This is a genomic window from Roseovarius sp. MBR-78, assembly GCF_040547535.1.
Taxonomy (GTDB): domain Bacteria; phylum Pseudomonadota; class Alphaproteobacteria; order Rhodobacterales; family Rhodobacteraceae; genus Roseovarius.
Genome location: NZ_JBEPPX010000013.1, coordinates 1 through 55051, shown reverse-complemented (window position 1 = coordinate 55051; position 55051 = coordinate 1). Strand labels below are relative to the sequence as shown.

Annotated in this window: 57 protein-coding genes and 4 pseudogenes (1 of these 61 cut by a window edge); 28 read left to right on the top strand and 33 right to left on the bottom strand. The window is 64.5% G+C overall.

The features are described 5' to 3' along the window. The 9 genes from ABIE58_RS12100 to ABIE58_RS12060 form a co-directional block, all read left to right on the top strand. Positions 1-964 carry the 3' portion of a heme biosynthesis protein HemY gene (locus ABIE58_RS12100; protein ID WP_354544979.1) on the top strand. The gene continues 527 nt to the left of window position 1, outside the view, so 964 of the gene's 1491 nt are visible here — the last part of the coding sequence; its start codon lies beyond the left edge, outside the window; the stop codon is at positions 962-964. Between the two features lie 135 nt (positions 965-1099). Next, the gene (locus tag ABIE58_RS12095; protein WP_354544978.1) at positions 1100-2119 is read left to right on the top strand and encodes a C4-dicarboxylate TRAP transporter substrate-binding protein; all 1020 of its coding nucleotides are present in this window, start codon (positions 1100-1102) and stop codon (positions 2117-2119) included. A gap of 79 nt (positions 2120-2198) precedes the next feature. Continuing rightward, positions 2199-2831, top strand: a complete 633-nt coding sequence (locus ABIE58_RS12090; protein ID WP_354544977.1) for a TRAP transporter small permease subunit — start codon at positions 2199-2201, stop codon at positions 2829-2831. Between the two features lie 12 nt (positions 2832-2843). Beyond that, complete coding sequence (locus ABIE58_RS12085) at positions 2844-4244, top strand: TRAP transporter large permease (RefSeq protein ID WP_354544976.1); 1401 nt, start codon at positions 2844-2846, stop codon at positions 4242-4244. Between the two features lie 87 nt (positions 4245-4331). Continuing rightward, a complete protein-coding gene (locus ABIE58_RS12080) occupies positions 4332-5183 on the top strand; it encodes a flagellar motor protein MotB (RefSeq protein ID WP_354544975.1) in 852 nt (283 codons plus the stop codon). A 92-nt stretch (positions 5184-5275) separates the two neighbouring features. Further along, positions 5276-6577 carry a flagellar hook protein FlgE gene (locus ABIE58_RS12075; protein WP_354544974.1) on the top strand — a complete coding sequence of 434 codons (1302 nt, stop codon included), beginning with the start codon at positions 5276-5278 and terminating at the stop codon, positions 6575-6577. Between the two features lie 30 nt (positions 6578-6607). Further along, positions 6608-8029: a FlgK family flagellar hook-associated protein gene (locus ABIE58_RS12070; protein WP_354544973.1), complete on the top strand. Its 1422-nt coding sequence runs from the start codon at positions 6608-6610 to the stop codon at positions 8027-8029. Further along, a complete protein-coding gene (locus tag ABIE58_RS12065; RefSeq protein WP_354544972.1) occupies positions 8026-9042 on the top strand; it encodes a flagellin in 1017 nt (338 codons plus the stop codon). Before ABIE58_RS12070 ends, ABIE58_RS12065 begins: the two co-directional genes overlap by 4 nt. 14 nt (positions 9043-9056) lie before the next feature. Next, the gene (locus ABIE58_RS12060; protein ID WP_354545022.1) at positions 9057-10163 is read left to right on the top strand and encodes a flagellar basal body P-ring protein FlgI; all 1107 of its coding nucleotides are present in this window, start codon (positions 9057-9059) and stop codon (positions 10161-10163) included. 58 nt (positions 10164-10221) lie between these two features. Here ABIE58_RS12060 and pncB read toward each other — a convergent pair whose 3' ends face one another. Further along, positions 10222-11514, bottom strand: a complete 1293-nt coding sequence (pncB, locus tag ABIE58_RS12055) for a nicotinate phosphoribosyltransferase (RefSeq protein WP_354544971.1) — start codon at positions 11512-11514, stop codon at positions 10222-10224. A 36-nt stretch (positions 11515-11550) separates the two neighbouring features. After that, on the bottom strand, positions 11551-12450 hold the full coding sequence (locus tag ABIE58_RS12050) for a LysR family transcriptional regulator (protein WP_354544970.1): 900 nt from the start codon (positions 12448-12450) through the stop codon (positions 11551-11553). Positions 12451-12537: 87 nt separating this feature from the next. Between ABIE58_RS12050 and cuyA the strand changes: the two genes are divergently transcribed. The 3 genes from cuyA (at position 12538) to ABIE58_RS12035 (ending at position 16536) form a co-directional block, all read left to right on the top strand. Continuing rightward, positions 12538-13554 (top strand): D-cysteate sulfo-lyase, encoded by a 1017-nt coding sequence (gene cuyA / locus ABIE58_RS12045; protein WP_354544969.1) that lies wholly within the window; start codon positions 12538-12540, stop codon positions 13552-13554. Positions 13555-13664: 110 nt separating this feature from the next. Next, complete coding sequence (pheT, locus tag ABIE58_RS12040; RefSeq protein ID WP_354544968.1) at positions 13665-16076, top strand: phenylalanine--tRNA ligase subunit beta; 2412 nt, start codon at positions 13665-13667, stop codon at positions 16074-16076. Positions 16077-16089: 13 nt separating this feature from the next. Next, positions 16090-16536 (top strand): YtoQ family protein, encoded by a 447-nt coding sequence (locus tag ABIE58_RS12035; protein ID WP_354544967.1) that lies wholly within the window; start codon positions 16090-16092, stop codon positions 16534-16536. On the opposite strand, the gene ABIE58_RS12030 is transcribed toward ABIE58_RS12035, so the two are convergent. Next, positions 16533-16946 (bottom strand): universal stress protein, encoded by a 414-nt coding sequence (locus ABIE58_RS12030; protein ID WP_354544966.1) that lies wholly within the window; start codon positions 16944-16946, stop codon positions 16533-16535. The genes ABIE58_RS12035 and ABIE58_RS12030 overlap by 4 nt on opposite strands. A 155-nt stretch (positions 16947-17101) precedes the next feature. Between ABIE58_RS12030 and ABIE58_RS12025 the strand changes: the two genes are divergently transcribed. Then, positions 17102-18325 (top strand): MFS transporter, encoded by a 1224-nt coding sequence (locus ABIE58_RS12025; protein WP_354544965.1) that lies wholly within the window; start codon positions 17102-17104, stop codon positions 18323-18325. Here ABIE58_RS12025 and ABIE58_RS12020 read toward each other — a convergent pair. From ABIE58_RS12020 to ABIE58_RS12010, 3 genes are read right to left on the bottom strand one after another with little or no spacing between them, the layout of a single operon-like run. Next, positions 18305-18904: a Smr/MutS family protein gene (locus tag ABIE58_RS12020; RefSeq protein ID WP_502950092.1), complete on the bottom strand. Its 600-nt coding sequence runs from the start codon at positions 18902-18904 to the stop codon at positions 18305-18307. The genes ABIE58_RS12025 and ABIE58_RS12020 overlap by 21 nt on opposite strands. Beyond that, entirely contained in the window at positions 18901-19947 is a 1047-nt protein-coding gene (gene mltA / locus ABIE58_RS12015; RefSeq protein WP_354544964.1) for a murein transglycosylase A, read from the bottom strand. The genes ABIE58_RS12020 and mltA overlap by 4 nt, the downstream gene beginning before the upstream one ends. Continuing rightward, on the bottom strand, positions 19944-20603 hold the full coding sequence (locus ABIE58_RS12010) for a Tim44/TimA family putative adaptor protein (protein WP_354544963.1): 660 nt from the start codon (positions 20601-20603) through the stop codon (positions 19944-19946). Before ABIE58_RS12010 ends, mltA begins: the two co-directional genes overlap by 4 nt. Before the next feature lie 108 nt (positions 20604-20711). On the opposite strand from ABIE58_RS12010, the gene ABIE58_RS12005 reads away from it, so the two are divergent. Both ABIE58_RS12005 and secB read left to right on the top strand, forming a co-directional pair. Beyond that, complete coding sequence (locus ABIE58_RS12005; RefSeq protein WP_354544962.1) at positions 20712-21164, top strand: FxsA family protein; 453 nt, start codon at positions 20712-20714, stop codon at positions 21162-21164. A gap of 57 nt (positions 21165-21221) precedes the next feature. After that, on the top strand, positions 21222-21743 hold the full coding sequence (gene secB, locus ABIE58_RS12000) for a protein-export chaperone SecB (protein WP_354544961.1): 522 nt from the start codon (positions 21222-21224) through the stop codon (positions 21741-21743). Positions 21744-21785: 42 nt separating this feature from the next. On the opposite strand, the gene ABIE58_RS11995 is transcribed toward secB, so the two are convergent. The 4 genes from ABIE58_RS11995 to ABIE58_RS11980 are packed head-to-tail and all read right to left on the bottom strand — an operon-like array spanning position 21786 to position 24060. After that, the gene (locus ABIE58_RS11995; RefSeq protein WP_354544960.1) at positions 21786-22226 is read right to left on the bottom strand and encodes a MarR family winged helix-turn-helix transcriptional regulator; all 441 of its coding nucleotides are present in this window, start codon (positions 22224-22226) and stop codon (positions 21786-21788) included. Next, positions 22227-23057: a carbon-nitrogen hydrolase family protein gene (locus tag ABIE58_RS11990; protein WP_354544959.1), complete on the bottom strand. Its 831-nt coding sequence runs from the start codon at positions 23055-23057 to the stop codon at positions 22227-22229. A 5-nt stretch (positions 23058-23062) separates the two neighbouring features. Continuing rightward, on the bottom strand, positions 23063-23320 hold the full coding sequence (gene grxC, locus ABIE58_RS11985) for a glutaredoxin 3 (RefSeq protein ID WP_354544958.1): 258 nt from the start codon (positions 23318-23320) through the stop codon (positions 23063-23065). A gap of 29 nt (positions 23321-23349) precedes the next feature. Further along, positions 23350-24060 (bottom strand): ComFC family protein, encoded by a 711-nt coding sequence (locus ABIE58_RS11980; protein WP_354544957.1) that lies wholly within the window; start codon positions 24058-24060, stop codon positions 23350-23352. 36 nt (positions 24061-24096) lie between these two features. Between ABIE58_RS11980 and ABIE58_RS11975 the strand changes: the two genes are divergently transcribed. Together ABIE58_RS11975 and hemH are read left to right on the top strand one after the other, a co-directional pair. Next, positions 24097-24915, top strand: coding sequence for a methyltransferase domain-containing protein (locus ABIE58_RS11975; protein WP_354544956.1), 819 nt, complete (start codon positions 24097-24099; stop codon positions 24913-24915). Between the two features lie 56 nt (positions 24916-24971). Beyond that, positions 24972-26036, top strand: coding sequence for a ferrochelatase (gene hemH / locus ABIE58_RS11970; RefSeq protein WP_354544955.1), 1065 nt, complete (start codon positions 24972-24974; stop codon positions 26034-26036). A 72-nt stretch (positions 26037-26108) separates the two neighbouring features. On the opposite strand, the gene ABIE58_RS11965 is transcribed toward hemH, so the two are convergent. Further along, positions 26109-26297 carry a hypothetical protein gene (locus tag ABIE58_RS11965; protein WP_354544954.1) on the bottom strand — a complete coding sequence of 63 codons (189 nt, stop codon included), beginning with the start codon at positions 26295-26297 and terminating at the stop codon, positions 26109-26111. A gap of 142 nt (positions 26298-26439) precedes the next feature. Beyond that, entirely contained in the window at positions 26440-27042 is a 603-nt protein-coding gene (locus ABIE58_RS11960) for a L,D-transpeptidase (protein ID WP_354544953.1), read from the bottom strand. A 167-nt stretch (positions 27043-27209) separates the two neighbouring features. Here ABIE58_RS11960 and dalA point away from each other — a divergent pair, with 167 nt between their 5' ends. After that, positions 27210-27728: a divisome-associated lipoprotein DalA gene (dalA, locus tag ABIE58_RS11955; protein ID WP_354544952.1), complete on the top strand. Its 519-nt coding sequence runs from the start codon at positions 27210-27212 to the stop codon at positions 27726-27728. Here the strand turns inward: dalA and ABIE58_RS11950 are convergent, their stop codons facing one another. From ABIE58_RS11950 to hslO, 5 genes are all read right to left on the bottom strand, one after another. Next, the gene (locus ABIE58_RS11950) at positions 27729-28229 is read right to left on the bottom strand and encodes a L,D-transpeptidase family protein (RefSeq protein WP_354544951.1); all 501 of its coding nucleotides are present in this window, start codon (positions 28227-28229) and stop codon (positions 27729-27731) included. A gap of 78 nt (positions 28230-28307) precedes the next feature. Continuing rightward, positions 28308-29525, bottom strand: a complete 1218-nt coding sequence (locus ABIE58_RS11945; protein ID WP_354544950.1) for a class I SAM-dependent RNA methyltransferase — start codon at positions 29523-29525, stop codon at positions 28308-28310. Next, the gene (locus tag ABIE58_RS11940) at positions 29522-30667 is read right to left on the bottom strand and encodes a CCA tRNA nucleotidyltransferase (RefSeq protein WP_354544949.1); all 1146 of its coding nucleotides are present in this window, start codon (positions 30665-30667) and stop codon (positions 29522-29524) included. The genes ABIE58_RS11945 and ABIE58_RS11940 overlap by 4 nt, the downstream gene beginning before the upstream one ends. Then, on the bottom strand, positions 30664-31278 hold the full coding sequence (locus ABIE58_RS11935; protein ID WP_502950091.1) for a CoA pyrophosphatase: 615 nt from the start codon (positions 31276-31278) through the stop codon (positions 30664-30666). Before ABIE58_RS11935 ends, ABIE58_RS11940 begins: the two co-directional genes overlap by 4 nt. Next, positions 31265-32245: an Hsp33 family molecular chaperone HslO gene (gene hslO / locus ABIE58_RS11930; RefSeq protein ID WP_354544948.1), complete on the bottom strand. Its 981-nt coding sequence runs from the start codon at positions 32243-32245 to the stop codon at positions 31265-31267. Before hslO ends, ABIE58_RS11935 begins: the two co-directional genes overlap by 14 nt. A gap of 75 nt (positions 32246-32320) precedes the next feature. Here hslO and ABIE58_RS11925 point away from each other — a divergent pair, with 75 nt between their 5' ends. Beyond that, positions 32321-32764: an NUDIX domain-containing protein gene (locus tag ABIE58_RS11925; protein WP_354544947.1), complete on the top strand. Its 444-nt coding sequence runs from the start codon at positions 32321-32323 to the stop codon at positions 32762-32764. Here ABIE58_RS11925 and ABIE58_RS11920 read toward each other — a convergent pair. Next, positions 32739-34016: a PP2C family protein-serine/threonine phosphatase gene (locus ABIE58_RS11920; RefSeq protein WP_502950090.1), complete on the bottom strand. Its 1278-nt coding sequence runs from the start codon at positions 34014-34016 to the stop codon at positions 32739-32741. The genes ABIE58_RS11925 and ABIE58_RS11920 overlap by 26 nt on opposite strands. Before the next feature lie 149 nt (positions 34017-34165). On the opposite strand from ABIE58_RS11920, the gene ABIE58_RS11915 reads away from it, so the two are divergent. After that, a complete protein-coding gene (locus ABIE58_RS11915) occupies positions 34166-34498 on the top strand; it encodes an Hpt domain-containing protein (RefSeq protein WP_354544946.1) in 333 nt (110 codons plus the stop codon). A gap of 124 nt (positions 34499-34622) precedes the next feature. On the opposite strand, the gene ABIE58_RS11910 is transcribed toward ABIE58_RS11915, so the two are convergent. After that, positions 34623-35552, bottom strand: coding sequence for a LysR family transcriptional regulator (locus tag ABIE58_RS11910; protein ID WP_354544945.1), 930 nt, complete (start codon positions 35550-35552; stop codon positions 34623-34625). Positions 35553-35667: 115 nt separating this feature from the next. Here ABIE58_RS11910 and ABIE58_RS11905 point away from each other — a divergent pair, with 115 nt between their 5' ends. The 3 genes from ABIE58_RS11905 to ABIE58_RS11895 all read left to right on the top strand — a co-directional run bounded on the left by ABIE58_RS11905 (position 35668) and on the right by ABIE58_RS11895 (position 37350). Beyond that, a complete protein-coding gene (locus tag ABIE58_RS11905; RefSeq protein WP_354544944.1) occupies positions 35668-35964 on the top strand; it encodes a TRAP transporter small permease in 297 nt (98 codons plus the stop codon). Between the two features lie 170 nt (positions 35965-36134). Then, complete coding sequence (locus ABIE58_RS11900) at positions 36135-36578, top strand: TRAP transporter large permease subunit (RefSeq protein ID WP_354544943.1); 444 nt, start codon at positions 36135-36137, stop codon at positions 36576-36578. Positions 36579-36597: 19 nt separating this feature from the next. Then, complete coding sequence (locus ABIE58_RS11895) at positions 36598-37350, top strand: IS6 family transposase (RefSeq protein WP_354544942.1); 753 nt, start codon at positions 36598-36600, stop codon at positions 37348-37350. Between the two features lie 203 nt (positions 37351-37553). On the opposite strand, the gene larC is transcribed toward ABIE58_RS11895, so the two are convergent. From larC to ABIE58_RS11880, 3 genes are read right to left on the bottom strand one after another with little or no spacing between them, the layout of a single operon-like run. Beyond that, complete coding sequence (gene larC, locus ABIE58_RS11890) at positions 37554-38759, bottom strand: nickel pincer cofactor biosynthesis protein LarC (protein WP_354544941.1); 1206 nt, start codon at positions 38757-38759, stop codon at positions 37554-37556. Further along, on the bottom strand, positions 38756-40072 hold the full coding sequence (locus ABIE58_RS11885; protein WP_354544940.1) for a nickel pincer cofactor-dependent isomerase, group 22: 1317 nt from the start codon (positions 40070-40072) through the stop codon (positions 38756-38758). The genes larC and ABIE58_RS11885 overlap by 4 nt, the downstream gene beginning before the upstream one ends. A gap of 17 nt (positions 40073-40089) precedes the next feature. Beyond that, positions 40090-41748, bottom strand: a complete 1659-nt coding sequence (locus tag ABIE58_RS11880; RefSeq protein ID WP_354544939.1) for a UxaA family hydrolase — start codon at positions 41746-41748, stop codon at positions 40090-40092. A 220-nt stretch (positions 41749-41968) separates the two neighbouring features. Between ABIE58_RS11880 and ABIE58_RS11875 the strand changes: the two are divergent. Further along, a pseudogene (locus ABIE58_RS11875) lies at positions 41969-42205 on the top strand (FCD domain-containing protein); the annotation flags it as partial. Between the two features lie 45 nt (positions 42206-42250). Here ABIE58_RS11875 and ABIE58_RS11870 read toward each other — a convergent pair. The 9 genes and pseudogenes from ABIE58_RS11870 to ABIE58_RS11830 all read right to left on the bottom strand — a co-directional run bounded on the left by ABIE58_RS11870 (position 42251) and on the right by ABIE58_RS11830 (position 50695). Continuing rightward, positions 42251-42878, bottom strand: a pseudogene (locus tag ABIE58_RS11870) (IS6 family transposase). Between the two features lie 74 nt (positions 42879-42952). Beyond that, complete coding sequence (locus ABIE58_RS11865) at positions 42953-43801, bottom strand: phosphodiesterase (protein WP_354544938.1); 849 nt, start codon at positions 43799-43801, stop codon at positions 42953-42955. Next, complete coding sequence (locus ABIE58_RS11860) at positions 43801-44832, bottom strand: ABC transporter ATP-binding protein (RefSeq protein ID WP_354544937.1); 1032 nt, start codon at positions 44830-44832, stop codon at positions 43801-43803. The genes ABIE58_RS11865 and ABIE58_RS11860 overlap by 1 nt, the downstream gene beginning before the upstream one ends. Beyond that, positions 44829-45617 carry an ABC transporter permease gene (locus tag ABIE58_RS11855; protein WP_354544936.1) on the bottom strand — a complete coding sequence of 263 codons (789 nt, stop codon included), beginning with the start codon at positions 45615-45617 and terminating at the stop codon, positions 44829-44831. The genes ABIE58_RS11860 and ABIE58_RS11855 overlap by 4 nt, the downstream gene beginning before the upstream one ends. A gap of 4 nt (positions 45618-45621) precedes the next feature. After that, positions 45622-46425, bottom strand: a complete 804-nt coding sequence (locus ABIE58_RS11850; protein ID WP_354544935.1) for an ABC transporter permease — start codon at positions 46423-46425, stop codon at positions 45622-45624. A gap of 69 nt (positions 46426-46494) precedes the next feature. Next, positions 46495-47490 carry an ABC transporter substrate-binding protein gene (locus ABIE58_RS11845; protein WP_354544934.1) on the bottom strand — a complete coding sequence of 332 codons (996 nt, stop codon included), beginning with the start codon at positions 47488-47490 and terminating at the stop codon, positions 46495-46497. 4 nt (positions 47491-47494) lie between these two features. Then, positions 47495-48595: a LacI family DNA-binding transcriptional regulator gene (locus tag ABIE58_RS11840; protein WP_354544933.1), complete on the bottom strand. Its 1101-nt coding sequence runs from the start codon at positions 48593-48595 to the stop codon at positions 47495-47497. 203 nt (positions 48596-48798) lie between these two features. After that, positions 48799-49578, bottom strand: coding sequence for a GntR family transcriptional regulator (locus ABIE58_RS11835; protein ID WP_354544932.1), 780 nt, complete (start codon positions 49576-49578; stop codon positions 48799-48801). Next, complete coding sequence (locus tag ABIE58_RS11830; protein ID WP_354544931.1) at positions 49571-50695, bottom strand: alpha-D-ribose 1-methylphosphonate 5-triphosphate diphosphatase; 1125 nt, start codon at positions 50693-50695, stop codon at positions 49571-49573. Before ABIE58_RS11830 ends, ABIE58_RS11835 begins: the two co-directional genes overlap by 8 nt. A gap of 115 nt (positions 50696-50810) precedes the next feature. Here ABIE58_RS11830 and ABIE58_RS11825 point away from each other — a divergent pair, with 115 nt between their 5' ends. The 3 genes from ABIE58_RS11825 (at position 50811) to phnE (ending at position 53329) form a co-directional block, all read left to right on the top strand. Beyond that, positions 50811-51668, top strand: coding sequence for a PhnD/SsuA/transferrin family substrate-binding protein (locus ABIE58_RS11825; RefSeq protein ID WP_354544930.1), 858 nt, complete (start codon positions 50811-50813; stop codon positions 51666-51668). A gap of 64 nt (positions 51669-51732) precedes the next feature. Beyond that, positions 51733-52536 carry a phosphonate ABC transporter ATP-binding protein gene (locus tag ABIE58_RS11820; RefSeq protein ID WP_354544929.1) on the top strand — a complete coding sequence of 268 codons (804 nt, stop codon included), beginning with the start codon at positions 51733-51735 and terminating at the stop codon, positions 52534-52536. Continuing rightward, positions 52529-53329: a phosphonate ABC transporter, permease protein PhnE gene (gene phnE, locus ABIE58_RS11815; RefSeq protein ID WP_354544928.1), complete on the top strand. Its 801-nt coding sequence runs from the start codon at positions 52529-52531 to the stop codon at positions 53327-53329. Before ABIE58_RS11820 ends, phnE begins: the two co-directional genes overlap by 8 nt. 39 nt (positions 53330-53368) lie before the next feature. Here the strand turns inward: phnE and ABIE58_RS11810 are convergent. Next, positions 53369-53602: pseudogene (locus ABIE58_RS11810) on the bottom strand (transposase); the annotation flags it as partial. Between the two features lie 129 nt (positions 53603-53731). Further along, positions 53732-54498: pseudogene (istB, locus tag ABIE58_RS11805) on the bottom strand (IS21-like element helper ATPase IstB). Between the two features lie 79 nt (positions 54499-54577). On the opposite strand from istB, the gene ABIE58_RS11800 reads away from it, so the two are divergent. Then, positions 54578-54721 carry a hypothetical protein gene (locus ABIE58_RS11800; RefSeq protein WP_354544927.1) on the top strand — a complete coding sequence of 48 codons (144 nt, stop codon included), beginning with the start codon at positions 54578-54580 and terminating at the stop codon, positions 54719-54721. Positions 54722-55051 lie beyond the last annotated feature (330 nt).

Genomic DNA, 55051 nt, shown 5'->3' with positions numbered 1-55051 from the left:
AGGCGAGACCGAGGCCGCGCTGAAGCTGGCCAAGACCGCCTTCGCGCTCAAGCCCCGGCAGGTGGAGATTCAGGATACCCTGTTGCAGCTTCAGGCCGACAAGGGCGACTGGAAGGGCGCGCGCGCCACGCTGGGGGCCAAGCTCAAATACGGGGCGCTGCCCCGCGATGTGCACAAGCGGCGCGACGCGGTGCTGGCGCTCTCGGAGGCGCGCGACGTGCTCGACGAGGGCAAGACCATCGAGGCGCGGGAAGCGGCCATTGAGGCCAATCGCCTGTCGCCCGATCTGGTGCCCGCGGCGGTGCTGGCCGCGCAGGGCTATATCGAGGCGGGCAAGCCGCGCCCGGCCATGCGCATCATCACCAAGGCCTGGCTGATGCGGCCCCATCCCGACCTTGCAGGTGTCTTTGCCGCGATCGCGCCCGACGAGACGCCGAAAGAGCGGCTCAAGCGCTTTGCCAAGCTCTTGAAGGTGCATCCCGACAACCGCGAGACGCGGCTTCTGGAGGCGGAACTCAACCTTGCCGCCGAGGATTTCCCGGCGGCGCGCCGCGCGCTGGGCGATCTGGCCGAGGTGGAGCCGGACGCCCGCGCACTCACCATCATGGCGGCCATCGAGCGGGGCGAAGGCGCGTCTGATGCGGTGGTCAAGGGCTGGCTTGCGCGCGCGCTGGGCGCGCCGCGCGGCCCGCAATGGTGCTGTGACAACTGTCAACACATCCATGCCGAGTGGCGGCCCGTGTGCGAGAATTGCCATTCCTTCGATACGCTGAGCTGGCGCGCGCCCGCCGAGGGCGCGGTGAGCACGCCGACGGGGCTGGAAATGCTGCCGTTGCTGATCGGCCCGCTGGACGAGCCGGATACCACGCCCGAAGAAGAGGCGCACGAGGATATACCCGACGCAGAGGTAATCGACCCCGTGACCGGTGCCGAAACCACCGAAACCACGGGGACCGCGCGCTAAGTCTCGGGGCTGGACAAGCCGATGCGGCTGTTGTCTGGTAGTGGTTATCGTGGTTCGGTGTCGTCTTGCCTGTTGGCAAGCGGGGTCGATCCACAGAAACGATAAAAAACGATCACCAACCGGGAGAACAAGAAAATGCGTAAATTGCTGAGCCATACCGCTATCGCGGCGATCAGTCTGGCCTTTGCCGGCGAGGCGATGGCGACCGAATGGAATGTCTCGCTCTGGGGCAAGCGGCGCGCCTTTACCGAGCATGTCGAAAAGCTGGCCGAATTGGTGAGCGCCAAGACCAATGGCGAGTTCACCCTGAACATCAGCTATGGCGGACTGTCGAACAACCGCGAGAACCTCGACGGGATCTCCATCGGGGCCTTCGAGATGGCGCAGTTCTGCGCCGGGTATCACCGCGACAAGAACCCCACGATCACCGTTCTGGAGCTGCCGTTCCTCGGCGTCGAGACGCTGGAGCAGGAAACCGCGCTGTCGATGGCGCTTTACGATCAACCGTCGGTCAAGGCCGATCTGGCGCGCTGGAACGCGACGCTGCTGATGCCCTCGCCGATGCCGCAATACAACCTCGTGGGCCTTGGCGATGCGCCCCGCAACCTTGACGATTTCGAAGGGCTGAGCGTGCGCGCCACCGGCGGGATCGGGGCCGCGATGGAGGCTGTGGGCGCGGTGCCCACCTCGATGTCGGCCACCGAAGTGCGGCAGGCAATGGATAGCGGCGTGGTCAAGGCCGTGGCCTTTGCGCCCCATGCCCATATGGCCTTTGGCACTATCGAGAACGCCAAATGGTGGACCGCGAATCTCAACCCCGGCACGGTGAATTGCCCGGTCGTGGCCAATACCGACGCTCTCGACAGCCTGCCAGATGCGCATCGCGAGGCACTTCTCGGCTCCATCGACGAGGCGCTCGCCTACTATATCGACAATTACGAGAACAACACGCTGAAGGCCTGGGGCCCGGCGCTCGAAAAGCGTGGCATCGAGGTCATCAGCTTTGACAAGGCCTCGCTCAAGAGGTTCGAAGAGTCTGTTGCCGGCCCCGCCGCCGCCGCGTGGATCGAGGATATGAGCGCGCGCGGCATCCCCGCGCAGGAGCTTTATGACTTCGCCACCGGCAAGCTTGCAGATCTCAAGGGCGGCTCCTGATCCGGGACGCATGTCCTGCCCGCCGCTCCGTCATGGGCGGCGGGCCCATTCGTTCACGACCAAGGCATGGAGATGACACATGGCAGGCGCGGCCTCTGTCCTGTCGGATAACAGCACACTGAGCAGGCTTGATCTCGGCCTCTACCGGATCGAGCGGCAGCTTGCCCTTTTGAGCGGGATCGCCGTTTTCTCGCTGATGGTGCTGGCGGTGGTCTCGGTAGGCGGGCGCAATTTCTTCAACCAGCCGCTGCCCGGCTATGTCGACTGGATCGAGCAGATCATGCCGCTTATCGCCTTCATGGGCGTGGCCTATACGCAGCGTGATGGCGGCCATATCCGCATGGATATTTTCGTGGGCATGTTCAGTGGCCGCGCGCTCTGGCTGATCGAGTGGATCACGACGCTGGCGGTTCTGGTGCTGATGCTGCTGCTGGTCTGGGGAAGCTGGGCGCATTTCGAGCGCAGTTTCGACTGGGCCGCGCCGCTGTGGAGCCGCGACAGCACGATTGATATCGCGCTGCCGATCTGGCCTGCGAAAATCCTCGCGCCGATTGCCTTTGCGGTGCTGTCGCTGCGCCTCGCGTTGCAGCTTTGGGGGTTCGGGCGGGCCTTTGTCACCAATGCCGAGCGCCCCGTCGCGGTGCCGCTGATCGAGGATGTCGCGGCGCAGGCCGCGCGCGAGGCCGCGCATGTCAGCGGCCATGATGAATAAGGAATTCCGCTGATGGAGCCGATAGATATCGGGCTTGTCGTGACCGGTCTGATGCTGGTCGTCGTCTTTCTGGGAATGCGCGTGGCCTTTGCCGCGGCGTTAGCGGGCACGGTCGGGCTGATCTGGATTTTCTGGTCGAAAAAGGGCTATGCGGGCGACGAGTTTTTTTGGGCGCTGACCGTCGCGGTCAAGACCGCCGGGCAGGTGCCCCATTCCAAGGTCAGTTCGCAGGCGCTGAGCCTTATCCCCACTTTCATCCTGATTGGGTATCTTGCCTATTACGCGGGGCTGACGCGCGCGCTCTTCGAGGCGGCGAAACGCTGGATCGCCTGGGTGCCGGGGGGGCTTGCCGTCTCGACCGTTTTTGCCACCGCCGGGTTCGCGGCCGTGTCGGGGGCAAGCGTGGCGACGGCGGCGGTCTTCGCACGCATCGCCATCCCCGAGATGCTTAAGATCGGTTATGACAAGCGCTTTGCCGCGGGCGTGGTGGCGGCGGCGGGCACGCTGGCCTCGCTCATCCCGCCCTCGGCGCTTCTGGTGATCTATGCCATCATCGTCGAGCAGGACGTGGGCAAGCTCCTGCTTGCGGGGTTCATTCCGGGGGTCTTTTCGGCCTTTGTCTATGCGAGCCTCATCGTCGGGTTGGCGCTGACGATCAAGGGATTCGGCCCCCCCGTGGGCGGCTTTACCTGGCGCGAGCGGTTTGCCTCGCTGCCGCCCGCGCTGCCCATCGTGTTCGTCGTCGTGACGATCATCTTCTTCGTCTACAACCCGTTCGGCGGCGATGCCTGGGGCACTCCCACCGAAGGCGGCGCGATCGGTGCCTTTGTTGTCTTTCTCATGGCGCTTTACCGCGGCATGCGCTGGCCCGAGTTGAAGGATGCGCTGCTTGAGACGGCCAAACTCTCGGTGATGATCTTTACCATCATCTGGGGCGTGCTGATCTATGTGCGCTTTCTGGGCTTTGCCGATTTGCCCTCGGCTTTCGCCGACTGGATCACCTCGCTGACGCTCTCGCCGATGCTGATCCTCATTTGCATCCTGCTGGCCTATGCGGTGCTGGGCATGTTCATGGATGCCATCGGAATGCTGCTTTTGACGCTTCCGGTGGTCTATCCGGCGGTGATGGCGCTCAACGGTGGCGTCAACGTGGCCGCTGTGGACAGCACATTCGGCATGTCAGGGCCGATGTGCGCGATCTGGTTCGGGATCCTGGTGGTGAAAATGGCCGAATTCTGCCTGATTACACCGCCTATCGGCCTCAACTGTTTCGTGGTGGCAGGCGTCCGCCCGGATCTGAGCGTGCAGGACGTGTTTCGCGGCGTGATGCCCTTCTTCATCGCCGACGGCGTCACCATCGCCCTCTTGGTGGCGTTCCCGGCCATCGTGCTCTGGCTGCCGGGGCTGGCGTGATCTCAACGGGTAAAAATTGATGTATTAAAAGCCCGTTAACGGGTGCTGTGCTACGCCCTGCCTTGGGTGTGAGACAGGTGGTGAGAAATGGATGCGCGCAGCAATGCGGCGCCGGTCATCATCAAACGGAAGAAGATCATCGCCGGTGGCGGGCATCATGGCGGTGCCTGGAAGGTGGCCTATGCCGACTTCGTCACCGCGCTGATGGCGTTCTTCCTGCTGATGTGGCTTTTAGGTGCGACAACGGAAAAGCAACGCAGGGGCATTGCCGACTATTTCAACCCGACCGTGCCGGTGAACCGGGTGTCGGGCGGCGGTAGCGGGGCATTTGGGGGTGATTCGGTCTTTTCCGAGCAAAGCCTCGCCAAAAGCGGCACCGGCGCGTCCGACAAGCACAGCACCGAAAGCCATCAGGCGCGCGGCGAGCTTGGGATTGCGGCCGAGGGGGGCACGGCCGGGATGTCCACCACCGAAAGTGCCGCCTTTTCCGAAATCGAAGAGCGTCTCAAGGGGCGCAGTGGCGAGAGCCTCGCCTCGGACGATGTGGTTCGCCATATCGTGACGCGCGTCACCGATGAGGGCCTCGTCATCGAGATATTCGACATCGGCGAGGCGGCGCTATTCGTGCCGAATCAGAGCGAACCCACCCTGATCCTACGCGAGATCGCCGATATCATCGCCACGGTGGCCGCCACGGTCATCAACGATATCGCCATCGCCGGGCATACCCGTGCGCGGCCCGTGACGCTCGCCGAAAACCCGGTCTGGGATCTTTCTTCTGCTCGCGCCAACCGTATGCGCCTTCTGCTGGAGGAGGCGGGGCTTGCGCACACGCGGATGCGGCGGCTCACCGGCCATGCCGATCGCGCGCCCGCAACACCCGATCCGATGTCGCCCCGCAACAACCGCCTCGAGGTGATCTTGCTGCGCTCGCAATGACAAACACGAAATTTTAGCGGTTAGCCTGCTGTTAAGGCAACGCGCCTATGACTGTGTCGAGACGATGCTCGATCCAGATGAAAGGCGTGTCCATGACGATTTCCTCTTCCCTCAATGCCAGCGTCGCGGGGCTCAATGCCAACGCGTCGCGCCTCGCCGCGATTTCCGACAATATCGCCAATTCCTCGACCTCCGGGTATCGCCGGGTCGAAACGAGCTTTGATTCGCTCGTCGTCCGGGGCAATAGCGGCAATTACGCCGCCGGCGGCGTGCGCTCCACGACCGAACGGCTCATCAATCAGGGCGGCTCGCTTGCCACTACCGAGAACCCGACCGATCTCGCGGTGCGCGGGCGGGGTTTTATCCCGGTCGCGGAAAGCAGCGAGGTCGCGATTGCCAATGGCAGGCCGCAGATGCTACTGACCACGACCGGCTCGTTTCGCACCGATGCCGATGGGCGGCTTGCGACCGCCTCGGGCCTGACCCTTCTGGGCTGGCCCGCCGGCCCCGATGGCACGGTCCCCCCGTTCCCGCGCGACACCAGCGATGGGCTGGTGCCGGTGCAGGTCAACGTGAACCAGCTCACCGGCGAGCCGACCACGGCGCTCACCCTTGGTGTTAACCTGCCCGCGACCGATACCGAAGCCGGGGCAAGCGGCGATCCCCATGTCCTATCGATCGAATATTTCGACAATCTTGGCCGGTCCGAAACCATCAACGCCAGTTTCACGCCACAGCCCCCCGCGACCGGCACATCGAATATGTGGACCATGACGCTGCGCGATTCCGCAAGCGGCGGCGCGGTGATCGGCGAATACCAGCTCGAATTCGATGATTCGCGCGCCGCTGGCGGCACGCTGCTCAACGTGACCAGCCTCAGCGGCGGGCCCTACGACCCGACCACAGGGCGCCTGATCGCGACCGTCGATGGCGGCCCGGTGGAGGTCAATATCGGCCGCCCCGGCACCGCCGAGGGGCTGACGCAACTCTCCGACAGCTTCGCGCCGCTGTCGATCTCCAAGGATGGCTCGCCGGTCGGCACCATGGTCTCGGTCGAGGTCGATGAAAACGGGTTCGTCCATGCCACGTTCGACACCGGCGTCACGCGGACGATCTTTCAGGTGCCGCTTGTCGATCTGCCCAACCCGAACGGCATGGTGGCCCTCGACCGCCAGACCTATCGCCCCTCGATCGACAGCGGCAGCTTCTTTCTCTGGGATGCAGGTGCCGGCCCGACCGGCGATCTTGTCTCCTTTGCCCGGCAGGAATCGGCCACCGATGTCGCCCGCGAACTGACCGACATGATCCAGACGCAGCGCGCCTATTCCTCGAATGCGCGCGTGATCCAGACCGTCGACGAAATGTTGCAGGAAACCACCAACATCATCCGCTGACCCTGACGCGACCGGGAAAGGACGCAAGCCATGTCCATATCCGCTGCCCTCAACAGCGCCCTGAGCGGCCTGAGCGCAAGCTCGCGCCAGACCGATGTCATCTCCGGCAATCTCGCCAACGCGCTCACGCCGGGCTTTGCCCCGCGCGAACTTGGGCTTGAGGCGCAGGGCGGGCGCGGGGGCGTGACGGTGACGGGCATCACCCGCCATGTCGATCCCGTTCTGCTTGGCGATCGCAGGTTGGCCGACAGCGCGCTTGCCGGTGCCCAGACCCGCGCCGGGTTTGCCGCCTCGGTGGAGCGTGTGCTGGGCCTGCCGGGTGAGGGCGACAGCCTCGCGGATCGCATCACAGCCGTCGAGGCCGCCATCGCCGGGGCCACGGCGCGGCCCGAGGATGATATCCGGCTGGCCACGGTCCTGCGTGACCTGACGGCGCTGGGCGGGGCGCTCAATACGGCGTCGAGCCAGATCGAGACCCTGCGCAGCCGCGCCGACTCGGACATCGCGACCGCCGTCGAGCGGCTCAATACCGGGCTTGGCCGGGTGGCCGCGCTCAATACCCGCATCGTCGCGGCGCGCGCATCGGGACAGGATGTTGCGTCGATTGAGGACCAGCGGCAGCAGGTGATCGACGGTATCGCCGATCTGGTTCCGCTGCGGCAATTGGAGCGGCCACGCGGGGCGGTGGCGCTTGTCTCCACCGGCGGCGCGCTGCTGCTCGACGGGCGCGCGGCCAGGATCGGGTTTGAGGCGAAACCGCTGGTCGCAGCGCATATGACGCTTGATAACGGCCTCATCTCGGGGCTCGAAATCGACGGTCAGGTGGTGCAGACCGGGGCAGGCGGGCCGCTCGACGGGGGGCGGCTTGCCGCGCTTTTCGACAATCGCGACGGGCTCGGGCAGGCGGCGCAGCGCGGCCTCGACGCGCTCGCCCGCGATGTGATCGAGCGCGTCGAGGCGCTTACGCCACCGCCCTCGCCCGCGCTCTTTACCGATGCCGGGGCGCGCCTTGATCCGGCGGATGAGGCCGGGCTTGCAGGCCGGCTCGCGATCAACCCCGCGATTGATCCGGCACAGGGCGGCGCGCTTTTCCGCCTGCGCAGCGGCCCCGATGCCGCCACGCCCGGTGCCCCGGCGGATGCGCCATTTCTCGCCGCGCTTGGCGCGGCCTTCTCGGAGGTCAGCGCGCCCATACCGGGCGAGGCGCGGCGTGATCTTTCCGGCCGCGCGGCGGATCTCTCGAGCCGGATCGCGCAAGGGCGGCTTGCCGCCGAGAGCGCGGTGAGCTTTGCTGCCGGACAGGCCGGGGAATTGCGCGAGATGGAATTGCGTGGAGGCGTGGACAGCGACGCCGAATTGCAGCGCCTGCTGCTGGTGGAGCAGGCCTTCTCGGCCAATGCGCGCATGATCCAGACGCTGGACGACATGATGCAAACCCTTCTGAGGATATGACAATGGCCCTGAATTCCATCGGTGATCTTGCCCAGAGCTTTGTTCAGCGACGGCAGAGCGCGCAGCTTGTGCGCGACCTGGGACGCTTGACCCAGGAGGTCTCGACGGGCCGGGCCGCCGATACGGCGAAACACCTCTCCGGCAACCTGCTGCCGCTCAACGATATCGAACGCGCGCTGACCCTCGCCAGCGCGCATCGGGACGTGGCGCGCATTGCCGCGCTCGATGCCGGGATCATGCAAACGGCGCTTGGCCGCGTGCAGGAAAGCGCCGATTCGCTTGCCGCGGCGGCGCTTGTCACCGAGCAGGCAGGCGGCGCGGCCCAACCCGGCATTCTCGCCGAGGCGGCGCGCGCGGCGCTCTCGACCATGATCGGCGCGCTCAACAGCGGCGCGGCGGGCCGCACGCTTTTCGGAGGCGACGTCACCGACCGACCGCCGCTGGCCGATGCCGAAACGTTGTTGGACGCGCTGCGCACGAGCCTTGCGGCAGCCCCCGACCAGGCGGCGCTGCGGGGCGCGCTCGATAGCTTTTTCGATGCGCCGGGGGGCGGGTTCGCCACCTCGGTCTATCGCGGCGGGCAAGCCGCCGCCACGGCCCACGCGCTGGGAGCCGGGGAGACCGTCGCGTTGCGCATTCGCGCCGATGATGCCGCCCTGCGTGACCAGATCAAGCAGGTGGCGATGCTGTCGCTGCTCGACGATCCGGCGCTCGCGCTGGGGCATGACGACCGGGCTGCCATCGCGCGCGAGATGGGCACCGGGCTGCTGGCCGGTCAGGACGGGATCACGCGCCTGCGCGCACAGCTTGGTTTTGCCGAAGAGCGCATCGCGCAGGCCCAGAGCCGGATCGACGCCGAGAGCACGAGCCTCGGGATCGCGCGCAACGACCTGCTCTCGGTCGATATCTTCGACAGCGCCAGCGCGCTTGAACAGGTGCAGGCGCAACTCGAAACGCTCTACACGCTCACCGCGCGCACGGCGCGCCTCAACCTTGCGAATTTCCTGTCATGAGCCGCCTTGCCCGCATGATCGTGATTGCCCTCGCCTTGTGCCTTGTCGTGATCCACGGCACCGGGCCTGCCTTGGCCGGACCGGTCCGCATCAAGGACCTTGTGGAATTCGACGGGGTGCGGAGCAATGACCTGCTCGGCTACGGGCTTGTTGTCGGCCTCAACGGGACGGGCGATGGCCTGCGCAACGCCCCGTTCACCGAGGAACTCATGTCCAATACGCTGGAGCGGCTCGGGGTGAATGTCACCGGCGAGCAATTCCGCCCCAAGAATGTCGCCGCCGTGCTCGTCACCGCCGAGTTGCCGCCCTTTGCCCGCGCCGGTAGCCGGATCGATATCACCGTCTCGGCCATCGGCGATGCCAAGAGCCTCTTGGGCGGCACGCTGGTGATGACGCCGCTCAACGCCGCCGACGGACAGATCTATGCCGTGGCGCAGGGCACGATCATCGCCGGTGGTGTCGCCGCTGAAGGAGAGGCCGGTGGTGTCATCCAGGGCGTGCCGACATCGGGCACGATCCCGTCGGGCGCCCGGATCGAGCGCGAGGTGGAGTTTGATTTCGCGGGAATGGAGAGCCTGCGGCTGGCGCTGCGCGAGCCGGATTTCACCACCGCCGGGCGGATAGAGCGCGCGATCAACGGCGCGGTGGGGCGGCCCGTGGCCCTGATGATGGATTCCGGCACGGTGCGGCTCGATCTCGGGCAGATGCGCGCGCGATCCCCGGCGCATGCGATCGGGCGGGTGGAAAACCTGATGGTCGATCCGCAGCGCAAGGCGCGGGTTGTCGTCGATCAACGCTCGGGCACCATCGTGATGGGGCAGGACGTGCGCATTTCGCGCGTTGCGGTGTCGCAGGGCAATCTCACGCTACGCATCCAGGAGACCCCGCTCGCGGTGCAGCCCAACCCGTTTGCACGCGGCGAAACGGTCGTGGTGCCGCGCACCCAGGCCGAGATCGAGGAGGAGCCGGGGATCGGCCTTGCCGAAGTGCCCGAGGGCACATCGCTCGCCGAGGTGATCGCCGGGCTGAACGCGCTCGGCGTGGCCCCGCGCGACATGATCGACATCCTTAAAAGCATCAAGGCGGCGGGGGCGCTTCATGCGGAATTCGTCGTGCGGTAAGCGCGCCAATAATCGTCGTGCGGTAAGCGCGCCAATGAGCGGCTTGCAAAGAGCGCGCTCAGACCACCACGTCGATCGCGTCCTGTTCGCCCACCTCGAAAACCCGGCGATAGCGGGCGATCTCATCGTCTGGCCCCATCGCCTTGCGGGGATTGTCCGAGAGTTTCACCGTCGGGTGCCCCTCCGCCGAGACGGCCTTGCAGACCAGCGAAAACGGCGCGAGCGCATCATCGGGTGTCAGCCCGCGGAAATCATTGGTGAGCAGCGTGCCCCAGCCAAAGGAGGTGCGCACCCGCCCGGCGAACCGCCGATGAAGCTCGGCGATCCGCGCCACGTCGAGACCGTCGGAGAAGATCAGCATCTTGTCGCGGGGGTCTTCGCCATGCGCCTGCCACCAGCGGATCGCCATCTCGGCGACCTCTTCGGGCCGACCGGAATCGATTCGGATACCGGTCCAGCCTGCCAGCCAATCGGGCGCGCGCCGCAGAAACCCCTCGGTGCCGAAGGTATCGGGCAAGATGATCCTCAGGTTTCCGTCATGCTCTTCGTGCCAGTCGGCCATCACCTTGTAGGGCGCGCGGGCAAGCTCTTCGTCGTTCTGCGCCAGTGCGGCATGGACCATCGGCAATTCATGCGCATTGGTGCCGATCGCCTCGAGATCGCGATTCTTGGCAATGAGGCAATTGGAGGTGCCGACAAAGCGGTCACCCAGCCCCTCGCGCATGGCCTGCACGCACCAATCCTGCCACAGGAAGGAATGCCGCCGCCGCGTGCCGAAATCTGCGATGCGCAAGCCCTCGAGCGGGCGCAGCCCTTCGACCTTTTCCCAAAGCTTGGTCATCGCGCGGGCATAGAGCACCTGAAGCTCGAACTTCTTCATGTCGCCGAGCACCGCGCGCGCGCGCAACTCCATCAGAACCGCGAGCGCCGGAATCTCCCACAGCATCACCTCGGGCCATTTGCCCTCGAATGTGAGCTCGTATTGCCCGTCGCGCCGCTCCAGGTGATAGGGCGGCAGGCGCAAGCCCTCGAACCAGTCCATGAACGCGGGGGTGAACATCTGCCGCTTGCCGTAAAAGGTGTTGCCGCGCATCCAGGTGCTCTCGCCGCGCGAGAGCGACAGGGTGCGGATATGGTCAAGCTGCTCGCGCAATTCACCCTCGTCCACCAGGTCTGCCAGCCGCACGGATGTGGTGCGGTTGATGAGCGAAAACGTGACCTCGGTTTCGGGTGAATTGCGCCGCACGCTCTGGCACATGAGCAATTTGTAGAAATCGGTGTCGATGAGCGAGCGGACGATGGGATCCATCTTCCAGCGGTGGTTGTAGACGCGGGTGGCGATATCGACCATCGGGCGACCTCCGGGCAGGGCAATGGGGCGGTTAAATCAAAGCGATGGCGGCGGCGCAAGGCTGAGCGTGGCGAGCAGGCCATGCCAATCCGCGTCCCAGCCGCCCCGCTCGGCGCGGGGCAGACGGATCATCCATATCTCCATGTCCAGTTCCGGCACCTCGGGGGCCAGCGCCACCAGCCGCCCGCGTGCCAGATCATCGCGCACCATCGAGACCGGCAGCCAGGCAACCCCGATGCCGCGCCTTGCATATTCATGCGCGGCCAGCGTCAGCGCCGTTTCGGCGCAGCGGCGCAACCGGCGGGTTGATCCGATGCGCGGCAACAGCGCCCGGTCCATCACCTGCCCGAGAAAGACATCGCCGGGATAGCCGATATAGGGCAGGTCCTCGCCACGCGGCAGGCCGGGGGCCGCCACCGGGATCAGGCGCTCGGGGCCAAGCGAGGCACGCTCGAACGCATCGCCAAGCGCAAGCGGCGCGATCTGTGGCACATCGTAGACGACGGCAAGATCGGCCTCGCCCGCGAGCAGGCGCAACAGGCAATCCTCACGGTTCTCCGAGCGCACGCGCACGGGCCGCGCCTGCCCGGCGGTAAGGGCGACGACGATGGCCGGGGAATGGGTGGTGGTGAGCGCGTGCTGGCAGGCGAGCGTCAGGCCGCGCGCGCCGCCGCTTTGCGACAGGCCATCGCGCAACTGCCGCAACTGCGCGGCGAGGCTGCGCATGGCGGGCAGGTGCGGTGCGACCTCGGGCAAGAGCGTCAGCGGCTTGCGGCGGCGCTCGAACAGCGGCTGCCCGAGCGCCGCCTCGATCACCCGCAACCGCCGGGTAAAGGCCGATTGGCTGACATGGCGCATCGTGGCGGCGCGGGCCAGCGATCCGGCATCGGCCACGGCGAGGATATCATCCAGCCATTCCAGGCGCATATTGCGCATCCTGCATAATCTTGGGCAAGATTGGCATTGGACAAGGCATCTGTCACGCCGTTAAATCATGAAAACGCATATTAACCGGAGGCCCCCATGCATCTTGCCCGCTTTCCCCGCCACTTCCTCGCGCATCTGCCCACCCCGCTGGAACGGCTTGACCGCCTCAGCGCCGAGTTGGGCGGGCCGGAAATCTGGATCAAGCGCGACGATTGCACCGGCCTGAGCACCGGCGGCAACAAGACCCGCAAGCTCGAATTCCTGATGGCCGAGGCCGAGCTGCAAGGCGCAGACATGGTGATGACCCAAGGTGCCACGCAATCCAACCACGCGCGGCAAACCGCCGCCTTTGCCGCCAAGATGGGCATGGATTGCCATATCCTGCTCGAGGACAGGACCGGCTCCAACAACGCCAATTACAACAATAACGGCAACGTGCTGCTCGATCACCTGCACGGTGCCACGACCGAGAAACGCCCCGGCGGCGGCGACATGAATGCCGAGATGGAACAGGTGGCCGACCGGTTCCGCGCCGATGGGCGCAAGGTCTATACCATCCCCGGCGGCGGCTCGAACCCCACCGGCGCGCTGGGCTATGTCAATTGCGCCTTCGAGATGCTGGCGCAGTTCAATGATCGCGGCCTCAAGGTCGATCACATCGTGCACGCCACCGGCAGCGCGGGCACGCAGGCGGGCCTCATCACCGGGCTCAAGGCGATGAATGCGCAGATCCCGCTTCTGGGCATCGGGGTGCGTGCGCCGAAACCCAAGCAGGAAGAGAACGTCTATAACCTCGCCTGCGCCACCGCCGAGAAGCTGGGCTGCGCGGGCGTGGTCGCGCGCGAGGATGTGGTGGCCAATACCGATTACGTGGGCGAGGGCTATGGCATCCCCACCGAGAGCGGTATCGAGGCGATCCGTATGTTCGCCGAGTTGGAGGCGATCCTGCTCGATCCGGTCTATTCGGCCAAGGGCGCTGCGGGCTTTATCGATCTCATTCGCAAGGGTCATTTCAAGAAGGGCGAGCGGGTGGTGTTCCTGCATACCGGCGGCGCGGTGGCGCTCTTTGGCTATGATGCCGCGTTCGATTTCTCGGGCCGCTGGACAAGCTGACACGACCCGACATCGCAGACCGAGGAAAGCCCCGCCACGAAGCGGGGTTTTCCATGCCCGCCATATCCGCTAAAGCGCGACGTAACCCGGCATTGCAGGCGGAAAGACCCATGAAATTCACACTGTCCTGGCTCAAGGATCATCTCGATACCAGCGCCACCGTCACCGAGATCGCCGAGACGCTGACCGATCTCGGCCTTGAGGTGGAAAGCATCCATGACCCGGCGGCGCGGCTGCGGGCGTTTACCATCGGCAAGGTGCTGAGCGCCGAACAGCATCCCGATGCCGACCGGCTGCGCGTGTGCCGGGTGGCGACCGCCGATGGCGAGGCGCAGATCGTCTGTGGCGCGCCCAATGCGCGTGCGGGCATCACCGTGGTGATCGCCTCGCCCGGCACCTATGTGCCGGGGATCGACACCACCATCGGCGTGGGCAAGATCCGCGGTGTCGAGAGCGCGGGCATGATGTGCTCGGAGCGCGAGATGGAGCTCAGCGACGAGCATGACGGCATCATCGAATTGCCCGCTGAGTCTGACGGGGCCGAGGTGGGCGAGGCGTTTGTCGATTGGCTGGCGGCGAATGACCCTGCCAAGGTCGATCCGGTGATCGAGATCGCGATCACCCCGAACAGGCCCGATGCGCTTGGCGTGCGGGGGATCGCGCGCGATCTGGCGGCGCGGGGGCTGGGCACGCTGCGGGCCGCGCCGGTGGCGGATATCGAGGGGCAGTTCACCTGCCCCATCGGCGTGACCATCGACGAGGATACCGCCCAAGGGGGCTGTCACGTCTTTGCCGGGCGGCTCATTCGCGGGGTGCAGAACGGGCCGTCACCGGCATGGCTTCGGGACCGGCTGCGCGCGATCGGGTTGCGGCCCATTTCGGCGCTGGTCGATATCACCAATTTCTTCACCTATGACCGCAACCGCCCGCTGCATGTGTTCGACGCCGACAAGGTGGCGGGCGATCTGCGCGTGCATCGCACCAAGGGCGGCGAGACGATTGTGGGCCTTGACGACAAGACCTACGAATTCGGCCCCGGACAGGTGGTGATCTCTGACGATACCGGCATCGAGAGCATCGGCGGGATCATGGGCGGGCTAGCCACCGGCTGCACCGAGGAAACGGTGAATGTGTTTCTGGAGGCGGCGGTGTGGGACCGGGTGCAGATCGCGATGACGGGCCGCGCGCTCAAGATCAATTCCGACGCGCGCTATCGCAACGAGCGCGGCATAGACCCGGCGTTCAACGACGAGGCGCTCGATCTGGCGACGCAGATGATCCTTGATCTTTGCGGTGGGGTGCCCTCCAATCGCGTGGTGGCGGGCAAGGTGCCCGATGACAACCGCGCCTACCGGCTCGATGCCGCGCGGGTGCGCTCGCTTGTCGGCATGGATATCCCCGAAAGCGATCAGCGCCAGACCCTGACCGCGCTCGGCTTCCGGCTCGAGGGCAACATGGCCTATGTGCCAAGCTGGCGGCCCGATATCCTTGGCGAGGCGGACCTTGTCGAGGAGGTGGCGCGCATCGCCTCTCTCACCAAGCTGGAAGGCCGCCCGATGGCACGCGCCCTGCCGGGCGTGCCCAAGCCGATCCTCAGCCCCGCGCAGAAACGCGCGCAGATCGCGCGGCGCGGCGCGGCGGCGCTGGGCTATAACGAATGCGTCACCTACAGCTTTATCGACCGCGAGGCGGCGGCGCTTTTCGGCGGCGGGGGCGACGCCACGCGGCTTGCCAACCCGATCAGTTCGGAAATGAGCCATATGCGCCCCTCGCTGCTGCCGGGGCTGTTGCAGGCGGCGGCGCGCAACCAGGCGCGCGGGATCATGGACATGGCGCTCTTTGAGGTGGGCCATGCCTTTCACGGTGGCGAGCCCGGGGAACAGGGCCTGATGGTGGCCGGTATCCTCGTGGGCCGCACCGGGCCAAAGGACGTGCATGGCAGCGCGCGCGCGCATGATCTTTATGACGCCAAGGCCGATGCCGAGGCGATCCTGTCGGGCATGGGCGCGCCCGCCAAGGTGCAGATCCTGCGCGGCGGGCCCGCGTGGTGGCATCCGGGACGGCACGGGATGATCTGCCTCGGGCCCAAGAAGGTGCTGGGCATTTTCGGCGAGTTGCACCCGCGCGTGCTGCGGGCGCTGGACGTGAAAGGACCAGCCGTGGCCTTTACCCTCTTTCCCGAGGACATCCCGCTGCCGCGCAAGAGCACCGCCTCGCGCGGGGCGCTCGGTGTGAGCGATCTTCAGGCGGTGGAGCGCGATTTCGCCTTTGTCGTCGATGCCGGCGTCGAGGCGATCACTCTGGTGAATGCCGCTGCCGGGGCGGACAAGGCGCTGATCGAGGATGTGCGGGTGTTCGACGAATTCATCGGCGGCAACCTTGGCGAGGACAAGAAATCGCTGGCCGTGACGGTGCGGATGCAACCGCGCGACCGCACCCTGACCGAGGCCGAGATCGAGGCCGTCTCGGCCAAGATCGTGGAGAAGGTCGGCAAGGCCACGGGCGGGGTGCTGCGCGGCTGAGAGGGGGAACACGATGCTGAATGTCTATCTTTCGGGCGAGATCCATACCGACTGGCGCGACCGCATCATCGCCGGAGCGAAGGGGCTTGATATCGCCTTTTCCGGTCCGGTGACGGATCATGCCGCGAGCGACGATTGCGGGGGCGTCATTCTCGGGACCGAGGACAGCAAATACTGGCACGACCACAAGGGCGCGATGGTCAACGCCATCCGCACACGCAAGGGGCTGTCCGAATCCGATATCGTGGTCGTGCGCTTTGGCGACAAATACAAGCAGTGGAACGCCGCCTTCGATGCGGGTTATGCCGCCGCGCTTGGCAAATCGCTGATCGTGCTGCAACCACCCGAGCATGACCACGCGCTTAAGGAGGTCAACGCCGCTGCCCTTGCCGTGGCGCGAGAGCCCGAGCAGGTTGTCGATATCCTGAGATATGTTCTCGACGGCACCTTGCCCGGCTAACTGCGGACCACGTAGACCGAGCATTCCGCGTGGGTCACGACATGGCTCGCCGTGGTGCCGAGGAGGTAATCCTGCACCTTGGGATTGGCCGCCTCCATCACGATGAGATCGACCTTGCGTTCATGGGCGAGCTTGACGATCTGGCGATGCACCGCGCCCTTGCGCACGACGAGGTCGATCTCGATCCCTTCGGCGGGGTGGGCGGCGACGAATTTACGGAGTTCGTCCCCCCAATAGGCATCGGAATTGTAGATATTGAGGTTGCGCTCGATCTCGGGCGCGACCGTCGCGATGATGAGCCGCGCGCCACGGCGCTGCGCCATCTCGACCGCCTCGGTATAGGCGTTATACTCCACCTTCAGGTGGCGAAGGTTGACGGGGCACAGGATAAGGCGGGTCTGGCGGGGCATGGGGCCTCCGGAGATTGCGTTGCGCGACGACCCTAGCCGATTCGCCCGCGCGCCGCGCCCCGGTTGCGACGCGTCAAAGGCACCCGCGACCTCGGCTCCCCGCGCGGGCGGCATTTTGCGCTTTCCTTCCCGCGGGTTTCGCGTAACGAAGCGATATGCCGATTCTCGCATTTCTCCGCGATAACGCGCCCTGGCTCGCGGCGGGGGTGCTGCTCACATTCCTGTCGAGCTTTGGCCAGACCTATTTCATCTCGGTCTTTGCCGGGGAGATTCGCGCGGCTTTTGATCTCAGCCACGGGCAATGGGGCGGCATCTACAGCCTTGGCACCACGGCCTCGGCGCTGGCGATGGTCTGGGCCGGGGGGCTGACGGACCTGTTTCGCGTGCGCGTGCTTGCGCCGGTGGTGCTTGTCGCGATGATGCTGGCCTGTCTCGCGATGGCGCTCAACCCGGTATGGTGGATGCTGCCGGTGATCGTCTTTGCGCTGCGCTTTACCGGGCAGGGCATGATGAGCCACCTGGCGGTGATCGCGATGGCGCGCTGGTTTGTCGCCAGCCGGGGCAAGGCGCTGTCGGTTGCAACGCTCGGGAATGCGCTGGGCGAATCGCTCTTGCCGCTCGCCTTCGTGTCGCTCTTGATCGTGCATGACTGGCGCAGCCTGTGGATCGTCGCGGCGGCGATGGCGATCCTCGGCATTCCGTTTCTGCTCTTGCTGTTGCGGCGCGAGCGCACGCCGCAAAGCTGGGCCCAAACCAGCCAGTCGCTCGGGATGGAAGGGCGGCACTGGACACGGGGAGAGGCGTTGCGGCATTTCCTTTTCTGGTTCATGATCCCGGCGCTTCTGGGGCCGTCGGCCTTCAACACGGCGTTCTTCTTTCACCAGGTGCATATCGCCGAGGTCAAGAACATCGCGCATGTCGAGCTTGTGGCCATGTTCCCGATCTATACCGCCGTGGTCATCGGCGCGATGGTGCTGTCGGGCTTTGCGCTTGATCGGCTGGGCACGGCGCGGGTGCTGCCGTTCATCCAGATCCCGATGATCGGGGCGTTTCTGGTGCTTTCGGTCTCGGAAGGGCCGTTGATGCTTTTGGGCGGATTTACCCTTCTGGCGTTGACCACCGGGGCCAACAGCATCGTGCCCAATGCCTTTTGGGCGGAATTCTACGGCAGCGCCAATATGGGGCGGATCAAGGCGATGGCGGCGGCGATCATGGTGTTCGGCACTGCGATCGGGCCGGGGATTACCGGGCTGGCGATTGATCTTGGCCTCGGGATCGAGACGCAATTCGTGTTCATCGCGGGGTATTTCGGCTTTGCCACCGTGATGATGATGATCGGCGTCGGGCGCGCGCGCGCGTCACTTCCGCTGGCGGCGTAGATAGACGTAATAGGCCCCGCCGCCGCCGTGGCTGATATGCGCCTCGGTCACTTGCAGCACGAGCGGCGCAAGCGGCGGCAGGCAAAGCCATTGCGGCACGTTGTGGCGCAGAACGCCGTGGCGCACCGGGATCGGCCCGCCGCTGTCGCGATCCTTGCCTTTGCCGGTGACGACGAGCACCAGCCGTTTGCCCGCACCATGCGCGCGCATCACGAACCCGTTGAGCGCGCCATGCGCCTGATCCAGCGTCATGCCGTGCAGATCAAGCTTGGCCTCGGGGGTGAGCTTGCCACGCCGGAGCCGCTGAAACGATTTGCGATCCATCGCCACGGGGGCAGAGGCGACCCGCTCGGTGATACCGGGCAGAACGTCATGCCGCGCCTCGCGCGGTGTCGAGGCCTCACCAAGCCGAAACGCGGCAAGGGGGGCGGCCTTGTCGGCCACGGGTTCCGGAATAGGCTGCGATTTGGTTGAGGCCATCACCGACGGCCTGCGATGCGGGCCAAGCGGCACGGTGCGGCGCGCAACCTCTTGCCAGAGCGCCATCTCGTCGGGGCGCAAGGATCGCTTGCGGGTCACTGGAACGGGTCCGTGAGCATGGCATAGGCGCGCTGAATCGGCATCAGGACCAGCATCCGCCCCGGATCGCGCAAGCGCCCGGCGCGTCGGCCCGCAGTCTCGCCAGTGCCAAGGAAGATATCGGCACGCTGCGGCCCCTTTATGGCCGAACCGGTATCCTGCGCGACCATGAGGCGATGGATGGGCGCGCTGCCCTCCTTCTCGATCCAGACCGGCGCGCCAAGGGGCACATGGGCAGGATCCACGGCCACGGTGCGCCCCGCCGTCACCGAACGGTTCATCGCGCCAAGGGGGCCGCGCTCGGGCGGCACCGCGTCGATGCGGCGAAAGAACACGTAAGACGGGTTGTGATAAAGCAATTCCTCGCCCTCGGCGGGGTTGCGGCGCACCCAGTTCTTGATGACCTGCGCCGAGGCCTGATGCGCCTCGTAGATACCGCGCCGCACAAGCTCTACCCCGATGGAGCGGTAATCATGGCCGTTGGAGCCGGCATAGCCGACGCGAATAACCTGCCCATCGGGCAGGCGAATGCGTCCCGATCCCTGTATCTGGAGGAAAAACAGCTCTACCGGATCATCGACCCAGGCGATTTCAAGCCCGCGCCCCGTCATCACGCCGCTGGTGAGAATCTCGCGGCGCGACAGCCAGACCGTCGCCTGCCGGGCCTCGGAGGGCATCCGGTAGACCGGGTAGCGATACCGCGCATCGGGGCGCAGGGCGCCGTTCAACTCCGGCTCGAAATAGCCGGTAAAGAGCGCAGACCCCCCATCGGTGATGAGGACCGGGCGAAAGAACAGCTCGAAAAAGGTGCGCGGCTCGGGGCCGGTTTGCGCCAGCGCGCATAACGATTGCCAATCCGGGCCGGTCATGTCGGGGCAGGTCTCGACAAAAACCGCAAGCGCGGCGGCGTGGTCATCGGCGGGCCAGTGCGCAAGCTCGGAGAAATCGACGACCTCGTGGCGAATATCCGTGGCCTCTGCTGGCGCAGGGGCAACCGCCACCAGCGCCAGCATCGTCAATATCGCGCGAAGCGCCCCGGTCATTCGCCCGTTGCGACAAGCCGCCAGTTCGGATCACCCGAGCCCATCACGCGCTCGAATGTCCAACTGTCTTTCTGGCGCTTGCTGCGCCCCGGCTCGCCCTCGACGATCTCGCCATTGGCATCGCGCATCACGGTGATGAGTTCGCCGACAAAATGCACGTCGATCTCGGCACGACGCGCATCGGCGTCAAAGCGCGCATCGGCAATCGAGATATGCCGCACGCCGACGAATTCAGCCTCGACGCTAAGACCCTGCTGTTGGCGCGCGTCGACCACCTCGGCAAAGGCCTCGTAGACATCGGGCGACAGGAACGGGGTCACATCGTCGAGCGTACCACGCTCGAACGCCATCAGGATCATCTCGTAGGCCCCGCGCGCGCCGCCAATGAAATCGGCCACGCCGAAATCGGGCTCGATGCGCTTCATCTCGGCAAGGGCGGCTGCGGCGTCGGAGTCCTCGGGGACATTGTCGATGATATCGTGATCGGGGCCGCCCTCGATCACCTCGAATCCGCGCCGGTCGGGCGCTTTTTCAACGGACGCGCTGCGCGGCGCACCCTCGAACCCGTCGCGCGTGCCAAGAACGCTCTTGAGCCGCAGGATGAGGAAAATGGCGATGCCGGCGAGCACCAGCAATTGCAGGATCGGCGAATTCATGAGCACCTCTTGTCGTGCGGGGCATGGCAGGTTGCCCGTTGGCTTCCTATGTAGGGGACGCAAGGGGCCAAGTCCACCACGCGGCTCTCGAAAGAAAGGGGTTTGGCAATGTGGCTGTTGATTGCGTTCATCGCGGTGCCGCTGATCGAGATTGCGCTGTTCATCGAGGTGGGCGGCGCGATTGGCCTGTGGCCGACGCTCGCGGTCGTGGTGCTGACCGCCGCAATCGGAACCGCGCTATTGCGCAGGCAGGGGCTGGCAGAGCTTGACCGGCTGCGCGCGGCGCTTGACGGGCATGGCGATCCGTCCTCGCCGCTTGTCCACGGTGCGATGATCCTCTTTGCCGGGGCGTTGCTTCTGACACCGGGGTTTTTCACCGATGCCATAGGGTTTGCCCTGCTGTTGCCGCCGGTGCGCAGCTTTGTCTTTGCGCGCATCCGCGAGCGGATCGTGATCCGCGGCGCGCAGGCCAGCCGCCCGGCGCAACCCGATATCGTCGAGGGCGAGTATCGCGCCATTGATCCCGAGGATCGCGGCGCATCCGGCTGGACAAGGCATTGAGGCGCGCGGGACGGCCTGCTAAGCACTGATGCAGCAATTTATCATCAGGAGACACAGATGGCCGACCAGGATAACGGTGCCGCCCCGCAGACCAGTGAGCAGACCGCAGAAGGTGCAGCAGCGCCGCAAATCAGGCTGCACATCCTCACGCAATTCGTGCGCGACATGTCGTTCGAGAACGTGCTGGCACAGCGCGGCACCGGCGGCGAGGTGCAGCCCGATGTGCAGGTTGCGGTCAATCTCGATGGCAAGAAACGCTCTGCCGAGAACCAGTTCGAGGTGGCGTGCAAGCTCAACATCACGTCGCGCAACAAGGAGAGCAAGGATGTGCTCTTTGTCCTCGAGATGGATTATGTCGGCGTGTTCCATATCGAGGGCGTGCCCGATGACCAGTTGCACCCCTACCTGTTGATCGAATGTCCGCGCCAGATCTTCCCGTTCATGCGCCGCATCGTGAGCGACGTGACCCGCGATGGCGGCTTCCCGCCGCTCAACCTTGAAAGCATTGATTTCGTGCAGCTTTACCGGCAGGAAATCGCCCGCCGTCAGGCCGCCCAGGCCCAGCCTGCCGACGCTTGAGTCCGCATCGCGCCGGGGCCTGCATCGTGCGGGGCCCGGCGCTCAGCCTTCGAGCTTGGCGCGCAACTCGCGCAGCACCGGCAGGGTGGCGCGCACGCGATCCTCGCCGAGATCGCCGATCAGGTCCGACACCAACGGCGTGATCGCCGAAATCGCGGCATCGCGCGCCATGCGCCCCGACGGGCTTATCGAGACCATCTTGCGCCGCGCATCCTCCCAATCGGGGCGGATATGGATATAGCCCGCCCATTCCAGCTTCGAGAGCGTGTTGGTGATCGCGCCACGCGTGACGTGAAAGCTCTTGGCAAGCTGCGCGGGGCTGCGTTCCTCGCCGGTGCGGGCAAGATGGTTGAGCACCGCGAAATGCGAGATTTCCATTCCCTTGGGCATGACACGGCTGAGACGCGACCGAATCAGTTGATCGTTCGTCAGGATCTCGCTGAACAGCGCGACCGCGAGGGCATTGCTCTGTATCTCATCCATTCAGGGGCCATCGAAATCCCGGTCATGGCGCAGCGACGGCACGCGCCTGCGCGCTTGTGCCACTTGTGACAGGTCGAGATCAACCGTGATGATCCCGGTCTCGGTGCCGCCATCGGCCAGCACCTCGCCCCACGGCCCGATGACAAGGCTGTGGCCGTGGGTGCGCCGCGCCTGCCCCTGGCCTGCGCTGTGGGTGCCGGTCTGCGCGGGGGCGAGCACGAAACATCCCGTTTCGATCGCGCGCGCGCGCAGCAGGCTTTGCCAATGCGCGGCCCCGGTAACATGGGAAAACGCCGCCGGAACCGTCAGGATATCGGCCCCCGCCTGCGCCAGCCGACGATAGAGATGCGGGAACCGGACATCGTAGCAGATGCTCAGCCCCAGCTTGCCCCAGGGTGTCTCGGCAAGGGTGGCGCGGGTGCCCGGGCGAAAGCCGTCTGATTCGCGGTAAGTTTCCTCGGCGCTGACATCGACATCGAACATGTGGATCTTGTCATAGCGCGCGCGGATCGTTCCATCGGCCCCGATCAGGAACGAGCGGTTGGCAAAGCGCCCGTCGGTATCCCCGGTCTTGAGCGCGAGCGAGCCGATCAGCAGCCAGATGCCAAGCCGCGCCGCCTCGGCCTGCAGGCCGGCAAGCGCGGGGTCATCGCCCTCGCGGCAAAGAACGGCGCGTTGATGGCTGCGGCTGGTCGAGACGCAATTCGTGACCTCGGGGGTCAGGATGAATTCGGCCCCCCCGGCCGCCGCCTCCTGCATCCGCGCGCGCACGGTGGCGAGGTTCTCGCCCGGATCATCGCCCGAGCTAAGCTGCAAGAGCGCGGCGTGCATGGGCCTCAGCCCCGCAAGAGCGCGTCGAGCTTGCCCGCGCGGTCAAGCGCGTAAAGCTCGTCACAGCCGCCCACATGCGTCTCGCCGATAAAGATTTGCGGCACCGTGTGGCTGCCCGCCGCGCGCTTCATCATCTCGGCCTTGCGCTTGGGTTGCGCCAGCACGTTGATTTCGGAAAAGGCCGCGCCTTTCTGTTTCAAAAGCCGCTTGGCCGCGTGGCAAAAACCGCAAAGCGGCGAGGTGTAAATCTCGATCTGTGGCATGGTGTGGTCCTATCCTGTTTGACACGAACCTAGGCATCCTTGACCGCGCGCGCCAGTGCGAGAATGCACACATCCTCTGCACCGGCGGCATAACATGCCTGCGCCGCCGCCGAAAACGTGGCCCCCGAGGTCATCACGTCATCGACCAGCAGCACGCGCGCGCCCTTTATCAGCGCAAGATGGCGGGGATTGACCCGAATCGCCCCGTCGAGCGTTGCGTGGCGCGCGGCCCGGTCAAGGCCCTTGAGGCTCTGCGTGCGCCGGTGCCGGAGCAGCAGATCGGCCACATGCGGCAACCCGGTCTCGCCCGCGAGGGCCTTTGACAGAAGCGCCGATTGGTTGAACCGCCGCGACCAAAGCCGCATCCAGTGCAGCGGAACGGGGGAGATCACCATGCCCGGCGACAGCATCGGCTGCGCGGCCCGCGCCAGCCACTTGCCCCCCGGATAGGCCACGTCGTGCCGGTCGCCATGCTTGAGCGCGAGCGCCAGCTTGCGCCCATTGCCGTCATAGCGCATCGCCGCGCGCCCCCGCGACCACGGTCTTGCAAGGGTCAGGCAATCGTCGCACTGCACCGGCTGGCCGGTATCCTCGCCGGGGAGCGGCACGCCGCACAGGTCACAGACCAGCCCGGTGATGAACGGCGTCTCGCGCCAGCACGCACCGCACAGGCCGAACGCGTCCTCCACCACCACGCAGCAAGAGGTGCAGCGCGGCGGGTAGACGAGGCGAACCGCCATTTGTAAAGCGCGCAGCGCCACTCTATGTCCTCCGGCATGAGCCAGACCCCGCTGACAGACCGCCCCGCCCTCCTGCGACAGCGCGCCCGCGCGCGGCGCGCGCCCGCGCTGTTCCTGCACGAGATCGCCGCCGATGAGATCGAGGATCGGCTGGCCGTGGTTAACAAATCCTTTACGACACCGGCCATTGTCACCGGTTTTCCCGATTTCTGGCAGGCGCGCCACCCCGCCGCCACCGTGACCGGCGATGCTGACACGCTCGCGCTGCGCCCCGGCGCGCATGATCTTGTGATCCATGCGCTGTGCCTGCACTGGGCCAATGATCCCGTCGGGCAACTTGTGCAGGCGCGGCGCGCGCTTTGCCCCGATGGCCTTTTGCTCGCGGTGCTTTATGGCGGGGACAGCCTTCACGAATTGCGCGCCGCGCTGGCACAGGCCGAGGCGGATGTGACCGGCGGGCTGTCGCCGCGCGTGCTTCCGATGGGGGAAATCCGCGATCTTGGCGCGCTGCTGCAACGCGCCGGGTTTGCCCTGCCGGTCGCGGACCGCTTGCCGCTTGATCTGTGCTACCCCGATGCGCTGGCGCTCATGCGCGATCTGCGCCGCATGGGCGAGGGTAACGCGATGACCGCGCGGCCCCGCAACGCGCTGCGGCGGGCGGTTCTGGCGCGGGCCTGCGATATCTACGCGCGGGAATTCGCACACCCTCAGGGGGGTATCCGCGCCAGCGCCGAGATGATCTTTCTCACCGGCTGGGCCCCCGATGACAGCCAGCCCAAGCCCCTGCGCCCCGGCTCTGCCGCCGCGCGGCTCTCGGATGCGCTTGGAACGCGGGAAAATCCGCTCGAAGATTGACCTCGCGGGCGTAACCGTTATGTCAGCGGTGATCCCGGACAAGGAACCCCTGCGCCATGCTAGACGCCAGCCGCGACGCCACACGCCCAAGCCACGCCCAGCCCGATCACCCCAAGGTGCCACGCGCGAAAACGGGCGTTCTGCTGGCCAATCTCGGCACGCCGGATAACTATGATTACTGGTCCATGCGCCGCTATCTCAACGAATTCCTGTCGGATCGCCGGGTGATCGATTACGCGCCGTGGAAATGGCAACCGCTGTTGCAGCTCATCATCCTGAGCAAGCGGCCCTTCACCTCGGGCGCGGCCTACAAATCCATCTGGAACGAAGACAAGGGCGAAAGCCCGCTGATGACCATCACCCGCGACCAGACCGAAAAGCTCTCGGAGGCGTTGGCTGCGCGCTATGGCGATGATGTCATGGTGGATTTCTGCATGCGCTACGGCAATCCCTCCACCAAATCCAAGGTGCGCGCGCTCGCACAGGCGGGCTGCACGCGCATCCTCTTCTTTCCGCTCTATCCGCATTACGCGGGTGCCACCTCGGCCACCGCCAACGATCAATTCTTTCGCGCGCTTATGGCCGAGACATGGCAGCCGGTCGCGCGGGTGGTCGAGCCGTATTTCGAGCATCCGCTCTATATCGAGGCGCTCGCGCAATCGGTGGAACGCGCCTATGGTGATGCCGCAAAGCGGCCCGAAATCCTTGTCGTGTCCTATCACGGGATGCCGAAGCGCTACCTGATGCAGGGCGATCCGTATCATTGCCAGTGCCAGAAAACGACGCGGCTCTTGCGCGAACGGCTCGGCTGGGACAAGACCGAGATCACGACCACGTTCCAATCGGTCTTTGGCCCCGAGGAATGGCTCAAGCCCTACACGGTGGACGAGGTGGCCCGGCTTGCACGCGAAGAGGGAAAGACGCGAATCGCCGTCATGGCCCCCGCCTTTTCCGCCGATTGCATCGAAACGCTGGAAGAGATCAACGAGGAAATCCGCGAGAGTTTTGAGGAGGCGGGCGGCGAAGACTTTACCTATATCCCGTGCCTGAACGATGACCCGGCGCATATCAAGGCGCTGTCCGCCATCGTCGAGGCCAATCTTGGCGGCTGGCTCGACTGAGCGCCCAGCCAAGCGTGCATGAAAAAAGGCAGCGCCGAAACGCTGCCTTTTTCCTTTGAAACGAAAGCCGGATCAGTCGGCGGCAACAACCGCAGCGACGATCGCCAGCAGAAGCAGCGGAACCCAGACGGCAGCGGCCGACGAGCTTGCATTGGTTTCTTCGACGATAACCGGAGCCTCGATCACGGGCTCGGCCAAAGAGCCGGCAAAGCCGGTGGACGCAGCGGCGGAAAGAGCGGCAGCGAGAGCGAGTTTTTTCATCATTATCCTCCAGATAAGGGCATGATCGCAAGCAGCCGCGACCGTCCGCCCAAGACATACCTCGTAGATATGTCTAATCAGCAAAATGTGATGAATGCAAACCCATCTTTGATCGCAAGACGCATTTGTCGCCGCGTTTTCGTCAAATTAGCAACACCTGCGTGCCCACGTTGGAGAGCGCGAACAGCTCCTGGATGTGCTCGTTATAAAGCCCGATACAGCCATTGGACGACCGCCGCCCGATCTTGCGCGTATCATGCGTGCCGTGAACGCGGTAATAGGTCCAGCTCAGGTAAAGCGCGTGGGTGCCAAGCGGATTATCCGGCCCCGGCGGCACATAGGCGGGCCATTCCGGGTTGCGCTTGAGCATCGAGGGCGTCGGGCGCCAGCTTGGCCCCACAACCTTGCGCACCACCGAGGTGCGCCCGCGGCGCGTCAATTCATCGGTGAGCGGCACCGAGGACGGGTAGAGCTTGTAGGTCTGACCATCCTCGCTCCAGAAATGGACCGCCCGCGAATCGATATCGCACAGGATCGCGCCGTTTCTCAGGTTTGAGAAATAAGGCTGCCAATCCAGCATCCGAAACGCCGAGATGTTGCGCCGCACCGTCTCTGTCACGTCGCGCTCGATCTCGACCGTGCCAGCGCCATCCACGCCCTGAGCGAGTGCCGGGGCACCGATCATGGCCGCGCTGCCTGCAAGAAACGCGCGGCGCTTCATCTTGTCCGAAAAATCTGACGTCATCGTTCCGTCTCCAACTGCCGTATCACCTCGGGGCGCAGTATATGGTTTTCGGGCCGCAGTCGCAAATCAAAGAGACGCGAGTGTGCCCTTTTGGGCATGTGCCTGTTTGAACCCGCGCGCCAGCCGCGCTAAAGCGAAAGGATCAACAGCCACGGGTGGCCAGTCTCATGTCGCGTATCATCGTCCTTTTATTGGCCGCTTTGCTTGGCCTTTCGGCCTGCGCCGCGCCGCAACCAACGGTGCCCCAGATGGGGGCTGACGGCAAACCGCTGCCGCGCGTTTACCGTATCCGGCCGGGCGACACCCGTGAAATACAGTTTCGGATGCTCGATGCGGTGAATTCCCTGCGCCAGGCCGCCGGGGCCAGCCCCGTCACGCTCGACGACAAGCTGACCGCCGCCGCCGCCACCCATTCGCGCGACATGTCGGTGCAGAATCGCCCGTGGCATTTCGGCTCTGACGGCTCGTCACCGATCGACCGGGTCAAGCGTGTTGGCTACGAAGGGCATCTTGTCGGCGAAACGATCTCGGAAACCTACGAGACAGAGCTTGAAACCCTCGCCGCCTGGATGGAAGACGATATCACCCGCCGCGTGATCCTGTCGCCCGAGGCGCGCAAGATGGGCTTTGCCTGGCATCAGGATTCGGGTGGCAAGATATGGTGGACGATGACGCTCGGCGGGTGATCAGGCGTTGATCGTGACCGGCGTGCCGTTGCGCACCATCGCGTAGACGTGCTCCATTTCGCGGTTTTTCACGGAAATGCAGCCCGCCGTCCAATCTGGTTTGAGAAAGCCGAGGGCGGTGGCCTCGCCGTGGATAAAGATATCGCCCCCCGGTGATTTGCCAAGCGCGCGGGCATAGGCGATATCGGCCTCGTTGGGATAAGATATCCCGAGCGAGAGGTGATAGGCGCTGTTGGGGTTGCGCCGGTCGATGATGTAGTCACCCTCCGGCGTCTTGCCATCACCCTCGAACCGCTTGTGACCGGCGGGGGCAAAGCCGAGATCCACATCATAGCGTTCCAGCATACGGCGGTGATGCAGCAGGAACATTTCGCGCGCGCCCTTGTTGATGACGATACGCGTCACCTCCGGCCCGTAATAGCTGCGGAATTTGGATTTCTGCGCGCAGCCTGAAAGCACGGCGGCACCCGCGAGAAGGGTGAATCGTCTGGTGATCTTCATGGGGTTTTCCACGCTGCCGACCTCGGGATTTTTCCCTCAAGATACCGGATTACGGGAAAAATGCCTAGCGATAACGTGTCAATCGAGGTGAAAGCCCGCCACCAGCTCGACATGGGACGACCAGCGAAACTGATCGACCACACACACCCGCCCCATGCGATAGCCCGCCGCCAGAAGTTGCGCCGCGTCACGGGCGAACGTGGCCGGGTTGCAGGACACATGCGCGATGCGCGGCACGCGTGATCGCGCGATTTCGGCAATCTGCGCCTCGGCCCCGGCGCGCGGCGGGTCGATCACCACGGCATCGAACCCCGCAAGCTCTGTCGCATCGAGCGGGCGGCGAAAGAGATCGCGCGCCGCGTGGCTGATCGGTCTCAGGCCCTGCGCGTGGCGGGCGGCATGATCGAGCGCGGCGATCATCTCGGGCGATCCCTCAACCGCGTGAACCGCCGCGCGCTGCGCCAGCGGAAAGCTGAACGTGCCGCAGCCCGCGAACAGATCGGCCACCTGCCGCGCGCCGTCGAGCAGGGCCAGCACCTCGGCCACGAGCGCCGATTCGCCCTCGGCGGTGGCCTGAAGAAAGGCACCGGGCGGCGGCACCACCGGCACCCCGGCAAAGACCTGCACCGGCGCGCGGCGAGTGAGCACGGTCTCATCCTCCCACGCGAGGCGCGCGAGATCGTGCCGCTCGGCCAGCGCCGCCAGCGAGAGCCGCAGCGGCCCGTCGAGCGGCTTGCCGCCCCGCACCGCCAGATCAAGACCGGCGCGCGATAGCGTGGCGGTGACCGCGATCCCCGCCTTGCGGCTTGTCCCGGCGCGGGCAAGATCGCGCGCGGCGTCAAACGCAGGCATGAGATCGGGGTGCAAAAGCTGGCAATCGGGCACCTCGACCACCTGATCGCTGGCGCGGGCGTGAAACCCTGCCAGCGCGCCGGATTTCGTGCGCCGCGCCGCCAGCACCGCGCGCCGCCGAGAGGCGGGCGGCGATGTCAGCACCGGCCCGATCTCGGCCTCGATACCGCGTATGCGAAGGGCCACCCTTACCTGATCGGCCTTCCATGCCGCGACGTAGCTATCAGACGCGTGCTGAAGCTGGCAGCCGCCGCAGGTGGCAAAGTGACGGCAAGGCGCGCGCACGCGATCGGGCGAGGGCGAGACGACGCGGATATCGGTGAGGCGGTCGCCATCGGGCGTGCCGGTGATCTCTTCGCCGGGCAGGGTGCGGGGCGCGAAAAGCGGGCCCTCGGCCACGCCGTCGCCGCGCGCCCCAAGCCGCAGGATGCGATACGTGGTCACAAGAGATCCTCGCGCGTCAGGGCAAAGCCCGAGGCGATCCAGCGGGCCTCGATCTCGGCAAGGCGGCGGCCAAGGGCGGGGCCGCCAAGCCCCGGCATGAGATCGGCGGCGCGGACCGGGAAAACCGCCGCCGCCCCACGCCTCACCTCGTCGAGCGCATCCGGTGCCAGCAGCCCACCGAGACAGGCCGCGCGCAAGAGCACGATATCGCCGCCATCCACCGCCCCGAGGCGATAACCCAATTCGGCAGGGGGCATCGCATCCGCGATCCCGTCGCGCAGGCGGTCAAGCCGTCGCGCATCAGTGCGCGACAGCCGAAGCCGCGCCGCCACATCCACGCCGCCCAGCGCGGCAAGGCGGCGGAGCGCATCCGGTGCGATGCCGGTCTGCGCCTCAAGATGGACAAGCGGGGCGAGCGCGCGCGCATCGGCCCCCGGCAGGATCGCCGCGAGCACCCAAGCCGCCTGCATCGCCGCAACCGAGGGGGCCGGATCGCGGGCGGCAAGAAGCTTGCGCATCTCCGCGCCGATCCTCTCGCGCGAGAGCGTCGCAAGACCGTCTCGCGCGGCGGCACAGGCGGCAAGGCCCTCGGCGTCAAGACCGCCCTCGGCATCGCCATAACAGGCGTGAAAGCGAAAGAATCGCAGGACGCGCAGATAATCCTCGCGGATACGCTCAGCGGCCTCGCCGATGAAACGAACACGCTGTGCGGTCAGGTCCGGCAGCCCGCCAAGCGGGTCGATCACGGCCCCGTCGGGCGCGGCATAGAGCGCGTTCATGGTAAAATCGCGGCGGGCTGCATCCGCCTCGATGCTCTGGCCAAAGACAACCTTTGCGCGCCGTCCATCCGTCTCTGTATCGGCGCGAAACGTGGTCACCTCGTGCGGCACCCCGCCCGACACCACGGTGATCGTGCCATGCTCCATGCCGGTGGGGACGGGCTTCAGCCCGGCCTTTTCGGCCAGCGCCATGACCGTTTCGGGGGCGGCGTCGGTGGCGATGTCGATATCGCCCACCGGCACCCCCAGAAGCGCATTGCGCACGCAGCCGCCAACGAAAAACGCCCGCTGACCGCCGGTGTTGAGCGCATCAAGGACCGCGCGGGTTTCGGGGCGGTTGATCCAGTCTGCGGTGATCCTCATGGCCGCGCCGCCATGCCGGCCATCACCCGCAGGATGCGCGCGGTTGCCCCCCAGATGTAATAAGGCCCGTAGGGCACGGCGTAGTAACGCCGCCACATCCCTTGCCAGCGCCGCTGCTCCACCCGGAATCGTGCGGGATCGAGGAGATGGGCGAGCGGCACGGTAAACACCTCGGCCACCTCGCCCGGCTCGGGGCGCGGGGTGAAGGGCGCAGCGACGCGGGCCAGAACCGGGGTCACGTCAAAGCCGGTCACCGTCTCGTGGCGGGGCAGGTCGGCAAGGATCTCGACCGCCGAAGGCGCAAGGCCGATTTCCTCATGCGCCTCGCGCAGGGCGGTGGCGTGCAAATCCTTGTCGGCCGCGTCCTGCTTGCCGCCGGGAAAGGCGATCTGGCCAGGATGGTGACGCAGCGCCGAGGATCGCGTGGTCAGGATCACGCGCGGCGCGTCGCCCCCGGTCTGGATCGCCACGAGAACGGCGGCGGGCCGCAGGCGGCGGCCCTCGGGCAGGGTGATCTCGGGGTTGAGATCGTAATCAGACGATCCTGCGCAGGGGGTGGAGTGCCGCGCGGCAGCATCGAGGATGCGCGAGAGGGGATCACTTGGTCTCACCCTTGGCCTCCGGGCTATCAAGGCCGAGCGTCGCCGGATCGAGCCGGTAATGCGCGCCGCAGAATTGGCAATCGGCGGTCACGACGCCGTCTTCGGTGGTCATATGGGCGATATCGCGGGCCGAGTAGATCGACAGGCTGTTGCGCACCCGCTCCTCGGAACAGGTGCAGCCAAAGCGCACCGCCTGCATGTCGAATACGCGGGGGCCCTCTTCGTGAAAGAGCCGCACCAGCAGGTCGGCGGGCGAGACGGACGGCCCGATCAACTCCGGCGTCTCGACCGTGTCGAGCAGGAGATTGGCGCGGTCCCAGTTCTCGGCATCCTCGCCATGCACGATATCGCGCGCGGCGAGCAGGCCATCGTCGCCGGTTGCGTCATCCCTGGCAAAGGGCGAGGCCTTGGGCATATGTTGCAGCATCACGCCGCCCGCGCGCCAATGCCCGGCGGATTTGTCAAAGCCGAGGGCGAAACGGGTCGGCAATTGCTCGGACTGGGCAAAATAGGCCTCGGCGCAGGCACCGAGCGCGTGACCGGTCAGCGGGGTAATGCCCTGATAGGGGGTGCTGCCCTGACCCTGATCGACAAGCAGGGCGAAATACCCCTCGCCCAACTGCGCGAAGGCGTCGCCATCATGCACGCCGTCGCGGTCAAAGCTGGCATAGGCGCGCATCCGCGCCGGATCGCCCTCTTGCGCCGGGGCGAAATAATCGCTGGCAATCCGGCGCACCGCGCCCTTGGTCTGAAGCTGGAGCGAGAGCTTCCAGCGCAGTTTGATCGTCTGGCCGATGAGCGCGGTCAAAAGCGCCATCTCGGCGATCAGCGCCTCGACCGCCGGGGGGTAATCATGCTGGTGCAGGATCGCATCCAGCACCCCGTCAAGCCGTGCCACCCGGCCCCGGATATCGGCGTGATCGAGCTGAAACGGCAGGACCGTATCGTCCCACGCTAATCTTTGTCCAAGCGTCATGGGCTTTCCTTCGCTGCGCGGTTTGGGCATATCGCGCGCGCAGGGGCAGGACAAGGCGGGCGTGAGGGTGCGGGCATGACACGACGATTCGGAGAGCCACCGCAGGCCGGTATCCGCTATCGGTTGCGGCCCGGGGTCTACGCGATCCTGCCGCGGGGCGGGCGGCTTTTGGTGACGCATCAGGCCACGCCGCTGCCCGAGCTTCAGTTGCCGGGGGGCGGGGTCGATCCGGGCGAATCACCCTTGCGCGCGCTCTACCGCGAGGTGCGCGAGGAAACCGGGTGGCTGATCGCAAGGCCCCGGCGGATCGGGGCGTTTCGCCGTTTCACCTATATGCCGGACTATGATCTCTGGGCGGAAAAGCTCTGCGTGATTTACCGGGCCGCGCCGGTACGCCCGCTTGGCCCGCCATCCGAGCCGGGGCACCGCGCGCTGTGGATATCGCCCGCGCGCGCGGCCCGCGATCTTGGCAATGCCGGGGATCGCCACTTTGTCAGCCGGATCGCGGCATGGGCCTGAATTCCAGCAATATCGCGGAAATGTCATCGGCGAAATGCGAATCACCCGCGTGATCGGACAGCTTCCACATCAGCGATTCGAGAAAGGCCGGGCCCTGCGTCTGCCGCAGGTGGCCCATGATCGCGGCGAGGCCGCAGTCATCGAGCATGGTGCCATCGGGGGCCGCGCATTCGGTCACCCCGTCGGAATGGATGAGCAGCCGGTCGCCGGGGGCGAGCGTGAACTCGACCTGATCGAAACACGCCTCCGCAATCAACCCGACGGGCAAGCCACCCTGCCCGACGAATTCGACCGAGCCATCGGCGCGCTGCACCGCCGGATGGGGGTGCCCGGCCTGCGCGAGGATGACGCGCCCGCTGACAAGATCGACATCGGCGAGCGCGATGGTGAAGTAATGCTCGGTCTCCAAATCCGAAAGAAAGACATGGTTGAGCCGCGATACCGTCTCGGCGGGCGGGCGGGCGGCAAAGCGGCCCGGTGCGATCTCGTTCAGGGCAAGATTATGCTCGGGCACGGTGGCCGAAAGATATCCCGCGAGGCGTGCCGTCATCAGCGCCGAACTGATCCCGTGGCCCGACACATCAAGCCCGTAAAGACCAACCCGCCCCTCGCCAATCGGGAACATGCCCACGAGATCACCGCCCACATGCCCCGAGGAATGCAGCGCCAGAGACACCTGCGCCGGGCCAAGATCGCGGTAGCGTTCGCTCAAAAGCGACTGTTGCAGCTTCTTGGCCTCGAGCAGGTCATTGTCGAGCGAATCATAGAGCGCCTGCAACTCGTCAAGCGTGGCCCTGACAAGGCGATTTTTGGCGATCAACTCCTGCTCCATGTCGAGAATGCGCATCCCGGCGGCCATGCGCGCGCGCAATTCGGCGGCATTGACCGGCTTGGTCAGGAAATCATCGGCCCCGGCATCAAGGCCGAGGGCGATCTCTCCCTTGCCGCTCTTGGAGGTCAGAAGGATGAAATAGACATAGCTTTCGCTCCCCATCGCGCGAACCGCGCGGCAAAAGTCAGGGCCGCTCATCCCCGGCATTATCCAGTCACTGACCACCAGATCGGGCAGGTGGCGATGGCAGATATCGAGCGCGGCACCGCCGGTCTCGGCCTCTTCGACAACATAGCCCCATTGCCGCAGATAGCTGCCAAGAAGGTGCCGTTGCGCCCTGCTGTCATCCACGACAAGGACCCGCCTGCCGATACCTGCTGCGGGTTTGTCATCCTCGACGGTCATATTCGCGACGCGCACCGCTCTCACCATTCCTCGTTTCAGGCGCATCATGGATGATGGCGCGTTACCAACCCGTGAACGGATAAAGTTTTTGCCATTTTTCAGTCCGCGTTAACAGGTTCTGAAGACCTCGCGCGGAAACTGGCGGAAATGCGGGAGAGGCTGACATGATAGACTGGAATCGCGTGCGTGAATTGAGAGAGGAAATCGGCACTGACGCCTTCGAGGAGGTGCTCGACCTATTCCTGGAGGAGGTGGAGACGGCGCTTGCACTGCTGCGCACCGCCACCGCCGAGGATGATCTCGAGGCACAGTTGCATTTCCTCAAGGGCAGCGCGCTCAACCTTGGTTTTGCCGCCCTTGCCGATCTGTGCTCCGAGGGCGAGGCGCTCTCGCGTGCGGGCAGGCGCGAGGATGTGGATATTGGCGAAATCGTCGCAAGCTTTGACGCGTCAAGAGACATATTCCTTGCGCGGATCGCCGAGGGGATCGCCGCCTAGATGTTTGGCCCGAGTGTGTGGTGGCCTGCTGATCCGCGACCATCGGAAGGCCTCACGTTGAGACGCAGCCTTCACAGCGGCGGAACAGCACTCTTGAAGGACATGAAACCCCGTTCGTGCGGTGTCATTTCAGGGCATCGCTAACCTCAGCCTGCATTTGGTCTACGGCGCTTTGGAGATCGGCAATGAATGCCCGGCCCGCCATCGACTGTGTGGCATATCCCGGTGTGAGGATCGAGACGCTGTTCGATATGCGCGGCACAAAACGCCGGATCGACAACCGGGGCGGTGCCGGGGAGAGCAGCAGGTGGCTATAGGCCGTGATCATGTCGCAGACCATCACGCAGACGCCTGCCGCGACGAATTGCAACCCCGGCAAAAAGGTGCGCAACTCCAACCTCTTGTTGAACCGGCACCCGGCGGCGCGAAAGGCCGCCTCTGTCTGCACCGCTGTCCGGTGCTCGTCAAAGAGCACGGCCATCGGTCGGCCATCGAGATCGGCGGGGGTGACCGCCTCTGCCCCGGCCAGAGGATCATCCGCCTGCAACACACAGACGCATTCAAGCTCGTAATCGGTTTGCCGGATCGCCGCGCGCGGGGCGGGCGTTTCCGAGAAGCCGATATCGAATTGCTGGGAGGCAATCAGATCCTCGATCACATCAGAAGACCGCATGATGAGCGACACCTGGAAATCGTTCTTGTCGCGCAGGAAACGCGTGAGCAGGCGCGGCAGGAACACGCTCGACGCCGCCGGGTGGCAGGCGATCTTGAGCTTGCCCGCCTGTAGCGTGCTGATCCGTTCCAGCGTGCGTTCGGTGCGTTCTACCCGGCCAAGAATATCCTCGCATTCCTCGAGAAAGTAATGCGCCTCGGGGGTGGGGGTAAGCTTGCCCTCGCGGCGCACGAAAAGGGCAAAGCCCAACTGATCCTCCAGCGTGCGGATCATGGTGGAGACCGCCGGTTGCGTGCGCCCGACGCTGCGCGCCGCCTGGCTTATTGATCCAGAGCGCATGACCTGACGGAAGGTGGCGAGCTGACGCAGGGAAAGGTGCATATCAGGCTATAATTCAAATTAATGGACTCAGAGGTATAATCAAATTGAATTTATATATGATGTCCAGTGTAATCCGCTGACGGCCCGGTAAGGGCGACATGGCCAAGGGGGGCGCATGGATCATTTCGCGAAATATCTTCTGACGGCGCTGATCTGCGTGGCGGCGCTCGGCCAGTTCGTGCAGGTGATCATGCGCTATGTCCTGCAGGTGCCGGTGATGGGGCTCGAGGAAACGATGCTCTACCCCACGCTCTGGCTTTATATCCTCGGATCGGTCAACGCCTCGCGCGAGAATACCCACATCCGCGCCAATGTGCTGGAAATCTTCGTCAAGACGGAGCGGGGGCATACCATCCTCGCCATCCTGGGCGAGATCATCAGCCTGATCGTCGGGCTGTGGCTGCTCAGCTGAGCGTGGGATTACACGCAATATGCCTGGCGCGTCTGGCGCGAGAGCCCGACGCTTTATATCCCGACCTTCTATTCCGATATCGCGCTCCTGGTCGGGCTGGGGCTGATGATGGCCTATACCGCCGGACATCTCGTGGCGCATGTCCACACCCTGCGCATGGGGGCCCCGTCATGATCGAGATCGCCTTGCTGGCCATTGCCCTTCTGGTCATCACGCTCACGCTGGGGGTGCCGCTGCCCTACTGTTTCGGCGCGGCGCTGATGGTGATGTATTTCCTCGGCGACGTGACGATGAAGGGCATGATGCTCTGGGGGTTTCAGCAATTGGGCAACCCGGTGCTGCTGGCCATTCCGCTGTTCGTGCTGGCGGGCACGATCATGTCCGAAAGCGGCATCGCCACCTCGCTGCTGCGGTTCGTCAACGCCTTTATCGGCCATGTGCGCGGCGGTCTGGGCGTCGTCGCCGCCATCTCCTGCGCGGTGATCGGGGCAATCTCGGGCTCTGGCCTGACCGGCATTGCCGCCATCGGCCCGCTGCTCATCCCCGAGATGGAAAAGCGCGGCTATCCGCGCGAATACGCCACAGGGCATTGCCAAGTTGTTTGCGGCTTGTGAGGCTGGTACCGGTTGTGCCATGCAGATACCGTCATCAATGCCGCGCCTGAAAGGCTTTCGTTTTCCCCGCGAGATCGTCGCCTATGCGGTCTGGGCCTACCATCGCTTTGCGCTCAGAACGGCGGATGTTGAGGATCTCCTGGCGGCGCGTGGTGTCATCGTCCGCCGGGAAGCCATCCGCCTTTGGGTGCACCGATCTGGCGCGCATTTTGCGGCTTGCATCCGCCGGGACCGGCTGCGTCTGAGCCACAAGTGGCACCTGGACGAGGTTGTGATCCAGATGGGCGGCGTGAAGCACTGGCTGTGGCGAGCCGTCGATGGTGAGGAGGATCTGGATTTGATCCGGGGGATCAAATCCCCGACGAACGGTGACACGCTCGACATCCTGGTTCAGACACGCCGTAATGCCAAAGCTGCCAAGCGCTTCCTGACACGGCTGATCGCTCAATTTGGTCAGCCGAGGGTGGTCATCACCGACAAGCTGCGCAGCTACACGAAGCCAATCTCGCGCCTGGCACCCCGTGCGGCTCATCGGGCGCACAAGGGTCTCGACAACCGGATCGAGGGCCGTCACAGGCTGACCCGGCGGAGTGAGAAAATCATGGGCCGCTTCAAGTCCCCCAGACAGGCACAGCGCTTCCTTGCCGCGCATGACCAGATCAACACGATCTTCAAACCCCGCCGCTATCGCCTCACCGCCACATCCTGTCGCCATGCCCGGGCAGATGCGTTCGATCTGTGGACGAACTATGCTCTCCAGGTGAAGCCATGACTTGGCAAACGCGGGGCAGCGCAGCATCAACCAAGCAACTTGGCAATGCCCCGCCTTCGGCTGATAGAGTTTTCCACGGCAGGATGGTCAGCAGGCTGTGCGGGACTGGATTGCGCGGCTCGCCGAGAGGGGCAAAGCTGCCGCGCGCTCGGTGTCGCCGCGCCGCCAGATTTGTCACGTGCATCCGTTATAAAACACCCGTATCACAGGTCTGGGCGGAACATATCGTCGCTTTCGGCCTGCGCCGCGCGGTGCCGGCGGGCGGCCAGTGTCGGCGCGCCGTCCAGATCGTCGCTTTCAACCTTGAGTGTTTCGTGCCCGGCGGGGCGATGCGCGCGTTTGCGGCGCATGCCCTGCGGACCGGTTTCTTCGGTGCGCTGCAGGACGATCCGGTCAATGACCGACCGGCGAACCCCAAGGGTGCTGGTCAGATCAAATATCCGCGCGGCCAGCGCGTCTGCATGGTCGGGGTGCACCAGAAGCTCAAGTCGTGTGACGGGCCGCGACTTCTTGCCCTGGGCTTGAAGCACTATCAGATCGACCACCCCCTCATCGGCGCGCAGCAGATCGATTGCCGCGCCGGTTTCTTCCCCCGTCATATCGTCAATGTCGCAGGCTAGCTGGATCAGGCTGTCTTGTGTCATGCGGGTATCGTTGCGCATGAAGAGGCTGACACGCAGGATGTTAGGCACGCCCGTCATCTCGCGCGTGCCTGCCCCCGAGCCGGTGCAGGTCAACCGGCCCGGTGGACGCTGACCATGCGAACCCTGGGTCACATGTGCCAGGATCGCGGCCCCCGTCGGGGTCACCCGTTCGCCCGGGATGCCATCGTCGTGCCAGTCATACCCTTCGAGGATCAACGCAGTCGCGGGGGCTGGTATCGGTAGCTTGCCGTGTGCTGTATCGACCAGCCCACCCCCTAGAGGAAGTGCCCCCAGACTGTAGGTCGCCCCATCGAGTGCGGCACAGATGCTGCCCGCCGCCGTCACATCCATCAGCGAGTCCCAATCCGCGATTTCGTGAAAGTGAACCCGGTCGATCGGGATGTTGTGGACCTGCGCTTCGGCCTGCGCGAGGCGATAAAGGATGGCACAGGCGGCCTCGGCTGTTCCAGGTGACAGATCCGCGGCCTGCAGCGTCTTGCGCATGGCAGCATGGGTCGTATCCAGGCCTTGGCGGGTGGCGCTGCCCCCTGCGGCAAGGTCCAGCTGGAACCGCCGTGCGCTGATACCCGACGCCATATGTTCCGAAAGCCGCGCACGTCCCACGTCGGCTGGCAGCACAGCGGCCACGTCGCCCAATACGCGTGCCACAAGCTCCGGACGCGCGTGCAGCATTGCGGCGATGAACATATCGCCGGCCGCCCCGCCCACCGGGTCAATGTGGATGTGCATGCCCTGCGCGGTCATACTTGCGCGTCCGGCCAGGGGTTCGTCAGCCGCCCCTGCGAGAACGTCATCTCCTGTAGGTCGCCGACGACGGTCAATCCCTCTCTCTCGCGCAATTCGGGCAGCATTGCCTCGGACGCATAGAGATATTCCAGTTGCAGCGTGTTGGGGATCCGCAGTAGGCGCACCTGTGCGATATCGGCAGCGCCGCATGTCTTGATCACGGTCTTGATCGCGGTTTGGTCGCAGGGCATCACCATCGGTATCTTGGCTTGCATCACAACCTGCGAGGTCAGCGCGTTGGCATAGACCGCCTCGCGGTCAAAGTCAGCTTCGAGCCGAGCGGTCACCACATCAGCCCGGGCGGCGCCGTTGCCGTTGCCGTTGCTGCGTGCCGACAGACCAAGCGCCGCAAGACGCGCAATGTGCAGATGCACCTGCATCTTTGGGCTAGTGAAGCGATGGGTGATGTTGGGGTCCATCCCGGTGCCGGAAAATTCCTTGCCGATCTCGTCGACAACCAGCACGTCAAGCTGCCCTGACGCGGTGGGCGCTTCGATCGGACCTACCGGCAGACGCGGCATGTTGCGCATCGCCTCCTGCAACAGCGGTTCTTCGGCCTCCAGCATCCCGTCGCTGTCAAGCACGACGACACGGGCGAGTTCATCATAGGCGTTCTCAAGCGTGGCGATACCGAACAGAACCTTGCATCGTGCCAGCTTCATCCGCGCCATCTGACCCACGAAAATGCCGACGTTGTCGATCCCGCGCGAATGGCACATCTCTGCGCCCGACTGCTTTCCCAGCCCGATCGACAGCATCTTCGCCAGCCCGGATTCGTTGGGCGCGCGGAAGGATGTGTGCGGTTTGACGCGGTTGAACAGGATAATCCCATCGGCGGCATTGGCGTGGCGGTCCATGCGCACCGACATACCGTTTTCGAGCGTGCCGATCTCGTCGGTTTCCATGCTGGAGCGTATCTCGCAACCCACTGTTTGTTCCGTGATGCCAAGCTTGGCCAGAAGGGCAGTTTGCCCTTCCGCCGTTGCGCCGCCGTGGCTGCCCATGGCGGGCACCACGAAGGGATGCGCGCCGCGGTCGCGCACCTGTGCCACGATGGCGGCCAGCAATTCGGGAAGATCTGCAAGACCCCGGCTGCCTGCCGTGATTGCGATGGACATACCGGGCTTGATCTTTTCCACACAGGACACGTTCATCGCGGTGGCTACGGCGGCAGCAGGGTCGCCCGCGCGGGCGGCGGCGAAGGTCTGGCGGCACAGCGCTATGCGGGGCAGCGGTGTGTTTTCCACAAGCTTGACGTAATTCGGGATCATCTCGGGGCTCCTTGGTGTCAGCCGGTCACGCCGATGGGCCATGGCGCGAATTCTTCCTCGCCCACCCCCAGCGCTTCGGATTTGCTTTGCGTGCCGGACGCGACAGACAGGATCTGCTCGAAGATGGTCTGGCCCAGTTCCTCGATGCTTTGGTCACCATCAATCACGGTGCCACAGTTGATGTCCATGTCGTCGGTCATTCTGTCGAACATCGGCGTATTCGATGCCAGTTTGATCGTCGGCGCGGGGTAGGAGCCAAAGCAAGACCCACGTCCGGTGGTAAAACAGATCAGGTTCGCACCTCCGGCGATCTGGCCCGTCGCCGACACCGGATCAAAGCCGGGCGTGTCCATGAACACCAGCCCCTTCTGGGTGACCGGTTCGGCGTAGCGATAGACCTCCATCAATCCCGTGCTGCCGCTTTTCTTGGCGCCGCCCAGCGATTTTTCCAGCACGTTGGCAAGGCCACCCGCCTGATTGCCGGGACTGACGACACCGTTGATCTGCGTGTCGCGACCCTTGGTATGATCCAGCCACCAGTCCATCCGTTCCACCAGCTTTTCACCGACCTCGCGCGTGCGCGCCCGTCGGGTGAGCAGATGTTCAACCCCAAAGATCTCGGGCGTCTCGGAGAGGATTGCCGTGCCGCCATTGCGTACCAATATGTCAGCGGCAGCGCCAAGGCCGGGATTGGCCGACAGACCAGAAAGCCCGTCCGAGCCGCCGCACTGCATACCAACCGTAATGTGTTCTGCCGAACAGGGCACTCTGCTGACCTGGTTTGCCTCCTCAAGCATCTCCAGGATGGCAGCCTTGCCATCGGCGATGGCTCGCGCGGTGCCGCCCACGTGCTGCATGGTGATGGTTCGTAGGAGTTTACCTTCGGCCAGCCCCTGTTCTTCAAAGAATTCCGCGAGATTGTTGCGTTCGCATCCCAGCGACAGGACAACAGCGCCCGCCATGTTGGGGTGCCGAATATATCCTGCCAGCGTGCGACGCAGCAGGTCCATCGGTTCTCCGGTCATCTCCATGCCACAGCCCTGTTCGTGGATGAACGGGATTACGCCATCGACATTGGACCAGACTTGCATCCGCCCTTCGTCGAAGTAATTGCCGATCTTGCGCGCCACGGTGGCCGAGCAGTTTACGGTGACAAACAGCCCGATGTAGTTGCGGGTTCCGACACGGCCGTTCGCGCGACGGATGCCCATGAATTGCGCACGCTGGTCCGGCGGCAGGATTTCCGTTTCCACGTAATCGCGGGCAAAGGCGTAGTCCTTGTCCACCGCGTCAAAGAGAATATTGTGGCTGTGAAGCCAGTCACCCGGCGCGATGTCATGTGCGGCGTAACCGATGACCGTATCGAATTTCAGGATCGGCGCGCCGGACTGGATGGGGCGGATAGCGATCTTGTGGCCCTGTGGCGTGTCATGGTTCGCCGTGATGCCGTCGGACCCGACCGGCGCGCCCTTCGCGACCGCCCCGGTTGTCACGACGATATTGTCGCCGGGTGCCAGTAACATTATACGTGCGTGCGCATTGGTCTGCATGGTCAGACTGTCCATTTGGGCTCGCTTTCTTTCCAGTGGAAAAGGCTCGTGTATGGGTGCAATAACTGATATATTAGATCTAACAGGAATGAAGACCGCTCGCAATGAATGATTCCGATAGGCCAAGCCCAGAACTGCGCAAGGCGATCTCGGCCGGTTTTCTTGGGCTGGAGACCGGTACCGCCCTGTTCGAAGGCGGGCCGACGGGGCGGGCGTCTATGCCAGCCTGACACCCTTGCGCGACGCCTTGCAGTAACTGGCCAAGGAAGGACTTGTGCGGATCTATCCGCAGCCACGCACGCTGGTCACGCCCATAGACACCGACGCTATCCGCGAGGCGCAATTCATGCGCATTGCACTGGAAACCGAAGTTGTGCGCAAGCTTGCCGAACACGCGGCCCGCGAAGATCTGGCGCGATTGCACAGCATCCTGTCTTTTCAGGTCGGCATCGCAACTCAGCCCGAGGACATCCAGACGTTCCAAGAGCTTGACGAGATGTTTCACCAGACGCTTTTCGCCGTGGCGCGTCACGACCGGACGCAGCGCATCATGCGCAGCCACGCGGATCACCTCGAACGGCATTGCCAAGTTGCTTGGTTGATGCTGCGATGCCCCGCGTTTGCCAAGTCATGGCTTCATCTGGAGAGCATAGTTCGTCCACAGATCGAATGCGTCTGCCCGGGCATGGCGGATGTAGCGGTGAGGCAATAGCGGCGGGGTTTGAATGTCGTGTTGATCTGGTCATGCGCGGCAAGGAAGCGCTGTGCCTGTCTGGGGGACTTGAACCGCCCCATGATTTTTCTCGTCGCCCGCGTCGGTCTGTGACTGCCCTTGGCAGGCCAAATAGAGCGATTAACCTCATCAGAAACCGCTTGGCGGCTTTGGCATTGCGCCGTGTCTGAACCAGGATGTCGAGCGTGTCACCGTTCGTCGGGGATTTGATCTCCCGGATTGAATCCGGACCCTCCTCACCATCGACGGCCCGCCATAGCCAGTGCTTCACGCCGCCCATCGGGATCACGACCTCGTCCAGGCGTCCCTTGTCGTTCGGACGCGGCCGATCCCGGCGGATAGGGCCCGCAAAATGCGCGCCAGATCGGTTGACCCAGAGGCGGATGGCTTCGCGGCTGACGATGACACCACGCTCCGCCAGGAGATCCTCAACATCCGCCGTGCTGAGTGCAAAGCGATGACAGGCCCAGACCGCATAGGCGACGATCCCGCGGGGAAAACGAAAGCCCTTCAGGCGCGGCATTGATGACGGTATCTGCGTAGCTCAACCGGTACCAGCCGCAGAAGCCGCAAACAACTTGGCAATGCCGTTGACCTTTAGCCCGCGCAACCGTCGCCCGACAACTCGGTAATGTCTGCAAAAGGCCAAGGCCCCGGAAAGACGCCGATGGGGATCACGTCGGACACCAGACCGGGGCCGGGTGGCGTGATCCAGTGATGGATCGTGATGGCACCGGGTTCCAGCACCAGTTGCGGCTCAAGTCCAGGTCTGTGATCGGTGAGGACCGCGTGGCCGGGCGCGGGCGCGATCTGGCAGGTGATGCGGTCGATCTGGGCGGTGATCGCCCGATGGACATGGCCCGAGATCATACGCACCGGGCCGGGATGCACCTCCAGCCGCGCCATCAGCGCCGCGCCATTGCGCAGATTGTCGGCATCCATCGCGGGAATGCCCGTCTGCATCCACGGATGATGGGTAGCGACGATCACCGGCTGATCGCCAATTGCGCCGAGCGCGTGGTCGAGAAAGGTGAACCCCGCTTCGGACAGCGCGCCGTGATGCGCGCCGTCCAGCAAGGTATCGAGGGCTACCACGGAAAACGGCCCGAAATCGCGCGCCCAGTGAATTGGCCCGTCTTGCGGCATCCAGCTCTCCTCGACGAAGGCCGCGCGCATCGTCTCGCGCCGGTCATGATTGCCGGGGATGGCCTGCCAGGGCAATTCCAGATCGGCCATGATGGCGGCGAAATGGACGTATTCCTCGGGCGTGCCATGATCGGTGAGGTCGCCGGTGACGATGACGCGGTCAATCCCCGCCAGCAGGGGTAGCCTGGCGTTGATCGTCGCGATGGCGCGGCGCAGGGCCTCGGCCGTGTCGGAGCGCCCGCAGACCAGCGCGCCGGGAGCGACGATATGGGGGTCGGTGAGCTGGATGAAACCGGTCATCAGGCAGTCCTTTCGCGGGGCAGGATCAAAAGCGCCTCAGACGCGATGGAGAGGCGCAGATCGTCGCCCGGTCGGGGCGCGCTGAGGCCCGTGTGCAGAGCGAAGATCACCCCTTGGGTGGCGCCCGCCAGCGCGAGACGGTAATGCGTGCCAAGAAACGTCACGGCCTCGACCCGTGCGGCGACGGGCCCGTCCGGATCAAGCCGGATATCCTCGGGCCGAACCAGAACCTCGTGCCCCTCGGCGGATTTCGGCAGGTCCAGAACCCCACCCGGCATATAGAGACGGTCCGCCTCGATCCGCCCCTCGAGCGGCATCGCGTCGCCGATGAAACGGGCGATGAAACCGGTCGCGGGATTGCGATAGAGCGCCTCGGGCGTGCCGATCTGGGCCACCTCGCCCTGGCGCATCACGGCGACACGGTCAGCGATGGCCATCGCCTCGGTCTGGTCGTGTGTCACGAAGATCGCGGTGATCCCGAATTCACGCAGGAGCAGCGCCAACTCGTCGCGTAACTCGGCGCGCAAGGCGGCATCGAGCGCGGAAAGCGGCTCGTCCAGCAGCAACACGCGCGGGCGGGGAGCCACCGCGCGGGCCAGCGCCACGCGCTGCCGTTGACCGCCCGACAAGGCGGTGATCGCGCGATCCGCCTGCGCGTCCAGACGACACAGCGCGATCACCTCGTTCACCCGCGCGTCGATTTCCGCCCGACCCAGTTTCTGCATCTTGAGCCCGTAGCCGATATTGCCGCGCACCGACATGTTGGGAAAGAGCGCATAGGACTGGAACACCATGCCGATCCTGCGGGTCTCGACCGATTGACGGGTCACATCCTCGCCCTCGAACATCACGCTTGCCCCTGCATCGGGTGTCTCAAGCCCGGCGATGATACGCAGAAGCGTGGACTTGCCGCAGCCCGAGGGCCCCAGGAGCGAGACGATCTCGCCCTGGCCGATCTCGAGATCGGTTGGCAGCAGCGCCCTCGTGCCGTCGGGAAATGTCTTGGCGATATTGCTGAGTGTCAGTGTCATCGGGTGATCCTCTGCGCCCGCGCGCTGGCCCATTGCATGGCCATCAGAAGCGGCACGATCATGACGAAGAAAACCAGCGTATAGGCCGACGCGACCTCGAGCCGCATCGAGGCATAGCTGTCGGCAAGGCCCACGGGCAGCGTTTTCAGATAGGGCGTGTGCAGCATCCAGGTCAGGTTGAATTCGCCGATCGACAGCGTGACGACGGTCAGCGCCCCGGCAAGAATGCCCGGCAAGGCATTGGGCACGACGATGTCGATGAATCGCCGCGCCGATCCCGCCCCCAGCGAGGCGGCACCTTCCTCCAGCGTCTTGAGGTCGATGGCGGCCAGAACCGACAGCACCGACCGCACCATGAAGGGCATCGTGTAAAGGACGTGACCGACGAGGATGAAGCTCCAGCTTGTGCGAAAGCCCTTGTAGGAGCCGTAAAGCTGCAAGAGCGCCAGTGCCAGCGCAAGCCCCGGAACGGCCAGCGGCAACGAGATGAATTCCTCGAGGATGCGCGAGGCCCGCCCCGGATTGCGCGCCAAAGCATAGGCCGCAGGCACGCCGAGGATCAGCGTGACGATCAGACAGGCCAGCGCCAGCCGGATCGACAGGAAAATACTGCCGGAATAAAGCGTCCAGACCTCGCCGATCCATTTCAGCGTCAGGCCGGACGAGAGACCGCGAAAATAATTCACCGTCAGCCCGGCCAGAATCGACTGAATAATTGGTATCAGCAGGAACGCACAGGCCAGCAGAGTGACAATCAACGGAAGCGTTCTGGTCACGGATTTCATCGCCTCATCCCCCCGCCGCAACGGTTGTCCCCGAGAGGCTGCGCGCGATCAAGAGCATCGCCCAGGTCACCAGCCCCAGCATCACCGACAGCGCTGCGGCCATGGCGATATTCGCCGACAGGGTGAATTCGGTGTAGATTACCATCGGCAGCACATCGATATTGGTGGCGAGCGTGAAGGCGGTGCCGAAGGCCCCCATCGCAGTGGCAAAGGCAATGGCCCCCGCCGCGATCAACGCGGGCGCAAGCGCAGGCAGCAGCACGTCGATGACGATGCGATAGGGCGGCGCGCCCAGGGTCTGCGCGGCCTCTTCCAACGCCGGGTCGATCTTTTCCGCGGCGGCCATGACCGTCAGCAACACGCGCGGGATCGAGAAATAGAGATAGCCCAGAAACAACCCGGTCACCGAATAGGCAAACACCCAATGTCCGGGCAGAATCTGGTTTACAAGGCCCTGTCGCCCGCCCAGGAGGATGATCATGAAGCCCACGACAACACCGGGAAAGGCCAGCGGCAGCGTGAGGATCGACAAAAGCACGTTGCGCCCCCGGAACCGGTTGCGCACCAGAAAGAGACCGGCCGTCGTGGAAACCGCCAGCGCCGCCGCGGTGACGGCCAGCGACACGACAACTGTCTGCCCCAGCGTCGACAGATAGCGCGGCGTCTGCAGGATTTGCAGATAGATCGCCCAGCCCGCCTCGCCCTCGCCCGAGGCGAGGATCAGCCGCCCAAGCGGGATCGCCAGAAAGGCAAGCGTGAAAATCACCAGCGGAATCAGGCAGAGCAGGGTGAAGTAACGTTGAGGCATATGGCGGCTCCGATACGGGCGGATACCGGGCAGAGCACAGAGCCCCGCCCGGATTGACACGCGCGATCGTTACTTGACCTCGTTCAGGTAACGCTCGCCAAACCCGGCCTGGGCACGCTCCATCTCGGCATAATCCACCGCCGCCGCGCGCGCGTAGTCGGCGGCGGGCAGGAACTTCGCAGCCACCTCGGCGGGTAGCTCCACGGGGCGGGCGGGCTGAAGATAGGCATTGGTCCAGATTGCCTGTCCCTCATCCGACAGGATGAAATCCAGCACCTGCTTGCCTGCGTCGGGGTTCGGGGCCCCGGCGACAAGGCTCATGACGTAAGGAACGCGCACCGAGCCTTCGCAGGGCAGGACGAATTCGAAATTGCCGTCCTCTTCGTATTTGCCGCGATAGGCGTTGAAATCGTAATCGAAGAGGATCGGAATCTCGCCCGACACGACCCGCGCATAGGACGTCTGCTTGGGCACGATCGGATCATTCTCGGCCAGCGCATTGAAATACGCGATCGCCGGATCGAAATTGCCCAGATCGCCGCCATTGGCCATGTTCACCGCCACGGCACCGGCATAGCCGACAAAGGCCGACGAGGGATCAAGATAGCCCACCATGCCGCGATACTCGGGCTTGGTCAGGTCGGCCCAGCATTGCGGCACCGGTGCGCCAGCCAGGGCATCGACGTTCACGAACAGGCCCAGCGTTCCGTAATGGATGGCAAACCATTTGCCCTCCGGGTCTTTCAACCCCTCGGGGATATCGTCAAAGCCTGCGGGTTTGTAAGGTTCAACCACACCCTCATTGCCCGCCTTGATGCCGGTGGTGACGCCGTAATAGGCCACGTCCGCCACGGGGCTTGCGCGCTCGGCCAGAAGCTGGCTCAGCGTCTGGCCCGAATTCTTGTTGTCATGCGGCATCTGGATGTCGAGCTTTTCGTCGATGGCCTTGAGCATCGAGGCCCAGTCGGCCCATTGCGGCGGGCAATTGTAGCAGATGGCATCCTCCGCCAGCGCGGGTGCCGCGATCACGGTTGCAAAAAGCAACGGCAGAACAGTATGTTTCATGGGTTCATCCTTGTTTGAGATCGGTCTTGAGCGAGTGAACGGACGGCGGCCAGGGGGCAACCTGGTCGTCGTCACGGCTTTCCATCCGGGCGCAGCCGAGCGTGCCGCCCGCACGAAAAGTGAAGCGCAGCGGCGGGGCCTGAATGGCGGCCTTCCCCTGCATGAGGTCGAGAAGCGTCGTCGCGGCCTGACGGCCCATCGTCTCGGGCGCGGTCTCGATGGTGGCGAGCGGCACATCCAGCAGGCGGCCGATCCCGATCCCGTCGAACCCCACGACCGACAGGTCGCGCGGCACGCGCTTGCCCATGAGGTGCGCGGCCTTCTGAACCGAGATGGCGAGAAAATCGTTGGACGCAAAGATCGCGGTCAGCCCGTCGAAGCCGGCAAGGATTTCGGCTAGGATCTCCGGCTTGTTGGCCTCGGCCTCGCCCAGTTCGATCAGCGCGGGGTCGGGAAGGCCACGCGCTCGGCATTCGGCATGAAACCCGGCATAGCGGTTGCGCGACCGGTCCGAAGTGGCAAACCGGAGTGCAAGAAAGGCCGTATGCCTGTGACCCAGATCGGCGAAGCGCCGTGCGACTTCGCGCGCCGCCTCGAAATTGTCGACATAAGCGGTCGGAAACCCGTCAATGGGGTCGTGAAACATCAACGACACGGGGACGCGCCGCCGGCGCGCCTCTTTCAGTGCCGCGCTGCGCTCGGGGGCGATCATGGTCACGATCAGGCCATCCACCTCTTTTGCAAGAAGCGTCTCGATCGCCTCGTTATCGGCCGCGCCGTCATAGTTCGAGCTTGCGATCAAAAGCTGGTAGCCGGTACCCGACAGTGCCTCTTGCGCGCCTTGCACCGCTTCGGCGAAAACCGGGTTGGCGAGTGACGGCACGAGACAGCCGATGGTCATGCTGCGCCCGCCTTGCAGCGCCCGCCCGATGGCGCTGAAGGAAAACCGCAGATCGCGGGCAGCCCTCTCGACCCGTTCGCGCACCTCGGCACTGGCGGGTCCGGAGTTGTTCAGAACCCGACTGGCAGTAGATACCCCGCAGCCGGCCACACGCGCCACGTCCTTGATGGTGATCTTTTGTCTGTGATCCATCTGTTCAGCCATTGAAAGAGCTTGCATGGAAACGTTTCCATAATCATTACAGACGAAGTGCTACAGGAATATGACAACCATCGGAAAAACTGACCATCACCGCAAAGATGACCCGATCGACGTTTTGCAGGGCCTCCAACACCAACTGTTGGAACACGACCTACGCTGGCTGCCATGCAGATGGGCGTCGCGGTGTGGCGCGATCAGTCCTCATTTTACGATTGAAAGACGAATTCCACACTCGTCATCGGCCAGCAGCCGCGGTTGAACTCGATCGCATCACCGTCCGGGTCGCGGTTTATGGCGGTCACATATTGCACCGGCGTATTGTCGTTGAGGCACAGGATCTCGGCCTCGTCGGGCTGTGCAAATCCGCCGCTCACGCGGGTTTCGGCGCGGCGAAACCACGCGATGCCCGCCGCCTTGTAGACCGCGTTGACCGATTGGCCGATCCGGTAGACCCTCTCGAAATCGGGAAAGCGATGCGCGGGCAGTTCCTTGCGCGTGAAATAGATCGGCGCGCCGTCCAGGAGGCGCATCCGGTGCAGCACGATCACCTGATCCCCCAACTCCAGACCAAAGAGCCGCGCCGCCTCGGGGCTGGGCGTGGCGCGCTCCAGCCGCAGGGTGCGCGATGTCACCTGCGCCTCGCAGCCGATGAGCGAGTCGGCAAATCGCATATCGTTGCGGATCACAAAGGCGCGCGGCGTCTGGCGGACGAAGATGCCCACGCCCTTGCGCGCCTGCAACTTTCCCTCGCTCTGCAAGAGCGCCAGCGCCCGGCGCATGGTCAGACGGCTGACCCGGAACATATCGGCCAACCGCACTTCACCGGGCAGGCGGCTGCCGGGGGTCACCATGGCCCCCTCGATCGCCCGCGCCAGCCGGTCATAGATCTGCAACCAGATCGGGCGCTTGGAGCGGGGATCATAGGCCAGCCCCGCCAGACGGGCAAGATCCGCCTCAACGCGCGACAGGTTGGTGAGGTCACCCACGCGTCAAGACCTTCCTGCCCTGCACAAATACCGCCTCGATCCTGCGCGTTTCGGGGTCGACCACAAGAACATCCGCCCGCTTGCCGGGTGACAACGCGCCCCTGTCATCCAGCCCGACCGCCGCTGCCGGATTGGCCGACACCAGGGCCCAGGCCCGCGCCAAAGGCAGGATACCGGCGTCCTGCAACCGCCAGACCGCGTGAAACGGCGAAGGATAGTAGTAATCCGAGGCCAGCACGGTGCAGAGCCCCGCCCGGATCGCATTCGTCGCACAAAGCGCGCCATTGTGGCTTTCGCCGCGCAGCGCGTTCGGCCCGCCGAGGATCACCGGCTCACCCGCCGCCCGCGCCTCGGCTGCGGCCTCTGCGGACATCGGAAACTCGGCCACCGTGACGCCGCGCGCACGCCCGGCACGCCGGTCCTCTGGGGTCATGTCATCATGCGACAGCAGCGGGCACCCCAAGGCGGCGGCCCCCGCGCAGATCCGGTCCATCGCCGCTGGCACCTCATCGCCGCGCGCCAGCACCGCCGCAATCGCCTGCTTGGCTTCAGTGGGCGCAAGGCCCATCCGCACCGCCATTCGCCCCAGCTTGGCGCTATCCGCGCCCAGCTTGTGATTGGCGCTGGTGTGATCGTTGAGCGACAGGATATCGCCCGGCCGCCGCGCCAGCCAGCCCAGAACCTCGTCCACATGCGCGATGGCAAATGTCTCCCAGCGGATGTTCAGCCGCGTATCGCAGGCCAGCATCGGCGCCACCCGCTCCAGCGCCGCAAGCAGCGCGCGCGTGATCGCAATATCGCGCAGGCCCGGCTCCCACGAGACCGTCAAACCGTGATAGGCCGTTGTAATGCCGCTGGAAATGAGCTGCGCATCCGCCTCGCGATAGGCAAGATCATAGGGGAAATGCACCCCCGGACGCGGTTGCACCAACGCCTCGAACCCGTCGCCATGCAGATCGACGATCCCTGGCAGGATCAACCGCCCGCTGGCGTCATACTGCCCGGCCCCTGACCCCGGCGCGTCGGTGATCCATCCCCCGGCCATATGCAGCGGCGCGGCCTCGAACCTGTCGCCCAAAAGGGTCTGACCGCCGGTGAGTGTCCAGCTTCTCGTCATGTCGTCATCCGTCTCCGCGTCACGAAAGTGTCAACCGAATCCCTTATCTATGCGTTGTGTGACGTTCCTGTATACACAACAACGCGCATTTGGCCCGAACCCACCGGAGACACCCATGATCCGTTCCCTGCTCGCCGCCGCCGCGGTATCGCTCGCAAGCAGCCTGCCCAGCCTTGCGGAGCCGCTGAAATTCGCCGTCACCGACATGGAAGGGCTTGAAGTCCTGCAACAGGAATTCGGCGCGTTCCAGACGAAACTCGAGGAACTGACCGGCCAGGAGATCGAACTTTTCCCCGTCAGTTCCCGCACCGCCGCCGTCGAGGCGCTCAATCAGGACAAGGTTGATCTCGTCCTGACCGGTCCGGCGGAATATGTTGTGATCAAGGAGTTGACCGACGCCCGGATCGTGACCGCATGGCAGCGCCCGAACTATTATGCGCAGATCGTCACCCTGTCGAACGGGCCGATCAAATCGGTGCACGATCTCAAGGGTCAGATCGTGACCTTCGGTGCCGTCGGCTCGACCTCGCAGCATCTTGGCCCGGCGCAGGTTCTGGCCGATTACGGCCTAGCCTATAACAAGGATTACCGCGCGCAGATCATTTCGCGCAATACCGCCGTCGAGGCGCTCATTCGCGGCGATGTCGCGGCTGTCGGTATGAACGAGACCCATCTTGGCCGTATCCGCGAGGCGTTTCCGGACGTGTCCTTTACCGTGGTGGCCCGTGGCCGCGACCTTCCCAATGATATTCTGGTCGCCCGCTCTGGTGCCGACGCCGATGCCGTTGCCGCCGTCAAGGCCGCCTTTGTCGATCACGCGCCCGAGCTGATGCAGGCGATCCTCACTGGCGAGGACAACCAGAAGTTCAAGGGCGGCTTCTTTCTGACGAGCGTTGAGGACAGCGAGTATGACTATGTCCGCTCAATGTATGCCACCATCGGCGTGGATACCAAATCCTTCGTCGGCAACTGATCGGTTTCGCCGACCATCCCTGCCGGGGGCCGCGCCCCCGGCCTTTTGAATCTGGAGAGCGGCCTTGCTCGATCTCGAACACGACCCCTTGATCAACGCAATGGCACCCGAGGCCAATCCTGCCCCCCTGATCGAGGCACGCGGCCTGATCAAGACCTATGATCGCCGCACCACCGTGCTCAACGGCATTGATCTCGACATCCGCGAGGGCGAGCGCGTGGCCCTGATCGGCGCGAATGGCTCGGGTAAATCCACCCTGCTCAAGAGCCTGATCGGCCTGCATCCCATCTCTGGCGGCACGCTCACCTGCTTTGGCCATCCGGTCGGCCCCGAGGCGGGGCGCGCGCAGCGGCTGCATATGCGTCGGCAGACCGGTTTCGTGTTTCAGAAACACTGCCTTGTGCGCCGCCGAACGGCCCTGTCGAACGTCATTCACGGGCTCTTTGGCGAACCGGGCAGTTGGCGCGCCTTCGCTCACAGCCTTGCCCCGCTTGAGTGGCGCAACCGTGCCATGCAGGCGCTCGCCGATGTTGATCTCGATCACAAGGCAATGGAACGCGCCGATGCCCTCTCGGGCGGACAGCAACAGCGTGTCGCCATTGCCCGCGCGCTGGTGCGGCGTCCTCGCCTGCTGATTGCGGATGAACCGGCCGCCAGCCTCGATCCGGTATCGGGCCATAACGTGATGGCGCTGTTCAGCGATCTGTGCCGCACACAGGGCATCACGCTGCTTTATACCTCTCACGATATGGACCATGCGATGGACCACGCCGATCGGATTGTCGCGCTCAGGGGAGGCAAGGTGTTCTTTGATCGCCCGGTGGTGAAGGTCACGCAAGCCGATCTCAAGGACACGTTCGATGGTTGATCGCCGGGTGCAGGCACCCGACAGGTTCCGGCGCTTCTCGGCGCTGAATTTTGCCCTCATTGTCGCGCTCGGGGCCATCATCCTCGCCTCCATGGGTCAGGTCGCGCCCTCGCCAAAACAATTGGCCGAAGGGCTGCCCGATATGGTCCGATTGATTGGCCGGATGCTGCCACCCGACACAGAGCCGGATTTCCTGGCCCGCATCGCGGCGCGCATGATCGAGACCTTTCAGATTGCCCTTGTCGGCGCAGCCCTCGGCATCGCCCTCAGCCTGCCGATTGCATGGTGCGCCGCACGGGGTGTGTCGCCGCTGGGGCGCGGCAATATCGTGGTCAAGGCGTTCATTTCCTTTCTGCGCACCGTGCCTGATCTGGTCTGGGCGCTGCTTTTCGTTGCCTCCATCGGCCTTGGGGCGGTGGCGGGGACGATGACCATCATGGTCGACACGATCGGCTTTTGCGGTCGCTTCTTTGCCGAGGCGATGGAGGACGCCGAAAAGGAACCACAAGAAGCGCTGGCCGCCATCGGGGCGAACCGGCCTTCGATCCTGATCGGAGCCATCTTGCCGGATATCATGCCGTCGCTGATCAATTCCTCGCTGTTCGCACTGGAAAAGGCGGTGCGCTCCTCGGTGGTTCTGGGGCTTGTCGGCGCGGGCGGCATCGGGCAGGAACTCAAGGTCGCGTTCGATCTCTTCCAGTATCGCAGCGCCTCGACGATCATCCTCACGATCTTTGCGATCGTGCTGGTGATGGAGGTCGGCACCGACAAGCTGCGCGCCCGCATACAGTGAAAATGGTGCTTCCCGAAACCTGAGCAGCCCTTGACCTGAGAGGTGGGCGCGGATATCGTGAGCTTTCAGATCCGCAGCGTAAAGACCGACGGTCTTGTCGTCGAACCCGTCAATCCGGGTCTGACCTTTCTTCACCAGCTCGGGCTCGAAACTGCCGTCCCGGTCGCGCGGCACGGCGATCGGCACCTCGCCGTCCTGCCCCTTCAGCCGCTTGGAGAACGTCCCGTTGCGACGGTTGGCCTGTCCCACAGGCGCGTCCTTGCCTTCCTCATAGCTGTCAATGTGCATTCAAAAGTGACCCAGTGTGATCATCCAAAAATGACCCACCCCCGAGGTGGCAAAGCCCACAGGCGAGCGGCCACTAAATAGCGAGCTCGTCTTTTGGGCTTTGCTTGCGGAGCGTCAGTGATTTTCGCGGGACTTGCTCTGGGCGAAGCGATAGGATGTGTTGCCGGTCTCGATGGCGAGCTTTGTCCGCCATTGGTCCGAGGACAATGGCGAGCGCAGTGGTGCATGACACGGTCGAGCAGCGCGGTTGTCATCTTGGCATCTCCGAAGACGGATACCCATTCTCCGAACTCGAGGTTGGTCGTGATGATGACGCTGGTCGTTTCATACAGTTTGCTGATCAGATGGAACAGCTTTGAGCCGCCGGATTTTGGAAACGGAATATAGCCAAGTTCGTCGATGATCACGCAATCGAGGGCGCTCAGCTGCTTGATGATTTTTCCGGTGTTTCCGTCGGCCTGCTCCGCGATCAGAGCATTGATCAGATCGACGGCGTTATAGAACCGAACCCGCTTGCCCTGATTGACCAGGTTGGTTCCCAAGGCGATGGAAATGTGCGTTTTGCCGGTGCCGGTTCCGCCAACAAGAATGATGTTGTGCGCGTCCTTGCTGAACTGGCCAGAGCAGAACGGGTCGATCTGCGCTTTGGTGACGGTCGCAGCGCCGTAATCAAAGGTGGCAAAGTCCTTGTGATGGGGGAATTTGGCAATGCGCATCTGATATTGAATGGACCGCACGCGGCGTTCCCGGGTTTCCGCGTCGATCAAGGTCTTCAACGCGGTCGTCAGGCTGGGCGTCGTGCGGGCGGCCAGCAGGTCCTGGGCGCAGGCCGCCATGCCATGCAGTCTGAGGGCCGCGAGCTGGTCGATGAGAGCGTTCATGCCACAACCTCTCCGGCAACACACAGCGCCTCATAGCGCGCGGCTCGGCCTCGGGCCGCAGGGTCAGCTGCGGGTAGGCATGAGTGTCGCCCAGCGGGGGTATGACCGGCTCCAGCAACTGGTTGATCAGGTTGATAATCGCAGGCAAGCGCAGGGTGTGCTGTTTCAAAGCCATGTCGCAAGCCGTCTCGACCACGTCAATGCCATGCTCAAGTGCCAGTAGCAGCAAGTCGACGTATTCCCGGTCGCCGCCGCACCCGCGCATGTAGTGATCCTTGATCTGTTCCATCGCCTTGGGCAGTTCCCAGCCGACAAAGGGTGCGCCATCCCGTAGGGCGCCAGGCTTGCGATCGAGCAACGGCACATAGTGCCACGGTTCGAAATAGCTGATATTGCGCGTGAAATGGCGTTTGTGCTCGGCGATGACCTCGCTGCACACGACTGCGACGATTCGATCAGCATAGGCGCGCAACGAGACATGGTGCCCCGCGTGTTCCGACGGCACGGCTCGTAGCGTTCATCGGGAAAACAGCGCCCCACGCTGTTTTCTGAT

Excerpts from the sequence above, each read along its gene's own strand:
- ABIE58_RS12095 (WP_354544978.1), top strand. The coding sequence starts at position 1,100 with ATGCGTAAATTGCTGAGCCATACCGCTATCGCGGCGATCAGTCTGGCC.
- ABIE58_RS12090 (WP_354544977.1), top strand. The coding sequence starts at position 2,199 with ATGGCAGGCGCGGCCTCTGTCCTGTCGGATAACAGCACACTGAGCAGG.
- ABIE58_RS12085 (WP_354544976.1), top strand. The coding sequence starts at position 2,844 with ATGGAGCCGATAGATATCGGGCTTGTCGTGACCGGTCTGATGCTGGTC.
- ABIE58_RS12080 (WP_354544975.1), top strand. The coding sequence starts at position 4,332 with ATGGATGCGCGCAGCAATGCGGCGCCGGTCATCATCAAACGGAAGAAG.
- ABIE58_RS12075 (WP_354544974.1), top strand. The coding sequence starts at position 5,276 with ATGACGATTTCCTCTTCCCTCAATGCCAGCGTCGCGGGGCTCAATGCC.
- ABIE58_RS12070 (WP_354544973.1), top strand. The coding sequence starts at position 6,608 with ATGTCCATATCCGCTGCCCTCAACAGCGCCCTGAGCGGCCTGAGCGCA.
- ABIE58_RS12065 (WP_354544972.1), top strand. The coding sequence starts at position 8,026 with ATGACAATGGCCCTGAATTCCATCGGTGATCTTGCCCAGAGCTTTGTT.
- ABIE58_RS12060 (WP_354545022.1), top strand. The coding sequence starts at position 9,057 with ATGATCGTGATTGCCCTCGCCTTGTGCCTTGTCGTGATCCACGGCACC.
- pncB (WP_354544971.1), bottom strand. The coding sequence starts at position 11,514 with ATGGTCGATATCGCCACCCGCGTCTACAACCACCGCTGGAAGATGGAT.
- ABIE58_RS12050 (WP_354544970.1), bottom strand. The coding sequence starts at position 12,450 with ATGCGCAATATGCGCCTGGAATGGCTGGATGATATCCTCGCCGTGGCC.
- cuyA (WP_354544969.1), top strand. The coding sequence starts at position 12,538 with ATGCATCTTGCCCGCTTTCCCCGCCACTTCCTCGCGCATCTGCCCACC.
- pheT (WP_354544968.1), top strand. The coding sequence starts at position 13,665 with ATGAAATTCACACTGTCCTGGCTCAAGGATCATCTCGATACCAGCGCC.
- ABIE58_RS12035 (WP_354544967.1), top strand. The coding sequence starts at position 16,090 with ATGCTGAATGTCTATCTTTCGGGCGAGATCCATACCGACTGGCGCGAC.
- ABIE58_RS12030 (WP_354544966.1), bottom strand. The coding sequence starts at position 16,946 with ATGCCCCGCCAGACCCGCCTTATCCTGTGCCCCGTCAACCTTCGCCAC.
- ABIE58_RS12025 (WP_354544965.1), top strand. The coding sequence starts at position 17,102 with ATGCCGATTCTCGCATTTCTCCGCGATAACGCGCCCTGGCTCGCGGCG.
- mltA (WP_354544964.1), bottom strand. The coding sequence starts at position 19,947 with ATGACCGGGGCGCTTCGCGCGATATTGACGATGCTGGCGCTGGTGGCG.
- ABIE58_RS12010 (WP_354544963.1), bottom strand. The coding sequence starts at position 20,603 with ATGAATTCGCCGATCCTGCAATTGCTGGTGCTCGCCGGCATCGCCATT.
- ABIE58_RS12005 (WP_354544962.1), top strand. The coding sequence starts at position 20,712 with ATGTGGCTGTTGATTGCGTTCATCGCGGTGCCGCTGATCGAGATTGCG.
- secB (WP_354544961.1), top strand. The coding sequence starts at position 21,222 with ATGGCCGACCAGGATAACGGTGCCGCCCCGCAGACCAGTGAGCAGACC.
- ABIE58_RS11995 (WP_354544960.1), bottom strand. The coding sequence starts at position 22,226 with ATGGATGAGATACAGAGCAATGCCCTCGCGGTCGCGCTGTTCAGCGAG.
- ABIE58_RS11990 (WP_354544959.1), bottom strand. The coding sequence starts at position 23,057 with ATGCACGCCGCGCTCTTGCAGCTTAGCTCGGGCGATGATCCGGGCGAG.
- grxC (WP_354544958.1), bottom strand. The coding sequence starts at position 23,320 with ATGCCACAGATCGAGATTTACACCTCGCCGCTTTGCGGTTTTTGCCAC.
- ABIE58_RS11980 (WP_354544957.1), bottom strand. The coding sequence starts at position 24,060 with ATGGCGGTTCGCCTCGTCTACCCGCCGCGCTGCACCTCTTGCTGCGTG.
- ABIE58_RS11975 (WP_354544956.1), top strand. The coding sequence starts at position 24,097 with ATGAGCCAGACCCCGCTGACAGACCGCCCCGCCCTCCTGCGACAGCGC.
- hemH (WP_354544955.1), top strand. The coding sequence starts at position 24,972 with ATGCTAGACGCCAGCCGCGACGCCACACGCCCAAGCCACGCCCAGCCC.
- ABIE58_RS11965 (WP_354544954.1), bottom strand. The coding sequence starts at position 26,297 with ATGAAAAAACTCGCTCTCGCTGCCGCTCTTTCCGCCGCTGCGTCCACC.
- ABIE58_RS11960 (WP_354544953.1), bottom strand. The coding sequence starts at position 27,042 with ATGACGTCAGATTTTTCGGACAAGATGAAGCGCCGCGCGTTTCTTGCA.
- dalA (WP_354544952.1), top strand. The coding sequence starts at position 27,210 with ATGTCGCGTATCATCGTCCTTTTATTGGCCGCTTTGCTTGGCCTTTCG.
- ABIE58_RS11950 (WP_354544951.1), bottom strand. The coding sequence starts at position 28,229 with ATGAAGATCACCAGACGATTCACCCTTCTCGCGGGTGCCGCCGTGCTT.
- ABIE58_RS11940 (WP_354544949.1), bottom strand. The coding sequence starts at position 30,667 with ATGAGGATCACCGCAGACTGGATCAACCGCCCCGAAACCCGCGCGGTC.
- hslO (WP_354544948.1), bottom strand. The coding sequence starts at position 32,245 with ATGACGCTTGGACAAAGATTAGCGTGGGACGATACGGTCCTGCCGTTT.
- ABIE58_RS11925 (WP_354544947.1), top strand. The coding sequence starts at position 32,321 with ATGACACGACGATTCGGAGAGCCACCGCAGGCCGGTATCCGCTATCGG.
- ABIE58_RS11915 (WP_354544946.1), top strand. The coding sequence starts at position 34,166 with ATGATAGACTGGAATCGCGTGCGTGAATTGAGAGAGGAAATCGGCACT.
- ABIE58_RS11910 (WP_354544945.1), bottom strand. The coding sequence starts at position 35,552 with ATGCACCTTTCCCTGCGTCAGCTCGCCACCTTCCGTCAGGTCATGCGC.
- ABIE58_RS11905 (WP_354544944.1), top strand. The coding sequence starts at position 35,668 with ATGGATCATTTCGCGAAATATCTTCTGACGGCGCTGATCTGCGTGGCG.
- ABIE58_RS11900 (WP_354544943.1), top strand. The coding sequence starts at position 36,135 with ATGATCGAGATCGCCTTGCTGGCCATTGCCCTTCTGGTCATCACGCTC.
- ABIE58_RS11895 (WP_354544942.1), top strand. The coding sequence starts at position 36,598 with ATGCAGATACCGTCATCAATGCCGCGCCTGAAAGGCTTTCGTTTTCCC.
- larC (WP_354544941.1), bottom strand. The coding sequence starts at position 38,759 with ATGACCGCGCAGGGCATGCACATCCACATTGACCCGGTGGGCGGGGCG.
- ABIE58_RS11885 (WP_354544940.1), bottom strand. The coding sequence starts at position 40,072 with ATGATCCCGAATTACGTCAAGCTTGTGGAAAACACACCGCTGCCCCGC.
- ABIE58_RS11865 (WP_354544938.1), bottom strand. The coding sequence starts at position 43,801 with ATGACCGGTTTCATCCAGCTCACCGACCCCCATATCGTCGCTCCCGGC.
- ABIE58_RS11860 (WP_354544937.1), bottom strand. The coding sequence starts at position 44,832 with ATGACACTGACACTCAGCAATATCGCCAAGACATTTCCCGACGGCACG.
- ABIE58_RS11855 (WP_354544936.1), bottom strand. The coding sequence starts at position 45,617 with ATGAAATCCGTGACCAGAACGCTTCCGTTGATTGTCACTCTGCTGGCC.
- ABIE58_RS11850 (WP_354544935.1), bottom strand. The coding sequence starts at position 46,425 with ATGCCTCAACGTTACTTCACCCTGCTCTGCCTGATTCCGCTGGTGATT.
- ABIE58_RS11845 (WP_354544934.1), bottom strand. The coding sequence starts at position 47,490 with ATGAAACATACTGTTCTGCCGTTGCTTTTTGCAACCGTGATCGCGGCA.
- ABIE58_RS11840 (WP_354544933.1), bottom strand. The coding sequence starts at position 48,595 with ATGGCTGAACAGATGGATCACAGACAAAAGATCACCATCAAGGACGTG.
- ABIE58_RS11830 (WP_354544931.1), bottom strand. The coding sequence starts at position 50,695 with ATGACGAGAAGCTGGACACTCACCGGCGGTCAGACCCTTTTGGGCGAC.
- ABIE58_RS11825 (WP_354544930.1), top strand. The coding sequence starts at position 50,811 with ATGATCCGTTCCCTGCTCGCCGCCGCCGCGGTATCGCTCGCAAGCAGC.
- phnE (WP_354544928.1), top strand. The coding sequence starts at position 52,529 with ATGGTTGATCGCCGGGTGCAGGCACCCGACAGGTTCCGGCGCTTCTCG.
- ABIE58_RS11800 (WP_354544927.1), top strand. The coding sequence starts at position 54,578 with ATGAGTGTCGCCCAGCGGGGGTATGACCGGCTCCAGCAACTGGTTGAT.